Raw genomic sequence first — 57,495 nt, 5'->3', positions numbered from 1 at the left:
CTTTACGCCGGAGCAGCGTCAGGCGCTATTTTCGCGTATCCATGCCAGCGGCGCGAAAATTGTCACCGTCGCGATGGGATCGCCAAAACAGGAATTGCTCATGCGCGATTGTCGGGAAGTGCATCCCCATGCGCTATATATGGGGGTGGGCGGTACCTATGATGTGTTTACCGGTCACGTCAAACGCGCCCCCAAAATATGGCAGAACCTGGGGCTGGAGTGGTTGTATCGTCTGCTTTCTCAACCGAAGCGTATTACCCGCCAGATGCGTCTGCTGCGCTACCTTCGCTGGCACTATACTGGCGATCTCTAATTCTCCCTTCTGATGACTTGAGCAGCGGATTGTGCTTATGGCGCTGCTCATTTACAACACAATCGATGATTTCTTACACAATAAGTGCATTTTTTTAATGCTCCATTTGCCATTTGTCCAAATTTAAGAAAATATTCGCAACAATCAATGTACCCATAACAATAACCGGTACTACCGGAACCGTTGCAAACACGACATGAGGATTTATGGCAGAGAAAAAACCGGAGCTACAGCGTGGGCTGGAAGCTCGTCATATTGAATTGATTGCCCTCGGGGGCACCATCGGCGTCGGACTCTTTATGGGTGCCGCCAGTACGCTGAAATGGGCGGGCCCGTCAGTGCTGCTGGCGTATATTATCGCCGGATTGTTCGTCTTTTTCATTATGCGTTCGATGGGGGAGATGCTCTTTCTGGAACCTGTTACCGGCTCCTTTGCCGTGTACGCCCACCGGTATATGAGTCCTTTTTTTGGCTATCTTACCGCCTGGTCATACTGGTTTATGTGGATGGCGGTCGGGATCTCGGAAATTACCGCCATTGGGGTCTACGTCCAGTTCTGGTTTCCGGAGATGGCGCAGTGGATACCGGCGCTGATTGCCGTCGGACTGGTCGCGTTGGCGAATCTGGCTGCGGTGCGCCTGTATGGTGAAATCGAGTTCTGGTTTGCGATGATCAAAGTCACCACGATTATTGTGATGATCATCATCGGTCTGGGGGTGATTTTCTTCGGTTTTGGTAACGGCGGCCAGGCGATTGGCTTTGGTAATCTGACCGAGCATGGCGGCTTTTTTGCTGGCGGCTGGAAAGGCTTTCTGACCGCATTATGTATCGTGGTGGCCTCTTATCAGGGGGTTGAGTTGATCGGTATTACCGCCGGTGAAGCGAAGAATCCGCAGGTGACGTTGCGTAGCGCGGTGGGTAAGGTGCTGTGGCGTATCCTGATTTTTTATGTTGGCGCGATTTTCGTGATCGTCACCATTTTCCCGTGGAATGAGATTGGCAGTAACGGCAGTCCCTTTGTGCTCACCTTCGCGAAAATCGGCATCACCGCCGCGGCAGGCATTATCAACTTTGTCGTGCTGACGGCGGCGCTCTCCGGCTGTAACAGCGGAATGTATAGCTGTGGGCGTATGCTTTACGCGCTGGCGAAAAACCGTCAACTGCCGGCGGCAGTCGCGAAAGTCTCTCGCCACGGCGTGCCGGTCGCGGGCGTGGCGCTCTCTATTTTGATTTTGCTGGTAGGTTCTTGCCTGAACTACATCATCCCCAATCCGCAGCGCGTCTTTGTTTACGTTTATAGCGCCAGCGTACTGCCGGGGATGGTGCCGTGGTTTGTCATTCTGATTAGCCAACTGCGCTTTCGTCGGGCGCATAAAGAAGCGATTGCGGATCATCCTTTTCGTTCCATTATGTTCCCGTGGGCGAACTATTTGACGATGGCGTTTCTGGTTTGCGTTTTAATCGGCATGTACTTTAATGAAGATACGCGCATGTCGCTGTTTGTCGGCGTCATCTTCCTGCTGGCCGTCACGCTGGTCTACAAAGTTTTCGGTCTGAATCGTCACGGAACCGCCCACAAGGTGGGGGAATAAGCGCCAAAATGCGCAAAGCATAACCAAACGCGCATTTTATTTAAAAAGGCACTGGACAGCGGGGTGTGAAGTCCGTATTATCCACCCCCGCAACGGCGCTAAGCGCCCGTAGCTCAGCTGGATAGAGCGCTGCCCTCCGGAGGCAGAGGTCTCAGGTTCGAATCCTGTCGGGCGTACCATTTATTTAGGTGCTTGAGCTGCGGTGGTTTAATACCGCGTAAAAAGTTTCAGTGGTGGCTATAGCTCAGTTGGTAGAGCCCTGGATTGTGATTCCAGTTGTCGTGGGTTCGAATCCCATTAGCCACCCCATTAATATAGAGTTGTGAAACGCGAAGGTGGCGGAATTGGTAGACGCGCTAGCTTCAGGTGTTAGTGTCCTTACGGACGTGGGGGTTCAAGTCCCCCCCCTCGCACCACGACTCAATGAATTGAACTAAAAATTCAAAAAAGCAGTATATCGGCGAGTAGCGCAGCTTGGTAGCGCAACTGGTTTGGGACCAGTGGGTCGGAGGTTCGAATCCTCTCTCGCCGACCAATTTTGAACCCCGCTTCGGCGGGGTTTTTTGTTTTCTGTTCATTTTCAACCGCTTATCCCGCACGTGGTGCCATTATGGTTTATTGGCGATATCCCAGACTTTATTTGTCGCTATTCGGTGACGAATAATCTATTGATTTATAATCACTTTATAAAAAGCATCCTGTTCTGTCTCCGCCGGGCGACACGCTAAAACCTCGCCAGCGGCGGGGGGATGACAATCGCGTGAATTCTCTACGTTTTTTTAACGCCTGCGCCTGTTTTTAGCGGTGCAAAGATGGCACGTTATGTGCAATAATGTACGGGTAGATGCTCATTCCATCTCTTATGTTCGCCTTCTGGCTTCATAAACTCAGGAATGATGCAGAGCCGTTTACGGTGCTTATCGTCCACTGACAGATGTCGCTTACGCCTCATCAAACACCCTGGACACAACGTTGAGTGAAGCACCCCTTTATGTTGTCATACAGACCTGTTTTGACGCCTGCCCCTTAACCGGGCAGGCGTTTTTTTATGCATCCCGAATGATTTTGTGTAGGCGGTAAGCCCGGTAAGCGAAGCGCCACCGGGCAAGAGGGAATTACTGCGGGGGATTGTTCTGTAATGTCAGCATCAGGCCGTCGCGCCGCATGGCGGCGGCCTCTTCCGGTTGATGCAGTCGATCAAGCGCATCGGCAAGCCAGGCATAATCATACGCGTCCGGGCGTTGTTTCAGCGCGGCGCGGAAAGCCAGGGTTGCCTCCTGCCATTCACCGTGTTTCATTAGCGACTGACCGAGTGTGCTCCATAACAGCGGGCGATCGCCTACTGTCTTAATTTGCTGGCGCAGCACTTTCTCCAGTTGTTCCGGATTATTGGTTCTGAGGCGAGGAATGGGCAGCACCAGTCGATCGTCATACTGGCGTTTCAGACCGTCGATGATAATCTGCTGCGCCATATCATGATCGTCACATTCGATCAGATGCTCGGCCATCGCGACCTGCAGCGCCACCTGATGGCGGGTTTTACGGCTTTGGTTTTTCCACCAGGTGCGTAATCCTTCGCTGCCCTGCTCGGCGCGCGCCTGATCCATGAGTCCTATCCACGCCTGTTGTTCGAGCATGGCGCGATGCGCTTCATCGCCAACGTGCGCTTTCGCCATGGATGGGATGATATCCAGTAAAGAACTCCATGCGCTGGTGCGAATATAGGCCTGCTCCGCCAGACGCAGAACTTCCGGGTGACGCGGCGTGACCTCCAGCAGTTTGTCCACGCCGTGACGCGCCGCGTGATTTTCATTGCGCGCCAGCTGTAAGCGCACGCGTGTGATCTCGACCGGGATGGTGTCGTTCCCCGCCAGCTCTGCCGCACGTTCAAGGTGCTGATTAGCGCGTGCTTCATCGCCGCGCTGCTGCGCCGCTTCTGCCGCCAGCAGATAATTTACCACCGGTTGTTCAGCATGGTCGGCATTTTTTGACATCAGCTTTTCAACCTGCTGATAGTCGCCCTCCGCCAGCTTCAGTAGCGCCTGTTCGGTCTGCTTGCGGGCGCGACGGCGTTTACGGCCGGCAAACCAACCGCGGGTGTGCGCGCCGGTACGAAACAGACGGCGTAGCAACCACTCAATGGCGAATAGCACCACCATAGCGACGATGAGAATGATCGCCAGTCCGGTGACGCTGGTTTCAATGTTGTAGTTATCGGTCTGGATTAACACATAGCCCTGGTGACCGGCTATCATCGGGCCGACCACGATACCCGCGAGCAACAACACAAAGAGCAATAATACTTTTAGCATCATTATTCTCCTTGCGGCGCGGTTGCCGGAGCGTCTGTCTGCGTGGCAGGCGCTGCCGTAGAGACTGTCGGTTGCGCCAGTAGATTACGCACGCGGGTTTGCATCAGTTTTTCAAGAATCGCCTGGCTTTCCAGGGTTTCCGGCAGATCCATCGTGATATTTTGCTGGCTTAATTTATCGACCTCCTCCAGGAAGGCTTTTGTCGCGGCGTCGTCAGTATCGTAATAAGCGCGAACCCAGGTCGAAACGTTATCCAGCGCCTGACGGTATGTTTCTTCCTGATGGCGTGGCACGGCCTGCGCGGCGACTAACAGGCGGGAGCGAATATTTTCGCGTAAATAGACGTCCTGGTTGGGCGCCAACAGCGGTACGGCGGTATCATCGCGGCGACGAATGGTAATAAAGCTGTCCATAAAGTTCTGCCAGCTTTTTTGCAGGTTAACGCGCCATTCGCTTAGCGAGCTGGACAGCTCGCTGCTGTCTGAATCCATCGGCGAACCATCGGTATCGTTATCCGCCAGACGCAGGTTATCGATTTGGTTAGAGAGCTGATTGAGTTTGAGAATAATGCCGTCGTAGTCGATCTGCGCAACGGATGACAGGCTGGCGATATCGTCAGTAATCACGCGTCGTGCGGTAATGAGGCTGGGGTCATTCATGTCCGCCAGACTGGCGTCAGCGCTTTTGAGCAACGCAGCGGCGGTAGTGACGTCCTGATCGCTCCACAGCTTGCGTCCGGCGAGTTTCACCAGGAAATCAGCCTGCGCCAGCAGCCAGGTTTTAGCATCGCTGCCGGAAATAGTGGCGACTTTTTGTTGTACTTCATCAAGCTGTTTCGCCAGCGCCGCCTGTTGGCGATTCGCGTCATCTAACTGCGCCGCTTGTTTTTTGATAATCCCTTCCAGCTCCGCTTTTTGGCTCTCCTGCGCCTTTTGCAAGGCGGTCAGTTGCGTCGCCAGCGCATCGCTGGTTTCCGTTTGCGCGGTTGCTTGCTGTTTCCCCCAGCCATAAAGCCCAATACCTGCCGCCAGGGCAATCGCGATCGCCACCGCGCTTAATACCAGCGCGGCGCCGTTCTTACTTTTTTTCTCGGTATTAACTGGCTGTGGCGTGGTTTCCACGCTCTCCCTGGTCTCATCAACCACGGCGGAGGATTTTTCTTGTTCCGTCATTATGGCATCCCATTATGAGAGTTATTGTAATGCGCGCAACAGCGCATCGTTGTCGGCGTTATCAGCGACCTTAATATCTTGCCAGCCCAGTTCCCGGGCGAGGTGCGCCAGACGCTCACTGACGACCAATAGCCGACAGCGTAGTAACCAGTGCTCACGATACCACTGGGGAGTCAGCGACCAGAGCCGTTGCAACATCTCGCCGCTGGTAACAACAAGCGTTGTTACGCCGCGAGTATGCCAGCGCATCGCTTCTTCCGCGCCATCGTAATGTTTCGCACATCGTTGATAACATTCACAAAAACTGACTTCGGCTCCGCGAGCTGTCAGGGTTTCGCCCAGCAGTTCGCGGCCGCCATTGCCACGCAAAATCAGCGCGCGTTTGCCCGCAATATTTTGTAATTCAGGTAATTGTAGCAAGGCTTCGCTGATTTCCCGATCCAATGGATAACGAATATCGAACCCGCTAACGGTATGAAGGGCGAGCGCCGTGGTGCGGCCAATCGCGAAATAGCGCGGCGACGCAGGCCAGTTTCGGCCATCCCGCTGGAGCTGGGCGTGAGCAAAGGCGACGGCGTGCTGTGAAAGGGCAAAAACCAGATCGTTTTCCGTCAGAGTCGCCAGGCGGTCGGCCAGGGTGGGTAGCTCCCGACCGGCGACAAATTCAATCAGTGGAAAACTCCAGGCCACCTGCCCCAGTGCGCGCAGACGGCTCACTAACGCTTCCCCTGCGGGAGAGGGGCGGGTGATCAGAATACTCATGCGGGCGTCTCGCCGTTATAAACTTCCGTCAGAATCGCGCGCGCGCCGTTTTCCAGCAGTTCCTCTGCAAGCGAGATGCCCATTTGCTCCGCCTGCTCGGGAGAACCACGACGTTCGCCGCGCACCATCACCGAACCGTCCGGCGCGCCAACCAGCGCGCGTAGCCAAATTTCACCGTTGATGATTTCTGCATAGCTGCCAATCGGCACCTGACAACCGCCTTCCAGGCGGGTGTTCATAGCGCGTTCCGCCGTTACGCGCAGCGCGGTTTGCGAGTGATTCAACGGTGCGAGCAGCGCCTGCGTTCGCGCGTCGTCAAGACGACACTCAATCCCGACGGCGCCCTGGCCTACGGCAGGAAGTGAAACGTCGGGCGGCAAGGCTGTGCGAATGCGCGACTCCAGACCTAAGCGTTTCAGACCGGCCACGGCCAGGATAATGGCGTCATAGTCGCCGTTGTCCAGCTTGCCGAGACGTGTGCCGACGTTGCCGCGCAACGAACGGATAATGAGGTCCGGACGGCGTTCCGCCAGTTGACACTGACGACGCAAACTGGACGTCCCGACGATACTACCCGCGGGCAGATCGTCCAGACTGTGATATTTATTCGAGACAAACGCGTCGCGCGGATCTTCGCGCTCGCAAATGGTCACCAGACCGAGACCATCCGGGAAGGCCACCGGAACGTCTTTCATAGAGTGCACGGCGATATCAGCGCGTTTTTCCAGCAGCGCGATTTCAAGCTCTTTAACAAACAGTCCCTTACCGCCCACTTTCGCCAGGGGAGTATCAAGGATCACGTCGCCGCGTGTGACCATCGGCACCAGTTCTACTGTCAGTCCCGGATGGGTTGCCATCAATGCGTCTTTGACATAATGTGCCTGCCAAAGCGCAAGGGGACTTTGGCGTGTGGCAATTCTTAAAACATTGTCTAACATGCTTGTTACCGTCATTATCAATCATTGACCATCCTAACATCCTTATAGAGAGTATGTTAGTTTTCCGGTCACCGTGAGTGAGAGGATAAGGCGCAGTGTCGTCAATGACAGTGAATAATGACGAGAAACCGCCAGCCCGTATTTAAGAATTTACACGCAGCGAACGGTGCTACACTTGTATGTAGCGCATCTTTCTTTACGGTCAATGAGCAAGGTGTTAAATTGATCACGTTTTAGACCATTTTTTCGTCGGTATTGGATAAAAATATGCAGGCGAGAAAGGGTAACGGTTATTTTTGACATACGGTTTATCCCGAATGGCGACGGTCAAGTACTGACCTGCACCATGACGGGTAGCAACATCAGGCGATACGTCTTGTACCTCTATATTGAGACTCTGAAACAGAGACTGGATGCCATAAATCAACTGCGTGTGGATCGCGCGCTTGCTGCCATGGGACCCGCTTTTCAGCAGGTTTACAGTCTTCTGCCGACATTATTGCACTATCACCATCCACTGATGCCGGGTTACCTTGATGGTAACGTTCCCAGCGGTATTTGCTTCTACACGCCTGATGAAACCCAACGCCACTATCTGAACGAACTTGAGCTGTACCGCGGTATGACGCCGCAGGACCCGCCGAAGGGCGAGCTGCCGATTACCGGCGTTTACACCATGGGCAGCACCTCCTCGGTCGGGCAGAGCTGCTCGTCCGACCTGGATATCTGGGTGTGCCATCAGTCCTGGCTCGACGGTGAAGAGCGTCAGTTGCTGCAACGTAAGTGTAGCCTGCTGGAAAGCTGGGCCGCCTCGCTTGGCGTTGAGGTAAGCTTTTTCCTGATCGACGAGAACCGTTTCCGCCATAACGAAAGCGGCAGTCTGGGCGGGGAAGACTGTGGTTCTACGCAGCATATCCTGTTGCTTGATGAGTTTTATCGTACCGCTGTGCGCCTGGCCGGGAAGCGTATCCTGTGGAGTATGGTGCCGTGCGACGAAGAAGAGCATTACGACGACTATGTCATGACGCTCTACGCGCAGGGCGTATTAACGCCAAATGAATGGCTGGATCTGGGGGGCTTAAGCTCGCTCTCCGCCGAAGAGTACTTTGGCGCCAGCCTGTGGCAGCTATACAAGAGCATTGACTCGCCGTACAAAGCAGTGCTGAAAACGCTGCTGCTGGAAGCCTACTCATGGGAATATCCCAACCCACGTCTGCTGGCGAAAGATATTAAACAACGTCTGCATGACGGTGAAATCGTATCGTTTGGACTCGATCCCTACTGCATGATGCTGGAACGGGTCACTGAATACCTGACGGCGATTGAAGATCCGACGCGGCTGGATTTAGTCCGCCGCTGCTTTTACCTGAAAGTGTGCGAGAAATTAAGTCGCGAGCGTGCCTGCGTAGGCTGGCGTCGGGAAGTATTAAGCCAGTTAGTCAGCGAGTGGGGATGGGACGACGCGCGTCTGACCATGCTCGATAATCGCGCAAACTGGAAAATCGATCAGGTGCGCGAAGCTCACAACGAATTGCTCGACGCCATGATGCAAAGCTATCGTAATCTGATTCGCTTTGCGCGGCGCAACAACCTCAGCGTGAGTGCCAGCCCGCAGGATATCGGCGTACTGACGCGTAAGCTGTACGCGGCGTTTGAAGCGTTGCCGGGTAAAGTCACGCTGGTGAACCCGCAGATATCGCCGGATCTGTCCGAGCCGAATTTAACCTTTATCCATGTGCCGCCGGGACGCGCCAACCGTTCAGGCTGGTATCTCTACAACCGCGCGCCGAACATGGATTCCATCATCAGTCATCAGCCGCTGGAATATAACCGTTATCTTAATAAGCTGGTCGCGTGGGCGTGGTTCAACGGCCTGCTGACGTCGCGAACGCATCTGTTTATTAAGGGCAACGGTATTGTCGACCTGCCTAAGTTGCAGGAGATGGTCGCCGATGTTTCGCACCATTTCCCGCTGCGCTTGCCTGCTCCGACGCCGAAAGCGCTCTACAGCCCCTGTGAAATTCGCCATCTGGCGATTATCGTTAACCTCGAATATGACCCGACGGCGGCGTTTCGCAATAAAGTGGTCCATTTTGACTTCCGTAAGCTGGACGTTTTCAGCTTTGGCGAAGAGCAAAACTGTCTGATAGGCAGTATCGACTTGTTATATCGCAACTCGTGGAACGAAGTGCGTACTCTGCACTTTAACGGCGAGCAGGCGATGATCGAAGCGCTGAAAACGATTCTGGGGAAAATGCACCAGGATGCCGCGCCGCCGGATAGCGTCGAAGTGTTCTGCTACAGTCAACATCTTCGCGGTCTGATTCGCACCCGCGTGCAGCAACTGGTCTCCGAATGTATCGAGCTACGTCTTTCCAGCACCCGTCAGGAGACCGGTCGCTTCAAGGCGCTGCGGGTTTCCGGGCAGACGTGGGGGCTATTCTTCGAACGCTTGAATGTCTCGGTGCAGAAGCTGGAGAACGCTATCGAATTCTACGGCGCGATTTCGCATAACAAGCTGCACGGGCTGTCGGTACAGGTGGAAACCAACCAGGTGAAATTGCCGTCAGTGGTGGATGGCTTCGCCAGCGAAGGGATTATCCAGTTCTTCTTTGAAGAAACGGGCGATGAGAAAGGCTTTAATATTTATATTCTGGATGAAAGTAACCGGGCGGAAGTGTATCACCACTGCGAGGGTAGCAAGGAAGAACTGGTGCGCGACGTCAGTCGCTTCTATTCGTCATCGCACGATCGCTTCACGTATGGCTCCAGTTTTATCAACTTTAACCTGCCGCAGTTCTACCAGATAGTGAAAACCGATGGCCGCGAGCAGGTGATCCCATTCCGTACGCAGCCTATCAACACCGTGCCGCCAGCAAACCAGGATCATGACGCGCCGCTATTGCAGCAGTATTTTTCGTAAGTGCTGCGCCGGGCAACGCTGCCCGGCCGGCGTTCACCGCTTCACATTAACTTCACCCAACTTCGTTACCGTGACCTCCGCATTTGGTTTACAGGAGGAGGTTTGAGGTGGCAGATGCGTTCATTTTGTTAGGGATAGTCATGGCGATGGTCAGCCTCGGCTTCATTCTTATAAATAAGTTATTCTGTTTTATATCTGCTGGGTGCCTGCTCTCGTTATGCGCCAGCATGGCCAGTTTTCAACTCTGGGATGCGTCTTACTGGGGGCGATGGGGAAAAGTATGTCCCGGCCTGGATGTGATCATCTCCTGCGACAATTACCATTTTCTCTATGACTTGGGATGGGAATTGTACGGTATCGCCTTTTTGTTCTTTACCGCGTTAATGCTCACATGTGCGGCCATTATTCTTATCAATATGATTATGGCTTTAGAGCGATACTGTGCCGGATGGCGGCGCTAACGCGCCTTATCCAGCCTACATTCGAAGAATGCTCATTGAGCGGAACAAGGTTTAGACAATATTTTTTCTTATACAATTTATGTAGTAATATTCAGACCGTTCAAAACGCTATCGCGTCCTTCATTGTTTTCGTAAATATGTTTTGAAAAACCATATTAGAAACAAAAGCTCTTTAATGGTTTCTTATGGATGTTTTTATAAAAGGATATTATATGTCAATAAACAACCCTATTCTTATTTACGTGAATAAGAAACGACAAATAAAATTAGCTCTGTTTTATTCAGTGTTAGCTATAGCTCTTATGATGAGCCTCTTTCTAAATTATAGTATTATGCTAAAGATGATGTGTGTTTTTTTCATAATCCTCATGATAGCAGGCGCAAGTGCTTACTGGTACTCCGCCTTTTCAGGAAAGCCACAGTTAACGTTGAACCAGGAGGGAGTAACATTACACACAACCAGGCTACCAATAGTTTACTGGCATGAAATCGACTATGTTGGTGAGCGTGTTAGCGATAATACGCCTGTGCTGGCCGTTTTTGTCAAAGATGTTGAGCTTTATTGTCAGCGAATTACTAATGAGAAAATGCGTAATAATTTTCTGTCATTATTGAATAAGCATGAAAGTAATCGCGTGATGAATATCTCTCTAAACGATCTCGATTATGATTCAGATGAGTTACAGGATATTTTTAAAATGGCTGTTGCCAGAAACCTAGAACAATAGGGTAGAGATATATGTTTTTTGTTATTACTCACCATATTGATGTGCTGCCTCTGGCAACCCTACCCACACATGAAACATGCCCTTATTGTAATAATCAGGATGTATGGTTGATTATTCGCCAAAAAAGGACCCGTACATGTGGTTTGTCTCAAGCGAGAAAAAGAGATAAGTTTGGTTTAGCGATATGCAAGCATTGCAGCAATGAAATCAAGGAAAAACGTTGGTCACCAGCGTTACGTCAACTTTTTACCGAGCAGAAGCCACTGTTTAACCTAACCTTTTGGCAACGCTACGGTTTTTGGGTTGGTTGGTTGAGTGTATGGCCCGCGCTGTTTCTGGCAACCTGGCTGTATTTCACATTCCGGGGTTGGTAATACGACCGCATATCTCGTTAAATATACGCAGGAAAGCGCTATTCTTCTGGCTCTCCTGCGGAATTGAAAACTTAACGAAAACTCACCTTTTCACCTGCCTGCTGTGTCGCCGCCTGCTCCAGCAGATCCCAGAAGGTTTCGCCGCTGCGATCGCAAATCCACTCGTCGCCTTTCAGGTCAAAGTGATAGCCGCCCTGTTTGGTCGCCAGCCATACCTGATGCAGCGGCTCCTGACGGTTAATAATGATTTTACTGCCGTTCTCAAAGCTGAGGGTCAGCACGCCGCCGTTGATTTCGCAGTCGATATCGCTGTCGCCGTCCCAGCTATCGAGGCGTTCTTCAATGGTGAGCCACAGGGCGTCAGCCAGGCGATGAAATTCACTGTCGTTCATTGTTTTATCCCGCTATTGAGTGATAGCGCCAGTATAAGGGGAAGCGTCAGCTTCTGGAACCGATACGCCTTAGCGTTGTGAGCGGTAAAGAATAAAACCCAGCGGTAGATAAATGGCGATAAATAGCGCACTGGCAATGAGGATGACGGACGCATTAACCGGGAAATGGTTCAGAGCCGACAGCATTGCTACCATCAGCACGACGCAGCTGCCGCAAAGGAGAAAATGCAGCAGGATTAGGGGATAGCGTGGCTTTGCTTTGATATCCAAAAGAGCGCTAAGCAGACCGAGTACCGCGCTTATCGTCAGGACTCCGGCAGCTTCAACACCGTTTATCGTGCCGTGCATAATGCTTTCAATAATGACGTAAATGCATGAACCGATCCCCACGCCCCGAAGGGCGTTTTTCAAATGTTTATCCAAGCGCGCAAAACGGCTTAGCGGCGTGATTTTTGGCATTCCTGTGCCTGCGTTATGATGATGATGTCTTTATTGTTGGTGTACCTGACGTTCCTATTCAGAGTATGCGTCTTATCCGGGCAGGGGGATGCTGTTCGGTAAAGCTGGCTGCCAATCCACGTATAAACGTAGCGGTTGTCATACGCAAAACGCTCGGTGACTTTTAGCGGCCCATTGATGCTAAAGATCTGAATACCCTGACCTTGTTGGCTATCACGCATAAAATAGCTGTGCTCTTTTCCGGCGTTAATTTTCCGGTTCAGGAAGGGGGTTGCGCTATCCAGTTCTAGCGTTTCCAACTGGTCTTCGCCAAAAGGTGAGAGCCTCGCAATGTATAGCCGGTTCTTATATTGCGCGATGCGATCGTTAACCAGATGAAACTGACTCGGGTCAACGTTGGGAATGGTTTGCCAACGACCCCACTCGCCGTCAGGTGACAGAACCTTGCGCCAGCGAACCGCTGTTTTGCCGATGTCAAAGGTACCATCGGTTTTAACATAGGCTGTTTTTACGGAAGGATCGCGCGGGATACCCGTGGCGATAAAAGAGCCATCCTCCATGAGAGCGCCATCTAACTGGGCTATGCGGTAATCCACCCAATAGCCGTATCCTGAGTACGCTGTTTGCCATTTCACGCGTAGAGCTTTGGGATTGGGCGTGGGATAGCGCCACAGTTGAGCGCCATCAAACGCGTAAACATAGCGATCGTCGCGCGCGTACCATTTTTTGTAATGTGGGCTGTCGCCCAGATGCGCTTCTGTCTCGCCCGGAACGTGATAGTCCATCAGAATAAGCGGGCCAGCCGACTCGAATACCTGCAATCCGTCTTCTTCCTCAAAGCCGGATCGCGTTTTAGTGAGTAAATAACCGTGATGCCGCCCGGCATTAAAGCGCTTGTCTATCACCAGATTTGGGTTATCCAGCGTGACGACATCCAGTTGGTTTTCGTCGAATTCCGTTTTCCTGATGACATAAAGCCGATCCTGATACTGCGCCACCGCATTACTGAGCGGATGAAATTGTTCCGGGTCAAGGCCGGGGATTTCGGCAAATTTGCATTCCGGTCCTTTACGCCACAGCACGCGTTTTTCCTGCAGGTTGAACGCATCACAGTGTTTTTCAATTTGCATGTCCCAATCCAGGTTGTTCTGGTTGAGAACGTAACGGTGCAAGCCGTTTTTATCGCGCCAGGTCAATAGAGAACCGGGCATCCAGCGCACCACGGAAAAGGTATCCGGATCGGCATCCAATAGTTCGCCATTGAGCATTATTTTTGTACGCGTACGGGCCAGCGTATCCCAGGGACCAAAGGGGACGGCGACACACGGATTAAATGTGGCGGAAAATTTACCGCGCTGATCCCAGGGCTTTTGCGCCAGAACGGTGAAACTGCCCGGGTCGCTCAGGCGATGCCCTTCGACATAAAGAAAGCGATCGTCGCGCAGCGTCAAGCCCATCAGGTCTGGTTTCCACTGGCTGCTGAATTCAACTTTGCGCAATGACTGTAAATTAACGCGGTTTTCGCCGCCGTTGTCATCCGTTCGTTTGCCTTCGTAATAGAGACTATTTTTATCAACACCGATTTTGCCAAAGGCGCGAAATGAGGCGACATCTACCGATGCCGTCCCCGGCGGATTACGCATGATTTTTCCACCGTACAGAATAACGCGTCCGTCGCTGTAGTAGGAAAAGTGCGGGAAGATAGCCTGTGCACCGGTATGAACGTGATCGGTTGTCAGGTCGGTGAGCGGTGGTTCCCTGTCCCACTCATCCTGAGTTGCCGGGTTAATCAATGAATTGGGTAACCGACGCAGGCGTTTGAAATTCACCTCCGGCAACGAAAGATTTTTCTCCTCTTCTGGCTGGAGATAAACCACGCCGCTGCCTTGCCGTTGATAAACATTGTGCGGAGATTCACTCAGCCGGCATCCCCAGGCGGGAGGCAGCAGAAGTGAAAGCGAAAAAAGGCAAAACAAATTACGATATTGCATAAGGTCATCCGGACGTGGTACGTAAACCTAAAGTGATTAGCAAAGCATGTTTCCTGATGTAAATGCGCAATAATCATGGCAACGCGCCGCTTTTCAGATTTTATAAAGAGCCCCTAAACGCTTGCTTTTACGCCTTCTCCTGCGATGATAGAAAATAGAAAGCATGAACTTACAGGCAATCCATAATGAAAAACGTGTTTAAGACACTCGCTGTACTTCTGACTCTGTTCAGCCTGACGGGCTGCGGTTTGAAAGGGCCGCTTTATTTCCCGCCAGCCGATAAAAATGCGCCGCCGCCGACGAAAAAAGTCGATTCGCAAACGCAGTCCACGATGCCCGATAAGAACGATCGCGCAACGGGAGATGGCCCGTCCCAGGTCAATTACTGAGGATAGTTTTCTGTCCCCGCGTGAACGGAGTGAATGATGCAATTCTCTAAAATGCATGGCCTTGGCAACGATTTTATGGTCGTCGACGCGGTAACGCAGAATGTCTTTTTTTCGCCGGAACTGATTCGTCGGCTATCCGACAGACACCTGGGCGTAGGGTTCGATCAGCTGCTGGTGGTTGAGCCGCCCTATGATCCTGAGCTGGACTTTCATTACCGCATCTTCAACGCCGACGGCAGTGAAGTCTCACAGTGCGGCAATGGCGCGCGCTGTTTCGCGCGATTTGTTCGCCTGAAAGGGCTAACCAATAAACGCGATATTCGGGTCAGTACCGCGAATGGCCGGATGGTACTGAGCGTCACGGAAGATGAACTGGTGCGGGTGAATATGGGGGAGCCAAACTTTGAACCCGCGCAGGTGCCTTTTCGCGCCAACAAAGCGGAAAAGACGTATATTATGCGAGCGGCGGAACAGACCATACTGTGCGGCGTGGTTTCAATGGGCAATCCGCACTGTGTCATTCAGGTTGATAATGTCGACACGGCGGCTGTTGAAACACTGGGGCCGGTTCTGGAAAGCCATGAGCGTTTTCCGGAACGCGCCAACATTGGTTTTATGCAGGTTGTAAGACGTGAGCATATCCGGCTGCGAGTCTATGAACGCGGCGCAGGGGAGACCCGCGCGTGCGGCAGCGGCGCGTGCGCTGCCGTTGCCGTGGGGATTCAGCAGGGGCTGCTGGCTGAAGAAGTACGCGTGGAATTACCGGGCGGTCGGCTGGATATCGCCTGGAAAGGTCCGGGTCATCCGTTATACATGACTGGTCCGGCGGCACATATCTACGACGGATTTATCCATTTATGAAGCAACCAGAGGAAGAACTACAGGAAACGCTCACGGAACTGGACGATCGAGCGGTCGTCGATTACCTGCGCCACCACCCTGAGTTTTTTATCCGTAACGCCCATGCCGTGGAAGCGATGCGTGTTCCACATCCCGTGCGGGGAACGGTTTCGCTCGTTGAGTGGCATATGGCCCGCGCGCGTAATCACATCAATGTGCTTGAAGAAAATATGACGCTGCTGATGGAACAGGCTCATGCCAATGAAAGCCTGTTTTATCGCTTGCTGCATCTGCAAAGCCGTCTGGTCGCCGCGGATAGTCTGGATGAGATGCTGATGCGGTTTCACCGCTGGGCGCGCGATTTGGGGCTTGCCGGCGCGACGCTGCGTTTGTTCCCGGATCGGTGGCGTCTTGGCGCGCCATCGCGCTATACGCATCTGGCTTTAAACCGTCAGGCCTTCGAGCCGCTGCGTATTCAACGATTGGGACAGTCGCAGCATTATCTTGGCCCGCTAAACGGCCCGGAACTGCTGGTGGTCTTGCCGGAGGCGAAGGCTGTAGGCTCGGTAGCCATGTCGATGATGGGCAGCGATGGCGACCTCGGGGTGATTCTCTTCAGCAGCCGTGACCCGCACCACTATCAGCCGGGGCAGGGGACGCAGCTTTTACAGGAGATCGCGCTGATGCTGCCGGAGCTGCTGGAACGCTGGATTAAACGCGTATGACGGATGTCGCGCTTTCTCTGGATGTCTCGCGGTTCCTGCGCTATTTAGGCGTGGAGCGCCAGCTTAGCCCCATTACCCTGCAGAACTACCAGCGTCAGCTTGATGCCATTATCGCTTTAGCCGGAGAAACCGGGCTGAAAAGCTGGCAACAATGTGACGCTGCGATTGTGCGCAGTTTTGCGGTGCGCAGTCGGCGTAAAGGGCTTGGCCCTGCCAGTCTGGCGCTACGTCTCTCGGCATTGCGAAGCTTTTTTGACTGGTTAGTCAGTCAGGGCGAATTGAAAGCTAACCCGGCGAAGGGCGTCTCCGCACCGAAAGCGCCGCGTCATCTGCCGAAAAATATTGATGTCGACGACGTTAACCGCCTGCTGGACATCGATCTTAACGATCCGCTCGCCGTACGTGATCGGGCGATGCTGGAGGTCATGTACGGCGCGGGGCTGCGTTTATCCGAACTGGTTGGCCTGGATATAAAGCACCTCGATCTTGATACCGGCGAAGTGTGGGTAATGGGTAAAGGCAGCAAAGAGCGACGCCTGCCGATTGGCCGTAACGCGGTGACGTGGATTGAGCACTGGCTGGATCTGCGCGGACTGTTCGCCAGCGATGAAGAGGCGTTATTCCTGTCGAAGCTCGGCAAGCGTATCTCCGCGCGCAATGTCCAAAAACGGTTCGCTGAATGGGGCATAAAGCAGGGGCTAAACAGCCACGTGCATCCACATAAGCTGCGCCATTCGTTTGCGACCCATATGCTGGAATCGAGCGGCGATCTGCGCGGCGTGCAAGAGCTGCTGGGTCATGCCAACCTTTCCACCACCCAAATTTATACTCATCTTGATTTTCAACATCTTGCTTCAGTGTACGACGCGGCGCATCCGCGCGCTAAACGGGGGAAATAATGCGTTTTTACCGGCCTTTGGGGCGTATTGCCGCGCTCACCTTTGACCTGGATGATACCCTTTATGATAACCGTCCGGTGATTTTGCGTACTGAGCAGGAAGCGCTCGCTTTTATGCAGAATTATCACCCGTCGCTACGTTCGTTTCAAAACGTCGATTTACAGCGGATACGGCAGGCGGTGCGTGAAGCGGAGCCGGAAATCTATCATGACGTTACCCGCTGGCGCCATCGCGCGATAGAGCAGGCCATGCGGGATGCGGGATTATCGGCGCAGGAGGCCATTGCCGGCGCGAATGCGGCGATGATGCATTTTGCCAAATGGCGCAGCCAGATTGAGGTTCCGCAGGCTACCCATGAGACGTTACAGCAGCTTGCGAAAAAATGGCCGCTGGTGGCGATCACTAACGGCAACGCCCAGCCGGAACTGTTTGGCCTCGGCGATTACTTTAAGTTTGTACTGCGCGCCGGCCCGGATGGACGTTCCAAGCCGTTTAGCGACATGTATTTCCTGGCGGCGGAAAAACTGCATGTGCCGATCGGCGAGATCCTGCATGTCGGCGACGATCTGACTACCGATGTGGCTGGCGCTATTCGCTGTGGGATGCAGGCCTGCTGGATTAAACCTGAAAATGCCGACCTGATGCGGACGCAGGACAGCCGTTTACTGCCGCATATCGAAATTTCGCGGTTGGCATCTCTCACCTCGCTGATATAATCACCAGTAGTTCTGTATAAATTCCCAGTTATTCTGGCGGATGGCGTTATGCTTATCCGCCCTACGATAAGTAGCCCCGGTAAGCGAAGCGCCACCGGGCGTTTTTAGTTTTCATGTTTTTACGCGGCGGTGCCAATGGACGTTTCTTACCTGCTCGACAGCCTTAATGATAAACAGCGCGAAGCGGTGGCCGCGCCACGTAGCAACATGCTGGTGTTGGCGGGCGCGGGAAGCGGGAAAACCCGCGTGCTGGTGCACCGTATCGCCTGGTTACTGAGCGTAGAAAACAACTCGCCATACTCCATCATGGCGGTGACCTTTACCAACAAAGCGGCGGCGGAAATGCGCCATCGTATTGGCCAGTTGATGGGGACCAGCCAGGGCGGAATGTGGGTAGGGACGTTCCACGGTCTGGCGCACCGCCTGCTGCGCGCGCATCATATGGACGCTAATTTGCCGCAGGATTTCCAGATTCTCGACAGCGAAGATCAGATGCGTTTGCTTAAACGCCTGATTAAGGCGATGAATCTTGATGAGAAGCAGTGGCCGCCGCGTCAGGCGATGTGGTACATCAATAGCCAGAAAGACGAAGGGCTACGCCCGCACCATATTCAAAGCTATGGCAACCCGGTGGAGCAGACCTGGCAGAAGGTGTATCAGGCCTATCAGGAAGCGTGCGATCGCGCTGGTCTGGTGGATTTTGCCGAGCTACTGCTGCGCGCTCATGAACTATGGCTGAACAAGCCGCACATCCTGCAACACTATCGCGAGCGGTTTACTAACATTCTGGTGGACGAATTCCAGGATACCAACAATATTCAGTACGCCTGGGTTCGTCTGCTGGCGGGCGATACCGGTAAAGTGATGATTGTCGGCGACGATGACCAGTCGATCTACGGCTGGCGCGGGGCCCAGGTAGAAAACATCCAGCGCTTCCTCAATGATTTCCCCGGCGCGCAGACCATTCGTCTGGAGCAGAATTACCGCTCGACCAGCAACATCCTTAGCGCGGCGAACGCTCTGATTGAGAATAACAATGGGCGTCTGGGTAAAAAACTGTGGACTGACGGCGTTGATGGCGAACCGATATCGCTGTACTGCGCTTTCAACGAACTGGATGAAGCGCGCTTTGTGGTTAACCGTATCAAAACCTGGCAGGACAACGGCGGCGCGCTTGCGCAATGCGCCATCCTTTATCGTAGCAACGCCCAGTCGCGCGTGCTGGAAGAGGCGTTATTACAGGCCAGTATGCCGTACCGCATTTACGGCGGTATGCGCTTCTTCGAACGCCAGGAGATCAAAGATGCGCTCTCTTATCTGCGTTTGATTGCCAATCGCAACGATGATGCCGCCTTTGAACGCGTGGTGAACACCCCGACGCGCGGCATCGGCGACCGCACGCTGGATGTGGTGCGTCAGACCTCGCGCGATCGCCAGCTAACATTGTGGCAGGCGTGCCGTGAATTGTTACAGGAAAAAGCCCTGGCCGGGCGTGCGGCCAGCGCGCTACAACGCTTTATGGAACTGATCGATGCTCTGGCGCAGGAAACCGCCGACATGCCGCTGCATGTGCAGACTGACCGGGTGATCAAAGATTCCGGCCTGCGCACCATGTATGAGCAAGAAAAAGGCGAGAAAGGCCAGACGCGCATCGAAAACTTAGAGGAACTGGTGACGGCGACGCGGCAGTTCAGCTACAACGACGAAGATGAAGATTTAATGCCGTTGCAGGCCTTCCTCTCTCATGCGGCGCTGGAAGCGGGCGAGGGGCAGGCGGATACCTGGCAGGATGCAGTACAGCTGATGACGCTGCACTCGGCCAAAGGGCTGGAGTTTCCGCAGGTGTTTATTGTCGGTATGGAAGAGGGCATGTTCCCCAGCCAGATGTCGCTGGATGAGGGCGGGCGTTTGGAAGAGGAGCGTCGTCTGGCCTACGTCGGCGTTACCCGTGCCATGCAGAAACTAACGCTAACCTATGCCGAAACGCGTCGTCTGTACGGTAAAGAGGTCTACCATCGCCCGTCGCGTTTTATCGGCGAACTGCCGGAGGAGTGCGTGGAAGAGGTCCGTCTGCGCGCCACCGTCAGTCGTCCGGTGAGCCATCAACGAATGGGAACGCCGCTGGCGGAAAACGACACAGGCTACAAACTCGGCCAACGCGTGCGCCATGCGAAGTTCGGCGAGGGAACTATTGTCAACCTGGAGGGCAGCGGCGAGCATAGCCGGTTGCAGGTGGCTTTTCAGGGGCAAGGGATCAAATGGCTGGTTGCCGCGTATGCGAAGCTGGAAACGGTTTGACCGGCTCTCATATTGCCGGATGGCACCTCTTATCCGGCCTACGCGCTGGCTAACATTTTGATTTGTAGGCCGGATAAGGCGAAGCCGCCATCCGGCGATATAGTGATGTTAATATTCTGAAATCATAGATAAATACTCTCACTCTGCTAACCTTTCTGCATAAGGGGAAATTATTGCTTTTTCGCGTTTCGTTGCGTGTTGACGGCAAATTTTTGCTGGCGTAACATGCGCCCACGATTACGCTAAGAGGACATTCGCCTTGGACACACCCAGTAGATACTGGCTCATTATCCTGTTATCCAGGATCAACTCCTAAGGCTATCCCTTTTTGCTGATAGCCTTAGCGGTTGTCAGCGACCTTTCATTTTTTCCCGTCGCGTTGAGTCAGGCTGTTTAATGGTCTGAAACCCAATTTGTTTCTGTGTGCCCATCTGAACTGTCCGATATTTTTACGCATTGGGAGTCCCGGTCATGCTGAGCGCATTTCAACTGGAAAAAAACCGACTGACCCGGCTGGAAGTCGAGGAGTCACAAAGCCTGATTGATGCCGTATGGGTTGATTTGGTCGAACCGGACGACGACGAGCGATTGCGCGTACAATCTGAGCTGGGCCAGAGTCTGGCGACGCGTCCTGAACTGGAAGATATCGAAGCATCCGCGCGCTTCTTTGAAGACGAAGACGGATTGCATATCCACTCCTTCTTCTTCTTCGAAGATGCGGAAGATCATGCCGGTAACTCTACGGTGGCATTCACTATTCGCGATGGCCGTCTGTTTACGCTGCGTGAACGCGAACTGCCCGCCTTCCGTCTGTATCGTATGCGCGCCCGCAGCCAGGCGATGGTCGACGGTAATGCATACGAATTACTGCTCGATCTGTTCGAAACCAAAATTGAACAGTTAGCGGATGAAATCGAAAACATCTACAGCGATCTGGAAAAACTGAGCCGCGTCATTATGGAAGGGCATCAGGGCGATGAATACGACGAAGCGCTCTCCACGCTGGCGGAACTGGAAGATATCGGCTGGAAGGTACGCCTGTGTCTGATGGATACCCAGCGCGCGCTGAACTTCCTGGTGCGCAAGGCGCGCTTACCGGGCGGGCAGCTGGAGCAGGCGCGTGAGATCCTGCGCGATATCGAATCTCTGCTGCCGCACAATGAATCGCTGTTCCAGAAGGTGAACTTTCTGATGCAGGCGGCGATGGGTTTTATCAACATCGAGCAGAACCGCATTATCAAAATCTTCTCGGTGGTTTCCGTGGTGTTCCTGCCGCCGACGCTGGTCGCTTCCAGCTATGGGATGAACTTCGAGTTTATGCCGGAACTGAAGTGGAGCTTTGGTTATCCAGGCGCGATTATCTTTATGATTCTGGCGGGGCTTGCGCCGTATTTGTACTTTAAGCGCAAGAACTGGCTGTAATATTGTGCCTGGTGGCGCTACGCTTACCAGGCCTACAGGATCAGGCATTTACGTCGCCATCCGGCAAAAAACGCTACATTTTCATGCGCGGTCTGCGATGGGTATAGACAGCATCCATCACGAAAATCGCCAGCGCGACCCAGATAAACGCAAATGTCACCATCTTATCCGCGCCCGGCACTTCGCCATAAAACGTCACCGCCAGTAAAAACATCAGCGTTGGGCCGATATACTGAAAGAAGCCCAGTGTAGAAAGACGCAGACGCGTAGCCGCTCCGGTGAAGCACAGCAGCGGAATCGTAGTGACCACACCCGCCGCCATTAACAGCAAGTTCAACGATAGTGCGTTTTGCCCCATATGGCTGGTAGGGCTATCGGCGATGCCAAACAGATAAATTGCCGCGACCGGCAACAGCCATAGCGTTTCGACCAGCATACCCGTCTGCGCTTCAACGGCGATCTTCTTACGCACCAGGCCGTAAAACGCAAAACTAAACGCCAGCCCCAGCGCGATAATCGGCAGCGAGCCAAAGGTCCAGAGTTGCACCAGCACGCCGCACACCGCCAGAATCACCGCCAGCCACTGCATTCGACGGAAGCGTTCGCCAAGAAAAATCATCCCCAGCAAGATGTTAACCAGCGGATTAATGAAATAACCCAGGCTGGCCTCCAGCATATGGTGATTATTTACCGCCCAAATGAACAATAGCCAGTTACCGCCGACCAGTACGGCGGACAGGGCCAGCAGAAAAATCTTCTTTGGCGTTTTCAGTAAGCGCTTAACCTGTCGCCACTGCCGGCTGACGCTAAGCAGCGCCACCATAAAGAAAAATGACCAAATCACGCGGTGCGTCAGGATCTCATCTGCGGGAACGTAATAGATCAGCTTGAAATACGCGGGGGCGATCCCCCAAATAAAATAGGCGGCAAGAGCGAGTAATACGCCCTGCCGTGTTTGTTTTGCGTCCATCCGGAAAACTCGTATCTGAAGTGTAACAACAGTTTACCTGCTTTTATCCCACCATATAAGTAGCGGTGGCGCTGGCGATGTACAGCTGATCTTCATTGTGTAATTCCACGCGGGCGACGGCCACTTTATTCCCTGCGCGCAGCAGGCTACTGGTGGCCGTAAAGCGGTTGCCTCTGCCCGGACGCAGGTAATCGACGCGCAGGTCAATCGTTCCCATCCGCGACAGGCGCTGGCGTAGTTCATCTTCGCTGATGGTTTCGTGGCGAGTTAGCGTGCTGCCGACGCATACCAGTCCGGCGGCGACATCCAGCGCAGAGGCGATCACGCCGCCGTGTAAAATGCTTTGCGCCCAGTTGCCGACCATCATCGGCTGGTTGTTAAAGGCCAGTTGGGCGAACGCTTTTTCATAGCGTTCCAGCTCCAGCCCTAACGCCCGATTAAACGGCATGTGGTAGACAAACATTTCACCCACTAATTTCAGAGCTTGTTCAGCGGTAAGTACAGCGGACATAGATTCCTGACACCTCATTGGTTAATGAAATGTTGATATTATGCTTCTTAATTGTTGTTTTCTACTTTAAGAAGGGATAACTAACGGCTATGTGTGTAAATATGTAAAAATGGTTGGCAGAGAATGATTCAAGCTGAAAATACTTCGTCAGGAGAACGTCAAGAATGCGGGCGATTTTGAGAGGGTTGTTGCCAGCCACGCTACTGCCATTAGCGGCATATGCACAAGAAGCTACGATAAAAGAGGTTCATGATGCGCCTGCAGTACGGGGAAGTATCATCGCTAACATGCTACAGGAGCATGATAACCCTTTTACGCTTTACCCTTATGACACGAACTACTTGATCTACACGAACACCAGCGATCTGAACAAAGAGGCCATAAGTACCTACAACTGGTCTGAAAACGCACGTAAAGATGAAGTGAAATTTCAGTTGAGCCTGGCGTTTCCGCTGTGGCGCGGAATACTGGGGCCGAACTCGGTACTGGGTGCTTCCTATACGCAGAAATCCTGGTGGCAGCTTTCCAACAGTAAAGAGTCTTCGCCGTTTCGCGAAACCAACTACGAACCGCAGCTTTTTCTTGGTTTTGCTACCGATTATCGCTTTGCCGGCTGGACGTTGCGCGACGTAGAGATGGGCTACAACCATGACTCTAACGGACGTTCGGACCCCACCTCGCGTAGCTGGAACCGTCTGTATACCCGTCTGATGGCCGAAAACGGTAACTGGCTGGTAGAGGTCAAACCGTGGTACGTGATTGGCAGTACCGACGATAATCCGGACATCACCAAATATATGGGTTATTACCAGCTTAAAATCGGTTATCACCTGGGCGAGGCGGTATTAAGCGCCAAAGGCCAGTACAACTGGAATACAGGCTACGGCGGCGCGGAAGTTGGATTAAGCTATCCGGTCACCAAACATGTCCGGCTTTATACCCAGGTGTATAGCGGCTATGGCGAATCGCTGATCGACTATAATTTTAATCAGACACGTGTCGGCGTCGGCGTGATGCTTAACGATATCTTCTGATTGGATTGTGTTTTAAACATTGCAGTTTCTCTCGCAGGCGCTGAAAATAGCGCCTGTTTTGATTTATGGTGAACGGGGTTAATGTGGCGCAGGCGGAAGTGTTGAATCTGGAATCAGGGGCCAAACAGGTTTTGCAGGAAACCTTTGGCTACCAACAGTTTCGCCCGGGCCAGGAAGCGATTATTGATACTGCGCTCTCCGGTCGCGACTGTCTGGTCGTCATGCCCACCGGCGGCGGCAAATCTCTGTGCTATCAAATCCCCGCGTTGTTGCTGGACGGATTGACCGTCGTCGTTTCGCCCCTGATCTCGTTGATGAAAGACCAGGTCGATCAGCTACTGGCGAACGGGGTGGCGGCGGCCTGTCTGAACTCCACTCAAAGCCGCGAGCAGCAGCTTGAGGTGATGGCGGGGTGCCGTACCGGACAGATTCGTCTGCTGTATATTGCGCCGGAACGCCTGATGCTGGACAACTTTCTTGATCATCTGGCGCACTGGAATCCGGTATTGCTGGCGGTGGATGAAGCGCACTGTATCTCGCAATGGGGGCATGATTTCCGTCCGGAATATGCGGCTCTCGGTCAGCTTCGCCAGCGTTTTCCCGCTTTGCCGTTTATGGCATTGACCGCCACCGCCGACGACACCACGCGCCAGGATATTATTCGTCTGCTTGGGCTTAACGATCCGTTAATCCAGATCAGTAGCTTTGACCGACCGAATATCCGCTACATGCTGATGGAGAAGTTTAAGCCGCTCGACCAGCTAATGCGCTATGTTCAGGAGCAACGCGGCAAATCGGGTATCATCTACTGCAACAGTCGGGCGAAAGTGGAAGATACCGCTGCGCGCTTGCAAAGTCGCGGCATTAGCGCGGCGGCCTATCATGCGGGGCTGGAAAACGCTATTCGCGCCGATGTGCAGGAAAAATTTCAGCGCGACGATCTGCAAATCGTGGTGGCGACCGTCGCTTTTGGAATGGGCATAAACAAACCTAACGTACGTTTCGTCGTGCATTTCGATATCCCGCGCAATATTGAATCCTACTATCAGGAAACGGGCCGCGCCGGGCGCGACGGACTGCCTGCGGAAGCCATGCTATTTTACGATCCGGCTGACATGGCCTGGCTACGTCGTTGTCTGGAAGAGAAACCAGCCGGACAGCTTCAGGATATTGAACGGCATAAACTGAATGCGATGGGCGCTTTTGCCGAAGCGCAAACCTGCCGCCGCCTGGTATTGCTTAATTACTTTGGCGAAGGCCGACAAGAACCGTGCGGCAACTGCGATATCTGTCTCGATCCGCCCAAACAATATGATGGCTTAAACGATGCCCAGATTGCGCTTTCTACCATTGGTCGGGTTAACCAGCGTTTTGGCATGGGCTACGTTGTCGAGGTGATCCGCGGCGCGAATAACCAACGCATCCGCGATTTCGGTCATGACAAACTCAAGGTTTATGGCATGGGACGCGAAAAGAGCCATGAGCACTGGGTGAGCGTAATTCGCCAGCTCATTCATCTGGGGCTGGTAATGCAAAATATTGCGCAGCACTCCGCATTACAGTTGACGGATGCCGCGCGTCCGGTACTCCGTGGAGACGTTCCGCTAAAGCTTGCGGTGCCACGCATTGTCGCCCTCAAACCCCGCGTGATGCAGAAATCGTTCGGCGGTAATTACGATCGCAAATTGTTCGCTAAGTTGCGCAAGCTGCGTAAAGCTATCGCTGATGAAGAGAATATCCCGCCGTATGTGGTCTTTAACGACGCCACGTTGATAGAGATGGCGGAACAGATGCCGGTTTCCGCCGGCGAGATGTTAAGCGTTAACGGGGTTGGGATGCGCAAACTGGAGCGCTTCGGGAAAGAATTCATGGCGCTCATCCGCGCGCATGTCGATGGTGATGACGAAGAGTAGTCAGCCCGGCAAAAAAGTGCCAGGATGGTGACTCACTGAACTATTTCCCCGCGAGCCATTTTTATGATGATGCTATTTTTCACCGTGGCAATGGTGCACATCGTTGCGCTAATGAGCCCCGGCCCCGACTTTTTCTTCGTGTCTCAAACTGCCGTCAGCCGTTCGCGTAAAGAAGCGATGATGGGCGTACTGGGCATTACCTGCGGCGTGATGGTATGGGCGGGCGTGGCGCTGCTTGGCCTGCATCTCATCATCGAAAAAATGGCCTGGCTGCATACGATCATTATGGTAGGCGGCGGCCTGTATCTGTGCTGGATGGGCTATCAGATGCTGCGCGGCGCGCTGAAAAAACAGGATGCGGCGGCGTCTTCTCCGCACATTGAACTGGCGCAGAGCGGGCGCAGCTTTCTCAAAGGGCTGCTGACCAATCTGTCGAATCCTAAAGCGATTATCTATTTTGGTTCCGTTTTTTCACTGTTTGTCGGCGATAACGTCGGCGCTGCGGCGCGCTGGGGTATTTTCGCGTTAATCACCCTGGAAACGCTGGCCTGGTTTACCGTAGTCGCCAGCCTGTTCGCGCTGCCGAAAATGCGCCGCGGCTATCAGCGTCTGGCGAAATGGATTGATGGCTTTGCCGGCGCTCTGTTTGCGGGCTTTGGTATTCACCTGATTATTTCGCGTTAATTTACCTCCGGGCCGGATAAACATCATCCGGCACGACTATCACGCGTGTCTTGCCGACGCCAGGAGCGCGCCTACCAGCATAAACAACGAACCAAACGCTTTATTCAGCGCCTTCATCTGCTTTGGTCCTTTAATCCAGGCGGCAATGCGCTGCGCCAGCGTGGCGTAACCGGTCATCACAATCATATCCACCACAATCGTGGTGACGCCGAGAATGAGGTACTGCGCCAGTTGCGGTTGCTGCGGCATGATGAATTGCGGAAACAGGGCGGCAAGAAAGACAATGCTTTTGGGATTGGTTAGATTGACAAATATCGCCCGTTTGAAGAGCCGACCCCGTGATTGCGTCTGGGCGAGAGTATGCAGATCGATAGCGCCTGCGGCGCGCCATTGCTGGATACCCAGCCAGATAAGATAAGCCGCGCCAGCCCATTTCAGAATTTCAAAAGCGAGGAGCGAGCGCGAAAAGAGCGTACCCAGTCCGACGCCCACCAGTACGATATGTATCCCCAGCCCGGTCTGGAGTCCGGCGATAGAAGCCGCTGCGCCACGATATCCATGGTTGATAGACGTCGTCATGGTATTGATGGCGCCTGAACCCGGAGAAAGACTCAGCAGAGTTGAGGTCAGTAGATAGGCGAACCACCATTCAAAGGTCATGCGAAACTCCCTGGTTGTCTGTTTTTGTGCCACAATACGCTACTGCCGCTGTGTTGTGTCAGGCACGACGCAAAAAACGATTTTACCTGGTAAACGAGGCCGAAAACCCGATGTTTCAGCAGCAAAATGACTGGGAAACAAGAGAAAATGCGTTTGCCGCTTTTGCTATGGGGCCGCTGACCGATTTCTGGCGTCAGCGGGAAGAGGCGGAGTTTATCGGCGTGGGTAACATTCCGGTGCGCTTTGTCCGTTTTCGAAATGATTCCAACGATCGGACGATCGTCATTTGTCCTGGCCGCATTGAGAGTTATGTAAAATACGCTGAACTGGCGTATGACCTTTTTCATCTCGGTTTTGATATCTTCATCATCGACCACCGTGGTCAAGGGCGCTCCGGGCGGATGTTATCGGACCCGCATCGGGGTCACGTTGATCATTTTAACGATTATGTTGAGGACTTAGCGGCGTTCTGGCAGCAGGAAATTGAGCCGGGGCCGTGGCGTAAGCGTTATATCCTGGCGCACTCAATGGGGGGCGCGATAGCCACCCTGTTCCTGCAACGCCATCGTGTGCGGTGCGACGCTATTGCGCTCACCGCGCCGATGTTTGGTATTGTGATACGCTTGCCTTCCTTTATGGTGCGCCATATTCTCGACTGGGCCGAAGGGCACCAGCGTATCCGTGAAGATTACGCTATTGGTACCGGTCAGTGGCGGGCGTTGCCGTTTGGGATGAATGCGCTGACCCACAGCCGCCAGCGTTATCAGCGCAACTTACGATTTTATGCCGACGAGCCGCAGCTGCGCGTTGGCGGCCCCACCTGGCATTGGGTACGCGAAGGCATTCTGGCGGGTGAGCAGGTTCTGGCTGGGGCGAGCGATGACACGACGCCTACGCTACTGATTCAGGCGGAAGAAGAGCGGGTAGTGGATAACCGCACCCACGATCGTTTTTGTGAAATTCGCGCCGCGGCGGGATACCCTTGTGAAGGGGGAAAACCGCTGGTTATCAAAGGCGCGTACCATGAGATCCTTTTTGAAAAGGACGCCATGCGCTCAGTCGCGCTTAACGCCATTGTTGAATTTTTCAACAAGCCTAATTTATCCAGCGGAAATCGCTTTGCTTAGAGGTTAAATTTTATTATGTATCAGGTTGTTGCGTCTGATTTAGATGGCACGCTGCTCTCCCCCGACCATACGTTGTCCCCTTATGCCAAAGAGACTCTGAAGCTGTTGACCGCACGCGGCATCCATTTTGTCTTTGCCACTGGTCGTCATCATGTCGATGTAGGGCAAATCCGCGATAATCTTGAAATCAAGTCTTACATGATCACCTCCAACGGCGCGCGAGTGCACGATACCGACGGGAATTTGGTTTTTACGCATAATCTGGACAGCGACATTGCCAGCGACCTGTTCGGGGTGGTGAATGCGAACCCGGACATCGTGACTAACGTTTATCGCGACGACGAATGGTTTATGAATCGTCATCGCCCCGATGAAATGCGTTTTTTCAAAGAGGCGGTATTTAACTATTCGCTGTTTGAGCCTGCGCTGCTGGAGCCGGAGGGCGTCAGCAAAGTGTTTTTCACCAGCGACACTCATGAAAAGTTGTTGCCGCTGGAGCAGGCGATTAACGCGCGCTGGGGCGATCGGGTAAACGTGAGCTTCTCTACGCTAACCTGTCTGGAAGTGATGGCGGGCGGAGTGTCGAAAGGTCATGCGCTGGAAGCGGTCGCTCAGGCGATGGGGTACAGCCTGAAAGAGTGTATCGCCTTTGGCGACGGAATGAACGACGCTGAAATGCTCACGATGGCGGGCAAAGGCTGCATCATGGGCAATGCGCACCAGCGTCTGAAAGACCTGTATCCCGAACTTGAGGTGATCGGCATCAACGCGGATAACGCCGTGCCGCATTACCTGCGCGATCTTTTCTTACGTTGATGTGATTGTTTGTTAGTTGACCAGTTGTCAACTTCACTCTCCGCTACAATGGGTGTTCCCTGTTTTAAGAGACATCCATTGTGGCGCTACTCATCATTACCACTATCCTGTGGGCTTTCTCCTTTAGTCTATTTGGCGAGTATCTTGCCGGGCATGTCGATAGCTATTTCGCGGTGCTGATACGCGTTGGGCTGGCGGCGCTCGTTTTTCTGCCGTTTTTGCGTTCTCGCGGGCACAACCTAAAAACCATCAGCCTGTATATGCTGGTGGGGGCGATGCAGCTTGGCATCATGTATATGTTGAGCTTCCATGCTTACCTCTACCTGACCGTATCCGAACTGTTGCTGTTTACCGTTCTGACGCCGCTCTATATCACGCTGATTTACGATGTGATGAGTCAGCGTCGTTTGCGCTGGGGCTATGCATTTAGCGCGTTGCTGGCGGTGATTGGCGCCGGGATTATTCGCTACGATCGCGTGACCGACCATTTTTGGGTCGGTTTGCTCCTGGTGCAGCTTTCTAATATCAGTTTCGCTATCGGAATGGTGGGGTATAAACGTCTGATGGAGACCCGTCCCATGCCGCAGCACAACGCCTTTGCGTGGTTCTATCTGGGGGCGTTTTTGGTGGCGGCGGTGGCGTGGTCGCTGTTGGGGAACGCGCAAAAGCTGCCGGAAACCACGCTGCAATGGAGCATTCTGGTGTTTCTCGGCGTGGTGGCGTCCGGCATTGGCTACTTTATGTGGAACTATGGCGCTACCCAGGTAGACGCCGGGACGCTGGGTATCATGAATAATATGCATGTTCCCGCAGGACTACTGGTTAATCTTGCCATCTGGCATCAGCAGCCCCACTGGCCAAGCTTTATTACAGGCGCGGCTGTGATCCTGGCTTCGCTGTGGGTGCATCGAAAATGGGTCGCTCCGCGCTCCGCACAAACGGCAGATGATCGCAGGCGTGATCCCGCGTCGAGCGAATAAACGCCTCGGTCACCGCCTGACGCTGGTCGCCGTCGCGCACGGCGGCATACAGGCGGCTCCACAGACCATCGCCCAGGGTTTTGGTCACCACCAGACCCTGGCGCTCAACGCTTTCCACCACCCAGTGCGGCAGGGCGGCAATGCCCATTCTGGCCGCCACCATCTGAATCAGCAGTAGCGTATTATCCACGCTTTTCAGCAGCGGACTGATACCCGCCGGTTGCAGGAAATGTCGCCAGACATCCAGTCGGCTGCGCTGCACCGGGTAAATCAACAGCGTTTCGCTGGCTAAATCTTCCGGCGTAATCTGCGTTTTGCTGGCCAGCGGATGGTCGGGCGCCAGCACCAGTCGGACTTCAAAATCAAACATCGGCGAATAATGCAGCCCGCTGCGCGGCAAAATATCCGACGTCATCACCAAATCCAGCTCGCCTTGTTGCAAGGCCGGTTGCGGATCAAAAGTGACGCCGGATGTGAAATCCATTTCTACCTGCGGCCAGCTTGCACGGAAGTTTTCCAGCGCCGGGGTCAGCCACTGAATACAGCTATGACATTCAATAGCGATGCGCAGACGAGTTTGCTGCGGTTCGTTGCACGCCTGCAGCGCACGGCTGATTTGCGGCAGCACCTGGTTTGCCAGTTGCAGCAGAACTTCCCCCTGCGGCGTAAAGCGCAGCGGCTGGCTTTTACGCACGAACAGGCGGAAGCCAAGGCGTTGTTCCAGATCGCTGAACTGATGAGACAGAGCGGATTGGGTCTGGTGCAGCACCGCAGCAGCAGCAGCCAGCGATCCACTATTCCGCAATGCCTGGAGTGTTTTCAGATGTTTAATTTCGATCATGAAAGTCCTTCACTTCGCCATGAACAAATTGCGCTTGAGGAATATACAGTACCTTTACATTATGGATGTGTAAACATCCAGACGTCCAAAATCCGTCGTCTTTTAAATTGATGGTGCGTTGGCTGCGTTTCCTCACCCCGGTCACTTACTGATGTAAGCTCCCGGGGATGAGCAAACTTGCCGCCTTCCCTGAATTTAAAATACTTAGGATTTACATATAATTAGAGGAAGTAAAATGACAATATTGACTCATACCCTCGGTTTTCCTCGCGTTGGCCTGCGTCGCGAGTTGAAAAAAGCGCAAGAGAGCTACTGGGCGGGGAACTCAACGCGTGAAGCGTTACTGGCGGTGGGCCGCGAACTGCGCGCGCGTCACTGGGAGCAGCAGAAACAAGCGGGTATTGACCTGTTACCGGTAGGCGACTTTGCCTGGTACGACCATGTTCTGACCACCAGCCTGCTGTTAGGCAATGTGCCGGCTCGTCATCAGAACAACGACGGTTCCGTGGACATCGACACTCTGTTCCGCATTGGCCGCGGTCGCGCGCCAACCGGCGAACCGGCGGCGGCAGCGGAAATGACCAAATGGTTTAATACTAACTATCACTACATAGTACCGGAGTTCAGCAAAGGCCAGCAGTTCAGACTCACCTGGACACAGTTGCTGGAGGAAGTGGACGAAGCGCTGGCGCTGGGGCATAAGATCAAACCCGTACTGCTGGGGCCCGTCACGTATCTGTGGCTGGGTAAAGTGAAAGGCGAGCCGTTTGACCGCCTGACGTTGCTGAAAGACATTTTGCCGGTGTATCAGCACGTGCTGGCTGAACTGGCAAAACGTGGTATAGAGTGGGTCCAAATTGATGAGCCAGCGCTGGTGCTGGAACTGCCGCAGGCGTGGCTGGATGCCTTCAGACCGGCTTACGACGCGCTCGCCGGCCAGGTGAAGCTGTTGCTGACGACCTATTTTGAAGGCGTGACGCCAAACCTTGACACTATTATCGCGCTACCGGTACAGGGGCTGCATGTTGACCTCATTCATGGCAAAGATGATGTAGCGGAACTGCATCAACGTCTGCCGGTCGACTGGCTGCTCTCCGCAGGCTTGATTAACGGGCGTAATGTCTGGCGCGCCGATTTGACCGAAAAATACGCGCAGATTAACGCCATTGTGGGCAAACGCGCGCTGTGGGTAGCATCCTCCTGCTCTTTGCTGCACAGCCCGATCGATCTCAGCGTCGAAACGCGTCTGGATACGGAAGTTAAAAGCTGGTTTGCCTTTGCGCTGCAAAAATGCGGTGAACTGGCGTTGCTGCGCGATGCGCTGAACAGCGGCGAAACGGCGGCGCTTGAGGAATGGAGCGCACCGATTCAGGCTCGTCGTCACTCCCGCCGCGTACATAATGCCGCGGTAGAAAAACGCCTGGCGGCGATCACCGCGCAGGACAGCCAGCGTGAGAATCCGTATGAGGTGCGCGCTGAAGCGCAACGCGCCCGCTTTAAACTTCCCGCCTGGCCGACGACGACTATCGGTTCGTTTCCGCAAACCACGGAGATTCGCGGCCTGCGTCTGGACTTCAAAAAGGGCAACCTCGACGCGAATAACTACCGCACCGGCATCGCCGAACATATCAAACAGGCTATCATCGAGCAGGAGCGTTTAGGGCTGGATGTGCTGGTACACGGCGAAGCCGAGCGAAACGACATGGTGGAATACTTCGGCGAGCATCTGGACGGCTTCGTCTTTACCCAGAATGGTTGGGTGCAAAGCTATGGCTCCCGCTGTGTGAAACCGCCGGTAGTGATTGGCGATATCAGCCGTCCGGCACCGATTACCGTGGAGTGGGCGAAATATGCCCAGTCGCTGACCGACAAGCCGGTAAAAGGGATGTTGACCGGCCCGGTGACTATTCTTTGCTGGTCATTCCCCCGCGAAGACGTGACCCGCGAAACGATTGCGAAACAGATTGCGCTGGCGCTGCGTGATGAAGTCGAGGATCTGGAGGCGGCGGGGATCGGGATTATTCAGATCGACGAACCGGCGCTGCGCGAAGGTCTACCGCTGCGTCGCAGCGACTGGGACGCCTATCTGGAATGGGGTGTGGAAGCCTTCCGCATCAACGCGGCGGTGGCGAAGGATGAAACCCAGATCCACACCCACATGTGTTACTGCGAGTTCAACGATATTATGGATTCGATCGCCGCGCTGGATGCGGATGTGATCACCATTGAGACCTCCCGCTCGGATATGGAGTTGCTGGAGTCGTTCGAAGCGTTCGATTACCCGAACGAAATCGGGCCAGGCGTGTACGATATTCACTCGCCGAACGTGCCGAGCGTCGAGTGGATTGAAGCCCTGCTGAAGAAGGCGGCACAGCGTATTCCGGCACAACGCCTGTGGGTGAATCCGGACTGCGGTCTGAAAACTCGCGGTTGGCCGGAAACCCGCGCGGCGTTAGCGAACATGGTCAAAGCGGCGCACAATCTGCGTCAGGCGAAATAACCCATCCTGGCCGCTGCGTTTATCCGACAGCAATGCGGCGCTACCTTTTGACGGGTAGCGCCCGTGTCTGACCTGATTAACAGCGCCTCTTTCTTCTCATTTCCCTTTTTCTTATTTTCCGCGCTGTCTTTTTCAGGATCTGGCTATTTGGCGATCTTGATAATAAAAAGGTTCTCCGTATGAATAACAATCAGGCGGATAGTGTCCCCGGAAGCAGCGCGGCGGATTTTATTGCCTCGCAGATCGTTTTTCCTGTCATGATCGCCCAGCGCTCTCATAGCACAAAACGAGGTTTTCCATTCTGTTATGTTCCCTGGCGACGGTAAACGTCGCATTGTCTCATGGCGCTGGTGAACCTTATTTTTTAACGGAGATGTCTGACATGGCGGTAGCAGGTTGTCACGTAATGGCCAAACCCGGCGGCGCGATCTGCAATATTGATTGCACATATTGCTTCTATCTTGAAAAAGAGGCGCTGTACCCGGAACGCAATAAAAACTGGCGGATGTCGGACGAGACGCTGGAACAGTTTATACGCCAGCATATTGCCGCGCAGAGTGGCGACCGCATTGACTTTGCCTGGCAGGGCGGCGAACCGACCATGATGGGGCTACCGTTTTTCCGTCGGGTTGTCGCATTATGTGAAAAGTACGGCGATGGGCGAAAAATCACTCATGCGTTGCAGACGAACGGCATCCTGGTGAATGACGAGTGGGCGCGCTTTTTCGCTGAACAGCATTTTCTCATCGGTCTCTCTATCGACGGCCCGGCGTCGTTACACAACCACTATCGGCTTAATCGCGCTGGAAAAGGAACTCATGAACAGGTCGTCGCAGCAATGGCGCGGCTTAAAGCGCACCATGTCGACTTTAATACCTTAACCGTCGTGGGAAAACATAACGTCGGTCATGCAGCAGACGTCTACGAATTTCTTCTGGCGGCGGGATCGCGTTTTATTCAGTTTATCCCGCTGGTGGAGCGAATGAGCACCGATAACTCATCGGTACTTAATCTGGTGATGCCCGGCGAAAGCGCGGCGACGCTGGCGCCATGGACGGTACCGTCGTGGCAATATGGCGAATTTCTCAACCAGATCTTTGATATCTGGGTTCGTCGCGACGTAGACCGCGTCTATGTGCAGATGTTTGACGTGGCGTTAGCCGCCTGGACGGCGCAGAAGCCGATACTGTGTGTGCATTCCGAGACTTGTGGACATGCCTTCGCGTTGGAGTCGAACGGCGATCTCTACAACTGCGACCACTTTGTCTACCCGGAGCATCTGCTGGGGAATATCCACCAGCACAGCATCAAAACCTTAAATAATAGCGAGCGGGCTATTGCGTTTGGCGAGGCCAAGCGGGAGACCCTGACCGCCGATTGTCGTCGCTGTGACTACCGCTTTGCGTGTCATGGCGGCTGTCCGAAGCATCGCTTTGCCGTCTCGCCGTCCGGTCATCCTGCGCATAATTACTTGTGTGCGGGCTATAAGCATTTTTTCCAGCACGTTACGCCGTATATGAATGTCTGGCGGGAGCTGCTGGCGCAAGGCTATCCGATGGCATCGATCATGCGCTGGCTGGCGCAGGACGCGCGTAAAGATACAGGAGCCGTCAGTCGTAACCATCTCTGTCCCTGCGGCAGCGGCAAAAAATATAAAAAATGCTGTGGTAAAGCATAGCTAACGTGGCGATGACGCTTTGTTGAGCCTACACCGACTCCGGTCTCGTAGGCCCAACAAACATCGTAATGCGCTGTGGTTAGCCTTTTTTCCCACCGTACTGCGCGAACCATTCCAGCATTCTTTGCCAACCGTCTTTCGCTGAGGCTTCGTGGTAGCCCGGACGATAATCGGCATTAAACGCGTGCCCTGCATCGGGATAGACCACGATTTCCGCCTTCGCATTAGCGGCGCGTAGCGCCTGGCGCATGGTTTCCACGCTCTCCTGTGGAATACTGGTATCCTGTCCGCCGTATAAACCCAGTACCGGCGCGTTAAGATCGGTGGCGATATCAACGGGATGCTTCGGCGAATTGAGTGACGTGTCGCCCACCAGCTTGCCGTACCACGCTACCGCCGCTTTTAACTGTGGGTTGTGCGCGGCGTACAGCCAGGTAATTCGGCCTCCCCAACAAAAACCGGTGATCATCAGCCGATGCGCATCCCCGCCGTTGCGCGAAGCCCAACTGGCGACGTGATCCAGGTCGGCAAGGACTTGCGAATCGGGTACTTTAGCCACCAGCCCGCTCAATAATGTGGGTATATCGGCGAAATCATTGGGGTCGCCTTCGCGGAAATAGAGTTCCGGCGCGATAGCGAGATAGCCTTCCAGCGCCAGTCGTCGGCAAATATCGCGAATGTGTTCATGTACGCCAAAAATTTCCTGTACCACAATGACCACAGGCAGCGCGCCGTCGCTCGCTTTTGGTCTGGCGTAATAGGCTGGCATATCGTCGCCCTGAGAGGGAATCGACGTTATCCCCGCGCTAATGGCCCCATCAGGCGTATGAATCATCGTAGGGGCAAGTGGGGAGGCTGCAGGTGCAAAGCCGGATGGATGTGTCGTTGTCATGGTATTCTCCGTACCCTTAAAAAATAGCGCAATCTTAACTATAGACAGTGTGTAACAAACCACATTGCCTTAAAGCGGCTATCTTTTGTGCAATGCCTGGCGATATTGATTATTTATTGTGATGTGCATCACTTTTTAATGGTAAACGAGTGCAATTGTTTTACACCATAGTGATGGCTGTCACGAAAATATCTTTATGCCTTAGGTAAAGTGTCTTTTTGCTTCTTCTGACAAACCCGATTCACAGAGGAGTTTTATATGTCCAAGTCTGATGTTTTTCATCTCGGCCTCACCAAAAACGATTTACAAGGGGCCCAGCTCGCCATCGTCCCTGGCGATCCTGAGCGTGTGGAAAAGATCGCCGCGCTGATGGATAAGCCGGTTAAGCTGGCATCTCACCGCGAATTCACCTCCTGGCGCGCTGAGCTGGATGGCAAAGCAGTTATCGTTTGCTCTACCGGTATCGGCGGCCCGTCTACTTCTATTGCCGTGGAAGAACTGGCGCAACTGGGTATTCGTACCTTCTTGCGTATCGGCACCACGGGGGCTATTCAGCCGCACATCAACGTCGGCGACGTTCTGGTAACGACCGCATCCGTACGTCTGGATGGGGCGAGCCTGCATTTTGCGCCGATGGAATTCCCGGCGGTTGCCGACTTTGCCTGCACCACCGCGCTGGTTGAAGCCGCGAAATCGATTGGCGCCACGACTCACGTTGGCGTAACCGCCTCTTCCGACACTTTCTATCCGGGTCAGGAACGTTACGACACCTATTCTGGCCGCGTTGTTCGTCGCTTCAAAGGTTCTATGGAAGAGTGGCAGGCGATGGGCGTGATGAACTACGAAATGGAATCCGCTACGCTGTTAACCATGTGCGCAAGCCAGGGTTTACGCGCAGGTATGGTGGCGGGCGTTATCGTTAACCGTACCCAACAAGAGATTCCGAATGCGGAAACGATGAAACAAACTGAAAGCCACGCGGTGAAAATCGTCGTGGAAGCGGCCCGTCGTCTGCTGTAATTCTCCTCTCTTTTGCAAAGGCCGACGCGTTCGGCCTTTTCTTTTTGCGTGGCGCCTCGCAGGAAATTCCTTTTAAACTGGACGTTTATACAGCACAATTCTATTTTGTGCAGGACAGTGTGGTTCCAGGAGAGGTGTTGTGGATATTACTCTTATGATAAGCGCCGTCGTGGCGCTGGCGGCTGGGGCGGTGATTGGCTGGCTGGCGACGAAAGCGCACGCCGATCAAATCCGCGCCGATCTTATCGAAGAACGGCGTGAGCTGGATATCGAACTTAGCGCGGCCCGGCAGCAATTAGCGCAAGAAGCGCACTGGCGTAGTGAATGCGAGTTACTTAATAACGAACTGCGTAGCCTGCACAGTATCAATACCTCTCTGGAAGCCGATCTGCGTGAAGTCACGACCCGTCTGGAAGCGACTCAACAACACGCGGAAGACAAAATCCGTCAGATGATCAACAGCGAACAGCGTTTAAGCGAGCAGTTTGAAAATCTGGCGAACCGTATCTTTGAACACAGTAATCGTCGCGTAGACGAACAAAACCGACAAAGCCTGAATAGCCTGCTAACGCCGCTGCGTGAGCAACTGGACGGTTTTCGCCGCCAGGTTCAGGAGAGTTTTGGCAAAGAAGCGCAGGAGCGGCATACGCTGGCGCACGAAATTCGTAATTTGCAGCAGCTTAACGCGCAAATGGCGCAGGAAGCGATCAACCTGACGCGCGCCCTGAAAGGGGACAATAAGGCGCAAGGAAACTGGGGCGAAGTTGTGCTGGCGCGGGTGCTGGAGGCATCCGGACTGCGTGAAGGCTACGAATACGAAACCCAGGTCAGTATTGAGAACGATGCGCGCTCGCGGATGCAGCCGGATGTCATCGTCCGCTTGCCGCAGGGCAAAGATGTGGTCATCGACGCTAAAATGACGTTGGTCGCCTACGAGCGTTACTTTAACGCTGAAGATGACTACACGCGCGAGGCCGCTTTACAAGAGCACATCGCCTCGGTGCGCAATCATATTCGCTTACTGGGGCGTAAAGACTACCAGCAGCTTCCCGGCCTCCGCTCGCTGGACTATGTTCTGATGTTTATCCCCGTAGAACCCGCTTTCCTGCTGGCGTTAGATAAACAGCCCGAACTGATAACCGAGGCGCTAAAAAATAACATTATGCTGGTAAGCCCCACGACGCTGCTGGTGGCGTTACGGACAATCGCCAACCTGTGGCGCTATGAACACCAGAGCCGCAATGCGCAGCACATCGCAGACAGAGCCAGTAAGCTCTACGATAAAATGCGGTTGTTCGTTGATGATATGTCAGCGATCGGTCAGAGTCTGGATAAAGCGCAGGATAACTACCGCCAGGCGATGAAAAAACTTGCGTCGGGGCGTGGCAACGTTTTGGCGCAGGCAGAGGCCTTCCGGGGGCTAGGCGTGGAAATCAAACGCGAGATTAATCCGGATTTAGCGGAACAGGCCGTTACGCAAGATGAAGAATATCGTTTACGATCGATCCCTGAAGGGCGGCAGGATGAACATTATCCCAATGATGAACGGGTGAAGCAGCAGTTAAGTTAACCCATACGGAGTAGTTTAGTCCTGGCGCAGAGTAGGGCAAATTGGCCCAATCTGTTACACTTCTTGAACATTTTTATCGATAAGCAGGCACTGAGATGGTGGAAGATTCACAAGAAACGACGCACTTTGGCTTTCAGACCGTCGCTAAAGAGCAGAAAGCTGACATGGTGGCCCACGTTTTTCATTCTGTGGCGTCAAAATACGATGTGATGAATGATTTAATGTCATTTGGCATTCATCGTTTGTGGAAGCGCTTCACCATTGATTGCAGTGGCGTGCGTCGTGGACAAACCGTTCTCGATTTAGCGGGCGGTACGGGCGATCTTACCGCGAAATTTTCACGTATGGTCGGGGAAACTGGCAAAGTTATCCTGGCGGATATTAATGATTCTATGCTCAAAATGGGGCGTGAGAAGCTGCGTAATATCGGCGTGATCGGCAACGTAGAGTATGTGCAGGCGAATGCCGAAGCTCTGCCTTTCCCTGATAATACGTTTGATTGCATTACCATTTCGTTTGGTTTGCGCAATGTAACGGAAAAAGAAAAAGCGCTGCGGTCAATGTTCCGTGTGTTGAAACCCGGCGGACGTTTACTGGTGCTTGAATTTTCCAAGCCTATCATTGAGCCGCTGAGTAAAGCGTATGACGCCTATTCTTTCCATATTTTACCGCGTATTGGCTCGATGGTCGCAAACGATGCGGATAGCTATCGGTATCTCGCGGAATCCATCCGTATGCATCCCGATCAGGATACCTTAAAAGCCATGATGCAGGACGCCGGATTTGAGAGCGTGGATTATTACAATCTGACGGCGGGCGTTGTGGCATTGCACCGTGGTTATAAATTCTAGGAGGGTGGAATGCCTTTTAAACCCTTAGTGACCGCAGGAATTGAAGGTCTCCTCAATACGTTTCTGTATCGTTCGCCGGCGCTGAAATCAGCCAGAACGCGATTACAGGGAAAAGTACTGTGTGTGAAGCTAAAGGGATTTTCGACGCCATTAGTCCTGGTATTCAGCGAACGCCAGGTTGATGTGCTGGGGGCATGGGAAGGCGAAGCGGACTGTACGGTAATCACTCAAGCTAGCGTTTTGCCAAAACTACGCGATCGTCAGCAGTTGGCCGCGCTTATTCGCAGCGGCGAACTGGAAGTGCAGGGCGATATTCAGGTCGTGCAAAATTTTGTGGCGCTCGCCGATCTCGCCGAATTCGATCCTGCGGAGCTGTTGGCGCCATACACGGGTGATATTGCGGCGGAAAGTATCGGTAAGGTCGTGCGTGGCGGGGCTAAATTCCTGCGCCACGGGTTTCAACGCCAGCAGCGTTATGCCGCTGAAGCGATCACTGAAGAGTGGCGTATGGCGCCTGGCCCGCTGGAAGTCGCATGGTTTGCCGAAGAAACCGCGGCTGTTGAGCGCGCCGTAGATGCTCTGACCACACGGCTGGAAAAACTGGAGGCCAAATGACGCCAGGTGAAGTACGGCGCCTATATTTCATCATCCGCACGTTTTTAAGCTACGGCCTTGATGAACTCATCCCCCGAATGCGTCTTACACTGCCACTCCGATTATGGCGCTATTCGCTGTTCTGGATGCCAAACCGGCATAAAGATAAATTGCTGGGTGAACGATTAAGACTGGCGTTGCAAGAGCTGGGACCGGTCTGGATCAAATTTGGTCAGATGCTCTCCACACGCCGTGACCTGTTCCCGCCGCAAATCGCCGATCAGCTCGCTTTGCTCCAGGATAAAGTCGCGCCATTCGATGGTCGGCTGGCGAAAGCCCAGATTGAAGAGGCGATGGGGGGGCTACCTGTCGAAGCCTGGTTTGACGACTTTGATATCCAGCCTTTAGCGTCGGCGTCAATCGCCCAGGTACATACCGCGCGATTGAAATCAAACGGTAAAGAAGTGGTTATTAAGGTCATTCGCCCGGATATTTTGCCGGTAATTCAGGCAGACCTGAAACTGATTTATCGCCTTGCTCGCTGGGTACCACGCCTGTTGCCGGATGGACGTCGTCTGCGCCCGACGGAAGTGGTGCGTGAGTATGAGAAAACGCTGATCGATGAGCTGAATCTGCTGCGGGAATCGGCCAACGCGATTCAGTTACGCCGCAATTTTGAAAATAGTCCCATGCTGTATATCCCGGAGGTGTACTCCGATTACTGTAGCCAGAACATGATGGTGATGGAGCGGATATACGGCATTCCGGTTTCGGATGTGGCGGCGCTGGAAAAGAACGGCACCAACATGAAACTGCTGGCGGAACGCGGGGTTAAAGTTTTCTTCACCCAGGTTTTCCGCGACAGCTTTTTCCATGCGGACATGCATCCGGGAAATATTTTTGTCAGCCATGAACACCCTGAAAATCCGCAATATATCGGCATTGACTGTGGTATCGTCGGGTCGCTAAACAAAGAAGATAAGCGCTATCTGGCAGAAAACTTTATCGCGTTTTTTAACCGCGATTACCGAAAGGTGGCGGAGCTGCATGTCGATTCAGGTTGGGTTCCGCCAGATACCAACGTTGAAGATTTTGAGTTTGCCATCCGCACCGTCTGTGAACCTATCTTTGAAAAGCCGCTCGCGGAAATCTCGTTTGGTCATGTGTTGTTAAACCTTTTCAATACAGCGCGTCGATTTAACATGGAAGTCCAGCCGCAACTGGTGTTGTTGCAGAAAACATTATTGTATGTTGAAGGGGTTGGGCGGCAACTTTATCCTCAGCTTGATTTGTGGAAAACGGCGAAGCCGTTTCTTGAGTCCTGGATCAAAGATCAGGTGGGTATTCCGGCTCTCACGCGGGCTCTTAAAGAAAAAGCGCCGTTCTGGGTCGAAAAAATGCCAGAAATACCTGAACTGGTGTACGACAGTTTGCGCCAGGGCAAATATTTACAGCACAGTGTTGATAAGATTGCGCGCGAGTTACAGGTAAACCATGTGCGCCAAAGTCAGTCTCGTTATTTATTGGGAATTGGCGCAACGCTGTTACTGAGCGGGTCATTCTTACTCGTCAACCGCCCTGAATGGGGATTGATGCCTGGCTGGCTCATGGTCGGCGGCGTAGTTGTCTGGCTGGTTGGCTGGCGTAAAACTCGTTGAGATTTTTTTATCGCTCAACGCCGGTTGTGTCACGCAGGTACATATTATCACTCGAGGCAGTACTCAGGCCGCAAGTCAATGTCGTCCCGGTCGTATGTAAAAGTATGTGAATAGGGCGGGCGAAAGCGGTTAACAAAGAGGCAGCGCGAAGGATAATGTGTATAATGCGGCCCTAATAATTCATCATCTATCACAGAGGAACATGTATGGGTGGTATCAGTATTTGGCAGTTGTTGATTGTTGCCGTTATCGTCGTACTGCTGTTCGGCACCAAAAAACTCGGTTCCATCGGTTCCGATCTTGGCGCGTCTATCAAAGGCTTTAAAAAGGCCATGAGCGATGATGATGCCAAACAGGATAAAACCAGTCAGGACGCTGATTTTACCGCTAAATCTATCGCGGATAAGCAAGGCGAAGCGAAAAAGGAAGACGCTAAAAGCCAAGATAAAGAGCAGGTATAATCCGTGTTTGATATCGGTTTTAGCGAACTGCTGTTAGTGTTCGTTATCGGCCTCATTGTGTTGGGGCCGCAACGATTGCCAGTAGCGGTAAAAACGGTAGCGGGCTGGATTCGCGCGTTGCGATCCCTTGCGACAACGGTTCAGAATGAACTGACTCAGGAACTGAAACTTCAGGAGTTCCAGGACAGTCTGAAAAAAGTCGAAAAGGCGAGCCTGGAAAATCTGACTCCCGAACTGAAAGCATCTATGGATGAACTGCGTCAGGCGGCGGAGTCGATGAAACGCACCTACAGCGCTAACGATCCCGAACAAGCGAGCGATGAAGCGCATACCATCCATAATCCGGTGGTAAAAGGGAACGAAACGCAGCATGAGGGCGCCACCCCTGCCGCCGCTGAAACACAGGTGAGCGCGCCGGAACAAAAGCCGGAGCCCGTTAAAGATAACGTGCCTGAGTCGACGGAAACCGCTTCCGTAGCCACGATAGACGCCGAGAAGAAATCCGCTGCGCCTGTTGTCGAATCTTCCCCCTCGTCGAGTGATAAACCGTAAACATGGCTGTAGAAGATACTCAACCGCTTATCACGCATCTGATCGAGTTGCGTAAGCGCCTGCTAAACTGCATCGTCGCAGTACTTCTGATTTTTCTGGCGTTAATTTATTTCGCCAATGATATTTATCATTTAGTCGCCGCACCGCTGATTAAACAGATGCCGCAAGGGGCGACAATGATTGCGACGGATGTGGCGTCGCCGTTTTTTACGCCTATTAAACTCACCTTCATGGTGTCTTTGATCTTATCCGCGCCTGTCATTTTGTACCAGGTTTGGGCCTTTATCGCCCCGGCGCTGTATAAGCATGAGCGTCGTCTGGTCGTACCGCTGCTGGTATCCAGCTCGCTGCTTTTCTACATTGGTATGGCCTTCGCCTATTTTGTCGTATTCCCTTTGGCCTTTGGTTTCCTGACGCATACGGCGCCGGAAGGGGTACAGGTTTCGACAGATATCGCCAGCTATCTTAGCTTTGTTATGGCGCTTTTTATGGCCTTTGGCGTAGCCTTTGAAGTGCCGGTGGCGATTGTGTTGCTGTGCTGGATGGGCATCACCACGCCAGAAGATTTGCGTAAAAAACGGCCTTATATCCTGGTCGGGGCATTCATTGTGGGAATGCTGCTTACGCCGCCAGATGTTTTCTCGCAAACGTTGCTGGCGATACCGATGTACTGCCTGTTTGAAATTGGCGTTTTCTGCTCACGCTTTTATGTCGGTAAGCGACGGACGCGCGACGAAGATAACGAGGCCGAAACCGAAAAGGCCGAGCACACTGAAGACTAAACACAACCGCCCGCCAGGGCGGTTGTCATATGGGGGCAAGCATGTTTGATATTGGCGTTAATTTAACCAGTAGCCAGTTTGCAAAAGATCGTGATGATGTGGTCGCCCGTGCGTTTGCGGCGGGAGTAAAAGGTATGCTACTGACCGGAACGAACATCCATGAAAGTCAGCAGGCGTTAAAATTGGCGCGGCGCTACCCCCATTGTTGGTCGACGGCTGGCGTCCATCCCCATGACAGCAGTCAGTGGTCATCCGCGTCTGAAGACGCCATTATTGCGCTGGCGAACCAGCCGGAAGTCGTCGCTATCGGTGAGTGCGGGCTGGATTTCAATCGCAATTTTTCCACGCCACAGGAGCAGGAGCGTGCTTTTCAGGCGCAGCTACAAATTGCCGCCGAATTGCAGATGCCAATCTTTATGCACTGCCGGGACGCGCATGAGCGATTTCTGGCATTGCTTGATCCCTGGCTGGATAGTCTTCCTGGTGCAATACTGCACTGCTTTACTGGTTCACGCCAGCAAATGCAGGCCTGTGTGGACAGAGGGCTCTATATCGGTATTACCGGGTGGGTTTGCGACGAACGACGCGGACTTGAGCTACGTGAACTCTTACCGTTTATTCCAGCGGAAAAGCTACTGATAGAAACCGACGCGCCGTATCTGTTGCCTCGCGATCTTACGCCGAAACCAACGTCACGACGCAACGAGCCCGCGTATCTGCCTCACATCCTGGAGCGCATTGCGCTATGGCGTGGTGAAGATCCGCAATGGTTAGCGGCGATGACAGATGCCAACGCCAGAACCTTATTTGAGGTCGTATTCTGAACGATCGCTAAATCTTGCGAAAACCGGTGTTTTTTACGCTCTGCTTCACTTCTTTATTGAGTAAATTAAGCAGTAACATCGAACGCGTTTCGCCATCCGGTTCGGTAAAAATCGCTTTCAGCCCTTCAAATGCGCCTTCCGTGATGATGACGCTATCGCCGGGATAGGGGGTTTCAGGATCGACAACGCCTTCGGGCTTGTAGATAGAAAGCTGATGAATAACGCTGGAAGGCACGATCGCAGGATGCGCGCCAAAGCGCACAAAATGGCTGACGCCGCGCGTGGCGTTGATTGTAGTGGTATGTATCACTTCCGGATCAAATTCAACGAACAGATAATTAGGAAAGAGCGGTTCGCTGACGGAGGTACGTTTTCCGCGTACCATTTTTTCCAGGGTGATCATCGGTGTCAGGCAACTTACCGCTTGTCTTTCGAGGTGTTCCTGAGCACGCTGAAGTTGCCCGCGTTTGCAGTACAGTAAATACCAGGATTGCATAATGACTCTTATCCGCTTGTTCGGGGCGCAAGCATAGCAAAAGCCATGCGCGAAGTTAATTATACACTTCATCCTTTAAGCCGTATCTGGATTAGCGTTGGTTGCCAGAGTTCACGCTAATTTAACAAAAATACAGCATCCCGATGATGAACGCCGTATAATGATGCGCTTACCAAGAGGCTACAATGGACGCCATGAAATATCACGATTTACGCGACTTCCTGACGCTACTTGAGCAGCAAGGGGAACTAAAACGCATCACGCTACCTGTGGATCCTCATCTGGAAATCACGGAAATCGCTGACCGCACGCTGCGTGCCGGTGGACCGGCGTTGCTGTTTGAAAATCCTAAAGGCTACGCCATGCCGGTGCTGTGCAACCTTTTTGGCACGCCAAAACGCGTGGCGATGGGCATGGGGCAGGATGATGTTTCCGCATTACGGGAAGTGGGTAAATTATTAGCGTTTCTGAAAGAACCTGAGCCGCCGAAAGGCTTTCGCGATCTGTTTGACAAGCTGCCGCAGTTTAAGCAAGTGCTGAATATGCCGACGAAACGGTTACGCGGCGCGCCTTGCCAGCAGAAAATCGCGTCTGGCGATGATGTCGATTTAACGCGTCTTCCTGTCATGACCTGTTGGCCGGACGATGCCGCGCCGCTGATTACCTGGGGACTGACGGTAACGCGTGGTCCGCACAAAGAGCGGCAAAACCTGGGCATTTATCGTCAGCAGTTGATAGGTAAAAATAAGCTGATTATGCGCTGGCTGTCTCACCGCGGCGGCGCGTTGGATTTTCAGGAGTGGTTAGCCGCGCGTCCGGGTGAACGTTTCCCGGTCTCCGTCGCATTGGGCGCCGATCCGGCGACGATACTTGGCGCCGTGACTCCTGTTCCCGATACTCTGTCGGAGTATGCCTTTGCGGGCCTGCTGCGCGGCACGAAAACTGAAGTGGTTAAATGCCTTTCTAACGATCTGGAAGTGCCTGCCAGCGCCGAGATTATCCTTGAAGGTTACATTGAGCCGGGAGAGATGGCGCCGGAAGGACCGTATGGCGATCATACGGGCTATTATAATGAAGTGGATAACTTTCCGGTCTTTACCGTCACGCATATTACGCAGCGTGAGGATGCCATCTATCACTCCACCTATACCGGGCGTCCGCCCGATGAGCCTGCGGTATTAGGGGTGGCGCTCAATGAAGTCTTCGTGCCTATTCTGCAAAAACAGTTTCCGGAAATCGTCGACTTTTATCTGCCGCCGGAAGGGTGTTCTTACCGCCTGGCGGTAGTGACGATGAAAAAGCAGTACGCTGGTCATGCGAAACGCGTCATGATGGGCGTCTGGTCGTTTTTGCGCCAGTTTATGTATACGAAATTTGTTATCGTTTGCGATGATGACGTTAACGCACGCGACTGGAATGATGTGATCTGGGCGATTACCACCCGTATGGACCCTGCGCGGGATACGGTGCTGGTTGAAAATACGCCGATTGACTACCTGGATTTTGCCTCGCCGGTCTCCGGGCTGGGTTCAAAAATGGGGCTGGATGCCACAAACAAATGGCCGGGCGAAACCCAACGCGAGTGGGGTCGTCCTATTGTTAAAGATCCTGAAGTTACCGCGCGTATTGATGCGATTTGGGATGAGCTGGCTATCTTTAAATAACTGAAAGCGGACATCGACATTTCAGGCTGCGGCGACTCGGCTTGAAAAATGTCGGTATTGACCCGACACCCGACAGAGGGAGCGCATGACAACCTTAAGCTGTAAAGTGACCTCGGTAGAAGCTATCACCGATACTGTATATCGGGTTCGTTTAGTGCCGGACGCGGCGTTTTCATTCCGCGCTGGTCAGTATTTGATGGTCGTAATGGACGAGCGTGACAAACGCCCGTTTTCAATGGCCTCAACGCCGGACGAGAAAGGGTTTATTGAATTACACATTGGCGCTTCCGAGCTCAATTTGTATGCGATGGCGGTCATGGATCGGATTCTAAAAGACCGGGAAATCGTCGTCGATATTCCGCATGGCGACGCCTGGCTACGTGATGATGAAGAGCGTCCGTTGATTCTGATCGCGGGCGGTACGGGCTTTTCTTATGTGCGCTCCATCCTGTTGACGGCGTTAGCGTGCAACCCGAACCGCGATGTTACTATTTACTGGGGCGGCCGCGAAGAAAAGCACCTCTATGATCTCTCTGAGCTGGAAGCACTCTCTGTTAACCATCCGAATTTGCGTATTGAACCTGTTGTTGAGCAGCCGGAAGAAGGCTGGCGTGGACGTACAGGAACGGTACTTACGGCGGTATTGCAGGATTATGGTACGCTGGCGGGGCACGATATTTATATTGCCGGACGTTTTGAGATGGCGAAAATCGCCCGCGATCTGTTCTGTCATGAGCGTAACGCGCGGGAAGATCGTCTGTTTGGCGATGCGTTCGCATTTATTTAACTATTCTATGGGACGCAGTAGCGTCCCTTTTTACGTTAGCCTACCTAAAAGTCCTCTTAAATATTAATTAATCGTCAACTATAAAACCTTATGATATTGAATATCTACAGGCTTTGTATTGCGTGTAATAAATTAAGTAATATTATGTCCTGAGGCTATCAATAAAAATAGTTAATTATATATGCTTCATTTATTTTTATAAAAGAAACATAAAATGGAAAGTTAGTTATTTATTTATAAGATGGAGAGTGTTATGAAATTTAAATATGCTTTAACTTCTCTCGCATTATCTGTTGCAATTTTGTCATCAGTACCTTCTACTGCTTTCGCCATCGGCGGCGCCAGCGGCGCTAAAGTGGACTATCAGGTCCAGGGAAAAATTGGCGAAGTTGTTATGAACCCCTATGATATCGCGCCGCTAACCGCCGTTATTCGTAATGGCGGTTACCAGTTACGTGACGTGCATGTACGGATTGTACCCAAAGAAAATGGCCAGGAGATCGCGTATAAAGTTAATAATAAATACCTTTTAACGTATGGCGGTATTCCCGTCTTTGGTCTTTACCCAGATTATGTCAATACCGTTGAAGTTGAATATACAAGAATCCAGGGTAGTAAAACCGAAAATATAAAAGAAAGCTATAAAATGTATGCACCGCCTGCCTATATTGAATCAGCGGGTACAAAAGAAGAACAATCAGCACTCTTTACTATCGATGTTAAAAAGGTTTCCCCAGAATTTAAAGATCGCTTGTATCTTTTGAATAATACGAAAGATAAGTCTGGGAATGGAACGCGTACTGTCTGGAACAACCCTACTGGGGGTGCATTAGAATGGAACTTCACTACAGCTAACGCTATTATCGACACCTCCGGTGATATTCGTTGGTTTATGAATCCAAGTTCAATTTATGATTTAAAGTCAATTTATCGTGCTGGCGTTATGATGGGCTTTAAACAAAACCAGGATGGCGCACTATCGTGGGGCTACGGTCAGCGTTATGTGAAATACGATATCATGGGGCGTGAAATCTTCAACCGCCGCCTGCCGGATAATTATAACGATTTTTCACACTCAATGGATAACGCGGCCAACGGTCACTACTTCCTGCGTGTAGCCAGCTCTAACTATAAACGTCCTGATGGGAAAAATGTTCGTACCGTGCGTGATGTGATTGCCGAAGTTGATCAGAACGGCGTGGTAGTGGATGAATGGCGTCTGTTTGATATCCTCGATCCTTATCGTGATGTGATAATGAAAACCCTCGATCAGGGTGCAGTGTGCCTGAATATCGACGCCAGCCAGTCCGGCCATACGTTGAGCGAAGAAGATCTGGCAGCGCTGGACTCCTCCGACAAATTCGGGGATATCGTGGGTAGTGGGGCTGGCCGCAACTGGGCGCATGTCAACAGCGTCGACTATGACAGTGAAGATGATTCCATCATCATCAGCTCCCGCCACCAGAGTGCGATTATCAAAATCGGCCGCGATAAGAAAGTGAAGTGGATACTGGGTACGCCTGCTGGCTGGAAAGCGCCATTTAATGCCGCAATTCTGACGCCTGTGGATAGCAAAGGCCAAAAAATCGCCTGCCAGGACAGTGGCTGCGAGGGTGACTTCGACTGGACATGGACGCAACATACGGCCTTTAAAATTGATAGTAAGAGTAAAGGCGATATCTTATACCTTTCCGCTTTCGACAATGGCGATGGCCGCGGCTTAGAACAGCCTGCTATGCAGAGTATGAAATACAGCCGCTCCGTGATTTACAAAATCGACCAGAAAAACAAGACCGTCCAACAGATCTGGCAATACGGTAAAGAGCGCGGGAACGAGTGGTTTAGCCCGGTAACCTCTATCACCGAGTACCAGACTGACAAGAATTCTGTGTTCGTGTATTCCGCAACAGCAGGTGGTGCGTTTGATTTGTCGGTAGGCGCATTTACCAGCTTGCCTAATCCGTATCTGGAAGAGTTCAAATGGGGAGAAAAAGAGCCTGTGGTCGAAATGCAAATACATGGTGCGCGTGGATATCAGGCTATGCCATTTAGCCTGACCAAAGCGCTTACTGAGTAGAGCGGGCCATACGGTGAAAAAACCCGCCCCTGACGGGCGGGAAAAACGGCAACTAAACTGTTTCCCGTCATAATTCGCGCAGCCTCTTTGTTGGCTGCCTTTGCTCACCCCGGGCACATAGTTATCTATGTTCCCGGGGATTCGCTCAGTTGCCGCTGCGCTGCAATGCGAGTTATTTAGGGGATATTATCTTTGATTAAACCCGCTCAAACACCGTGGCGATGCCCTGACCCAGACCAATACACATCGTCGCCAGACCAAACTGCGCGTCTTTGCGCTCCATCAGGTTGATAAGCGTGGTGCTGATACGTGCTCCGGAGCAGCCGAGCGGATGACCAAGCGCGATCGCGCCGCCGTTGAGGTTGATCTTCTCGTCTATCTGCTCCATCAATCCCAGATCCTTAATGCATGGCAGGATCTGTGCGGCAAACGCTTCGTTCATCTCAAACACATCGATATCGCTGGCCGACAGTCCCGCTTTTTTCAACGCCAGTTTTGACGCCGGAACCGGCCCGTAACCCATAATTGACGGATCACAACCAACCACTGCCATTGAACGAATACGGGCGCGAGGTTTCAGACCCAGCTCACGGGCACGACTTTCGCTCATTACCAGCATGGCAGCTGCGCCATCGGAAAGCGCGGATGAGGTGCCCGCCGTGACCGTGCCACTAACCGGATCAAATGCCGGACGCAGTGTTGATAGCGCTTCGACCGTGGTTTCCGGGCGGATCACTTCATCGTAGTTAAACTGCTTCAACACGCCGTCTGCATCATGACCGCCAGTCGGGATAATCTCCGTTTTGAATGCGCCAGACTGGGTGGCGGCCCAGGCGCGAGCGTGAGAACGCGCGGCGAACTGGTCCTGCATTTCCCGGCTAATGCCGTGCAGGCGGGAGAGCATTTCCGCCGTTAGCCCCATCATCCCTGCCGCTTTGGCGACGTTGCGACTCAGACCCGGGTGAAAATCCACACCGTGACTCATCGGCACGTGCCCCATATGCTCCACGCCGCCAACCAGACAAACCTGCGCATCGCCGGTCATGATCATTCGCGCTGCATCGTGTAACGCCTGCATCGAGGAACCACACAGACGGTTGACGGTGACCGCCGGTACCGAATGGGGAATTTCTGCCAGCAGCGCGGCGTTACGGGCAATGTTGAAGCCTTGCTCCAGCGTTTGTTGTACGCAGCCCCAGTAAATATCATCGAGGGTCGCCGCTGTAAGCGACGGATTACGCGCCAGCAGGCTACGCATTAAGTGGGCGGAGAGATCTTCTGCCCGCACGTTGCGAAACGCGCCGCCCTTCGAACGGCCCATCGGGGTGCGAATAGCATCGACAATGACAACCTGTTCCATTGTGACTCCTTAAGCCGTTTTCAGAGAACCAACCGGACGGGCTGGTTCAACCGGGGGATAATACGGTTCGTTATGGCGCGCTTTATTACGCAGCCCTTCCGGCACTTCATACAGCGGGCCGAGGTGTTGATACTGCTGCGCCATATCAAGATATTTCGCGCTGCCCTGTGTATCCAGCCAGCGGAATGCGCCGCCGTGGAACGGAGGGAAGCCCAGGCCGTAGACCAGCGCCATATCGGCTTCCGCCGGGCTTGCGATAATGCCTTCTTCCAGACAGCGAACCACTTCGTTAATCATCGGGATCATCATACGGGCGATTATCTCGTCGTCGCTGAAGTCGCGTTTCGGCTGGCTGACGCTTGCCAGCAGGTCATCCACCGCGGCATCTTCTTCTTTCTTCGGCTTACCCTTGTTGTCTTCTTTATAGCGCCAGAAGCCCAGACCGTTTTTTTGCCCAAAACGGCTGGCGTCAAACAATGCGTCGATCGCGTCGCGATACTCTTTCTGCATCCGTTGCGGGAAGCCTGCCGCCATTACCGCCTGCGCGTGATGCGCGGTATCAATGCCGACAACATCCAGCAGATAGGCCGGGCCCATCGGCCAGCCGAACTGTTTTTCCATCACTTTATCGACTTTGCGGAAATCCGCGCCGTCGCGCAGCAGTTGACTGAAACCGGCGAAATAGGGGAACAGCACGCGGTTAACAAAGAAGCCGGGGCAGTCGTTGACTACAATCGGCGTCTTGCCCATTTTGCTTGCCCAGGCGACGACTTTGGCAATGGTTTCGTCTGAACTCTTCTCACCGCGGATGATTTCAACCAGCGGCATCCGGTGTACCGGGTTGAAGAAGTGCATTCCGCAAAAGTTTTCCGGACGTTCCAGGGCGCTTGCCAGTTCGCCAATCGGGATGGTAGAGGTATTTGAGGCCAGCACGGTTTCCGGGCGCACTTTCTGCTCGGTTTCCGCCAGTACCGCTTTTTTGACTTTCGGATTTTCGACCACCGCTTCGACAACAACATCTACGCGATCGAAACCGGCATAATCGAGAGTCGGGTGGATGGTCGAAATGACGCCCGCCAGCTTCAGACCGTCGATCTTGCCGCGCTCCAGCTGTTTGTTCAGCAGCTTGGCCGCTTCGGTCATGCCGAGGTTCAACGATTTATCGTTGATATCTTTCATGATGACCGGTACGCCTTTCCAGGCCGACTGGTAAGCGATACCGCCGCCCATAATGCCCGCGCCCAGTACGGCTGCCTGTTTCGGCGTCTCAATATCTTTGGTCAGCTTTTTGGCTTTACCTTTTACATATTGATCGTTGAGGAAGATACCGACCAGCGCACGAGCTTCATTGGTATGCGCCAGCGGAACAAAGCTTTTATTTTCCAGATTCAGCGCTTCTTCACGACCAAAACGCGCGGCGGCTTCAATGGTTTTCACTGCGGTCATCGGCGCCGGATAATGTTTACCCGCCGTTTGTGCGACCATGCCTTTAGCGATGGTAAAGCTCATCGCTGCTTCAATTTTGCTGAATTTCAACGGTTCCAGTTTCGGCTGGCGTTTAGCTCTCCAGTCGAGATCGCCGGTAATGGCCTGGCGTAACACCGCTATCGCGCCTTCAATTAGCTTCTCTTGTTTGACCACGCCGTCCACAAGGCCGATTTTCAGCGCGTGCTCAGCACCGACATCTTTACCTGCCGCGATAATCTCCAGCGCGCTGTCTGCGCCCAGCATACGCGGCAGACGAACGGAGCCGCCGAAACCCGGCATGATGCCCAGTTTAGTTTCCGGCAGACCGATGCGGAGGTCTGGCGTCGCCAGACGGTAATCGGTGGCCAGTACGCATTCGCACCCGCCCCCCAGCGCATAGCCGTTTACGGCGGCAAGGGTCGGTACGGGTAAATCTTCCAGACGGTTAAAGACGCTATTAGCGAAATGCAGCCATTGGCTTAACTGCTCTTCGGGGACGAGGAACAGTGAAAGAAATTCGGTGATGTCCGCGCCGACAATAAAGGCCGCTTTATTCGAGCGCAGCAGCAGCCCTTTTAAATCGTGTTGCTTTTCCAGCACCTCAAGCGCCTGGCCGAGGCTGGCGACGGTTGCGGTGTCGAGTTTATTGACCGAGCCTGGAGCATCGAACACCAGTTCGGCGATGCCATCTTCCAGCCAGTCGAGGTACAGGGTGTCGCCTTTATAAAGCATGTCAGTCTCCTGAATCCACAAGGTGATCTGGTCGTACCAGATGAAGCGAAGTGTGTATTTTGTGTTAATAAAATGCAAATAAATGATTAAAGAAATGCCGGTGTGATCACGCTCGGCAGAGATCACGCTCTCGTGGGGCGATGTGCTAAGATGCGGGAACTTGAGGTCAAAAAAACAGAAGGGTAAAAAATGGAATCACTGGCCGCGCTCTATAAAAATCATATTGTTACCTTACAAGAACGGACGCGCGATGTTCTGGCGCGCTTTAAGCTGGATGCGTTACTTATTCATTCCGGCGAGCTTTTCAACGTCTTTCTCGACGATCACCCTTATCCGTTTAAGGTCAATCCGCAGTTTAAAGCGTGGGTGCCGGTAACTCAGGTTCCAAATTGCTGGCTGTTGGTCGATGGCGTCAACAAACCCAAATTGTGGTTTTATCTGCCGGTCGATTACTGGCATAACGTTGAACCGCTGCCAACGTCCTTCTGGACAGAAGAAGTCGAGGTCGTCGCCTTACCGAAAGCGGATGGCATCGGCAGCCAGCTGCCTGCCGCGCGTGGCAATATCGGCTATATCGGCCCGGTTCCTGAGCGCGCGCTACAATTGGATATCGCCGCCAGCAACATCAACCCGAAAGGTGTTATCGACTATCTGCATTACTACCGCGCCTATAAAACGGATTATGAACTGGCCTGTATGCGCGAAGCGCAGAAAATGGCGGTGAGCGGTCATCGTGCGGCGGAAGAGGCCTTCCGTTCCGGCATGAGTGAGTTCGACATCAACCTGGCATACCTGACCGCCACGGGACATCGCGATACCGATGTTCCGTACAGCAACATTGTGGCGCTGAACGAACATGCCGCCGTGCTGCATTACACGAAACTGGATCATCAGGCACCGTCTGAAATGCGCAGTTTCCTGCTGGATGCGGGTGCGGAATACAACGGCTACGCGGCGGATCTGACGCGAACCTGGTCGGCGAAAAGCGATAACGACTACGCCCACCTGGTGAAAGATGTTAACGACGAACAGTTGGCGCTGATCGCTACCATGAAGGCGGGCGTCAGCTATGTGGATTATCATATTCAGTTCCATCAACGCATCGCGAAGCTGCTGCGTAAACATCAAATCATTACCGACATGAGTGAAGAGGCGATGGTGGAAAATGATCTCACCGGGCCGTTTATGCCGCACGGTATTGGTCATCCGTTGGGTCTGCAGGTACACGATGTGGCCGGGTTTATGCAGGATGATTCCGGTACGCATCTCGCCGCGCCGTCCAAATACCCGTATCTGCGCTGCACGCGTGTGTTACAGCCGCGAATGGTGTTGACCATAGAACCGGGGATTTACTTCATCGAATCGCTGTTAGCGCCGTGGCGCGAAGGGCCGTTCAGCAAGCACTTCAACTGGCAGAAAATTGAAGCGCTCAAGCCTTTCGGCGGTATTCGCATTGAAGATAACGTGGTCATCCACGAAAACAGCGTGGAAAACATGACGCGGGATTTAAAACTGGCGTAATGGACAGTTGGTTAATCCCTGCAGCGCCGGTCACCGTTGTTGAAGAGATCAAAAAAAGCCGCTTTATTACGCTATTGGCGCATACCGATGGCGTAGACGCGGCGAAAGCGTTTGTTGAGTCAGTCAGAGCTGAGCACCCTGATGCGCGCCACCATTGTGTGGCGTGGGTGGCGGGTGCGCCGGACGACTCACAGCAACTGGGCTTTTCAGACGACGGCGAACCGGCGGGAACGGCAGGCAAGCCGATGCTTGCGCAATTGATGGGCAGCGGCGTCGGAGAGATTACTGCCGTCGTCGTGCGCTACTATGGTGGTATTCTGCTGGGTACGGGCGGGCTGGTAAAAGCCTATGGTGGCGGTGTGAATCAGGCATTACGTCAGCTTGCCACACAACGCAAGACGCCATTAACCGAATATACTTTGCAGTGTGAGTACGGTCAGTTGGCCGGAATCGAAGCATTATTAGGACAGTTTGCCGGGAAGATCGTTTCCAGCGATTATCAGGCGTCTGTTCGGCTCAGGGTGGCGCTTCCTTTTGCTCATGTGAATGCATTTTCCACAAAACTGGCGGATTTTAGCCGTGGTTCATTGCAATTGTTAGCGATTGAAGAATAATCCCCACCTCATTTTTAAGAATAAAGGAAGCGGCAGAGATGCATTTTCGCGCCATTACCCGAATCGTTGGACTACTGGTTATCTTATTTTCGGGGACAATGATTCTCCCGGGACTGGTAGCGCTAATATATCGTGATGGCGCAGGAAGAGCGTTCACGCAGACCTTTTTTGTCGCGCTGGCGATCGGTTCCATACTGTGGTGGCCGAACCGTAGGGAAAAGGGCGAGCTGAAATCCCGCGAAGGATTTCTTATCGTGGTGCTGTTCTGGACCGTGCTGGGCAGCGTGGGTGCGCTGCCGTTTATTTTCTCGGAAAGCCCAAACCTCACCATTACCGATGCTTTTTTTGAATCGTTCTCCGGGTTAACCACCACGGGCGCCACTACGCTGGTGGGGCTGGATTCATTACCGCACGCCATTCTCTTTTATCGTCAGATGCTGCAATGGTTTGGCGGTATGGGGATCATTGTGCTGGCGGTGGCGATTCTCCCTATCCTCGGCGTCGGGGGGATGCAGCTCTATCGGGCAGAAATGCCGGGGCCGCTGAAAGATAACAAAATGCGCCCGCGTATTGCCGAGACGGCGAAAACGCTGTGGCTTATCTATGTCTTGCTAACAGTAGCCTGCGCGCTGGCGCTATGGTTTGCAGGGATGCCTGCGTTTGACGCTATCGGACACAGCTTCTCCACTATCGCTATCGGCGGCTTCTCAACGCATGACGCCAGCGTAGGCTATTTTGATAGTCCCACTATTAATACCATCATCGCTATTTTCCTGCTGATCTCCGGTTGTAACTATGGCCTGCATTTCTCTTTATTAAGCGGGCGTAGCCTGAAAGTATACTGGCGCGATCCGGAATTCCGCATGTTCATCGGCGTGCAGTTGACGCTGGTGGTGATCTGCACGCTGGTACTGTGGTTCCATAATATCTACGACTCGGCGCTGACAACGCTAAATCAGGCATTCTTCCAGGTTGTGTCTATGGCTACAACGGCAGGGTTTACCACGGACAGCATTGCGCGCTGGCCGCTGTTTTTGCCCGTCTTGCTGCTATGTTCCGCGTTTATTGGCGGTTGCGCCGGGTCAACGGGCGGGGGGTTAAAGGTCATCCGTATTCTGTTGTTGTTTAAACAGGGGAACCGCGAACTCAAACGTCTGGTGCATCCGAATGCCGTTTACAGTATTAAGCTGGGGAACCGGGCGCTGCCAGAACGTATTCTGGAAGCCGTCTGGGGATTCTTTTCTGCCTACGCGCTGGTATTTATCGTCAGTATGCTGGCTATTATCGCTACAGGCGTAGATGATTTCTCGGCTTTCGCCTCGGTAGTGGCTACGCTTAATAACCTGGGACCGGGGCTGGGGGTGGTTGCTGATAACTTCGCCAGTATGAATCCGGTTGCGAAATGGATACTCATCGCCAACATGCTATTTGGTCGTCTGGAAGTATTCACTTTGCTGGTACTTTTTACCCCGACTTTCTGGCGTGAATAATGGAGTAACACGTGAAAACATTGATTCTTTTCTCTACCCGGGACGGACAAACGCGCGAAATTGCCTCTTATCTGGCTTCTGAACTCAAAGAGATGGGGATCTGGGCCGATGTCGTTAATCTGCATCGCGCAGAAGAGCCGGACTGGGATAGCTATGATCGCGTAGTGATTGGCGCGTCTATTCGTTATGGTCATTACCACAGCGCCTTTCAGGAGTTTGTTAAGAAATATGCCACGCGGTTGAACGGAATGCCGAGTGCCTTTTATTCCGTTAACCTGGTGGCGCGTAAAGCTGAAAAACGGACGCCGCAGACTAACAGCTACGCGCGTAAGTTTTTAATGAGCTCTCCGTGGCGACCTGACTACTGTGCCGTCATTGCAGGCGCGCTTCGCTATCCCCGCTATCGCTGGTATGACCGTCTGATGATCAAGCTTATTATGAAGATGTCGGGCGGCGAAACGGATACCAGTAAAGAGGTGGTGTACACCGACTGGGAGCAGGTTACGCACTTTGCCCGTGAAATAGCCCATTTAACCAACAAATCGTCGGCAAAATAAACGCAAAGAATAAAAAGTGCGCACTCAGAAAATTATTTTAAATTTCCTCTTGTCAGGCAGAAATAACTCCCTATAATGCGCCACCACTGACACGGAACAACGGCAC

General features: G+C 53.1%; 53 protein-coding genes and 4 tRNA genes (1 of these 57 only partly in view). 42 read left to right on the top strand and 15 right to left on the bottom strand.

The window, feature by feature from the left end; all coding sequences use genetic code 11:
* The 6 genes from wecG to ACLJRH_RS23320 form a co-directional block, all read left to right on the top strand.
* Positions 1–313, top strand: the final stretch of a protein-coding gene (wecG, locus tag ACLJRH_RS23345; RefSeq protein ID WP_000183625.1) for a lipopolysaccharide N-acetylmannosaminouronosyltransferase. It extends 428 nt beyond the left edge of the window; only the last 313 of its 741 coding nucleotides appear in the window; its start codon lies off the left edge, out of view; the stop codon is at positions 311–313.
* A 206-nt stretch (positions 314–519) separates the two neighbouring features.
* Positions 520–1,905, top strand: coding sequence for a bifunctional threonine/serine APC transporter ThrP (thrP, locus tag ACLJRH_RS23340; protein WP_000818378.1), 1,386 nt, complete (start codon positions 520–522; stop codon positions 1,903–1,905).
* A 102-nt stretch (positions 1,906–2,007) separates the two neighbouring features.
* Positions 2,008–2,084: transfer RNA gene (locus tag ACLJRH_RS23335), tRNA-Arg, on the top strand.
* 54 nt (positions 2,085–2,138) lie between these two features.
* A tRNA-His gene (locus ACLJRH_RS23330) sits at positions 2,139–2,214 on the top strand.
* A gap of 20 nt (positions 2,215–2,234) precedes the next feature.
* A tRNA-Leu gene (locus ACLJRH_RS23325) sits at positions 2,235–2,321 on the top strand.
* A 42-nt stretch (positions 2,322–2,363) separates the two neighbouring features.
* Positions 2,364–2,440, top strand: a tRNA-Pro gene (locus ACLJRH_RS23320).
* Positions 2,441–3,020: 580 nt separating this feature from the next.
* Here ACLJRH_RS23320 and hemY read toward each other — a convergent pair.
* Genes hemY through hemC form a run of 4 tightly spaced genes read right to left on the bottom strand, consistent with a single transcriptional unit; the run spans position 3,021 to position 7,089 of the window.
* Positions 3,021–4,217 carry a protoheme IX biogenesis protein HemY gene (gene hemY / locus ACLJRH_RS23315; protein ID WP_001546072.1) on the bottom strand — a complete coding sequence of 399 codons (1,197 nt, stop codon included), beginning with the start codon at positions 4,215–4,217 and terminating at the stop codon, positions 3,021–3,023.
* Between the two features lie 2 nt (positions 4,218–4,219).
* Positions 4,220–5,389 (bottom strand): uroporphyrinogen-III C-methyltransferase, encoded by a 1,170-nt coding sequence (hemX, locus tag ACLJRH_RS23310; protein WP_023137099.1) that lies wholly within the window; start codon positions 5,387–5,389, stop codon positions 4,220–4,222.
* Between the two features lie 21 nt (positions 5,390–5,410).
* Positions 5,411–6,151, bottom strand: coding sequence for a uroporphyrinogen-III synthase (hemD, locus tag ACLJRH_RS23305; RefSeq protein ID WP_000025495.1), 741 nt, complete (start codon positions 6,149–6,151; stop codon positions 5,411–5,413).
* Positions 6,148–7,089: a hydroxymethylbilane synthase gene (gene hemC, locus ACLJRH_RS23300; RefSeq protein WP_001521319.1), complete on the bottom strand. Its 942-nt coding sequence runs from the start codon at positions 7,087–7,089 to the stop codon at positions 6,148–6,150. The genes hemD and hemC overlap by 4 nt, the downstream gene beginning before the upstream one ends.
* Before the next feature lie 376 nt (positions 7,090–7,465).
* On the opposite strand from hemC, the gene cyaA reads away from it, so the two are divergent.
* The 4 genes from cyaA (at position 7,466) to ACLJRH_RS23280 (ending at position 11,575) form a co-directional block, all read left to right on the top strand.
* Positions 7,466–10,012: a class I adenylate cyclase gene (cyaA, locus tag ACLJRH_RS23295; RefSeq protein ID WP_000281719.1), complete on the top strand. Its 2,547-nt coding sequence runs from the start codon at positions 7,466–7,468 to the stop codon at positions 10,010–10,012.
* Between the two features lie 107 nt (positions 10,013–10,119).
* Positions 10,120–10,473, top strand: a complete 354-nt coding sequence (locus ACLJRH_RS23290; protein ID WP_000752579.1) for a membrane protein — start codon at positions 10,120–10,122, stop codon at positions 10,471–10,473.
* Positions 10,474–10,658: 185 nt separating this feature from the next.
* On the top strand, positions 10,659–11,201 hold the full coding sequence (locus ACLJRH_RS23285) for an STM3941 family protein (protein WP_015406210.1): 543 nt from the start codon (positions 10,659–10,661) through the stop codon (positions 11,199–11,201).
* An 11-nt stretch (positions 11,202–11,212) separates the two neighbouring features.
* Positions 11,213–11,575, top strand: coding sequence for a hypothetical protein (locus tag ACLJRH_RS23280; RefSeq protein WP_001641751.1), 363 nt, complete (start codon positions 11,213–11,215; stop codon positions 11,573–11,575).
* Between the two features lie 71 nt (positions 11,576–11,646).
* Here ACLJRH_RS23280 and cyaY read toward each other — a convergent pair whose 3' ends face one another.
* The 3 genes from cyaY to ACLJRH_RS23265 form a co-directional block, all read right to left on the bottom strand.
* Positions 11,647–11,967, bottom strand: coding sequence for an iron donor protein CyaY (gene cyaY, locus ACLJRH_RS23275; RefSeq protein WP_000999927.1), 321 nt, complete (start codon positions 11,965–11,967; stop codon positions 11,647–11,649).
* 69 nt (positions 11,968–12,036) lie between these two features.
* Complete coding sequence (locus ACLJRH_RS23270; protein ID WP_001124433.1) at positions 12,037–12,426, bottom strand: DUF3021 family protein; 390 nt, start codon at positions 12,424–12,426, stop codon at positions 12,037–12,039.
* Positions 12,405–14,417, bottom strand: coding sequence for a hypothetical protein (locus tag ACLJRH_RS23265; protein WP_023137098.1), 2,013 nt, complete (start codon positions 14,415–14,417; stop codon positions 12,405–12,407). The genes ACLJRH_RS23270 and ACLJRH_RS23265 overlap by 22 nt, the downstream gene beginning before the upstream one ends.
* A gap of 185 nt (positions 14,418–14,602) precedes the next feature.
* Between ACLJRH_RS23265 and lptM the strand changes: the two genes are divergently transcribed.
* From lptM to corA, 8 genes are all read left to right on the top strand, one after another.
* Complete coding sequence (lptM, locus tag ACLJRH_RS23260) at positions 14,603–14,806, top strand: LPS translocon maturation chaperone LptM (protein ID WP_000799903.1); 204 nt, start codon at positions 14,603–14,605, stop codon at positions 14,804–14,806.
* Positions 14,807–14,842: 36 nt separating this feature from the next.
* Positions 14,843–15,667 carry a diaminopimelate epimerase gene (gene dapF / locus ACLJRH_RS23255; RefSeq protein WP_001160671.1) on the top strand — a complete coding sequence of 275 codons (825 nt, stop codon included), beginning with the start codon at positions 14,843–14,845 and terminating at the stop codon, positions 15,665–15,667.
* Complete coding sequence (locus ACLJRH_RS23250) at positions 15,664–16,371, top strand: DUF484 domain-containing protein (RefSeq protein ID WP_000812760.1); 708 nt, start codon at positions 15,664–15,666, stop codon at positions 16,369–16,371. The genes dapF and ACLJRH_RS23250 overlap by 4 nt, the downstream gene beginning before the upstream one ends.
* Complete coding sequence (gene xerC, locus ACLJRH_RS23245; protein WP_000132868.1) at positions 16,368–17,270, top strand: tyrosine recombinase XerC; 903 nt, start codon at positions 16,368–16,370, stop codon at positions 17,268–17,270. Before ACLJRH_RS23250 ends, xerC begins: the two co-directional genes overlap by 4 nt.
* On the top strand, positions 17,270–17,986 hold the full coding sequence (gene yigB / locus ACLJRH_RS23240) for a 5-amino-6-(5-phospho-D-ribitylamino)uracil phosphatase YigB (RefSeq protein ID WP_001213560.1): 717 nt from the start codon (positions 17,270–17,272) through the stop codon (positions 17,984–17,986). Before xerC ends, yigB begins: the two co-directional genes overlap by 1 nt.
* A 135-nt stretch (positions 17,987–18,121) precedes the next feature.
* Positions 18,122–20,284 carry a DNA helicase II gene (uvrD, locus tag ACLJRH_RS23235; RefSeq protein ID WP_000383436.1) on the top strand — a complete coding sequence of 721 codons (2,163 nt, stop codon included), beginning with the start codon at positions 18,122–18,124 and terminating at the stop codon, positions 20,282–20,284.
* A 259-nt stretch (positions 20,285–20,543) separates the two neighbouring features.
* Positions 20,544–20,600, top strand: coding sequence for a YsgD/CorL family protein (gene ysgD, locus ACLJRH_RS23230; RefSeq protein ID WP_213083418.1), 57 nt, complete (start codon positions 20,544–20,546; stop codon positions 20,598–20,600).
* 155 nt (positions 20,601–20,755) lie between these two features.
* Positions 20,756–21,706: a magnesium/cobalt transporter CorA gene (gene corA / locus ACLJRH_RS23225; RefSeq protein ID WP_000947139.1), complete on the top strand. Its 951-nt coding sequence runs from the start codon at positions 20,756–20,758 to the stop codon at positions 21,704–21,706.
* A 73-nt stretch (positions 21,707–21,779) separates the two neighbouring features.
* On the opposite strand, the gene rarD is transcribed toward corA, so the two are convergent.
* Together rarD and yigI are read right to left on the bottom strand one after the other, a co-directional pair.
* On the bottom strand, positions 21,780–22,676 hold the full coding sequence (rarD, locus tag ACLJRH_RS23220) for an EamA family transporter RarD (protein WP_000339083.1): 897 nt from the start codon (positions 22,674–22,676) through the stop codon (positions 21,780–21,782).
* A 43-nt stretch (positions 22,677–22,719) separates the two neighbouring features.
* Positions 22,720–23,187 carry an acyl-CoA thioesterase YigI gene (yigI, locus tag ACLJRH_RS23215; RefSeq protein WP_001277136.1) on the bottom strand — a complete coding sequence of 156 codons (468 nt, stop codon included), beginning with the start codon at positions 23,185–23,187 and terminating at the stop codon, positions 22,720–22,722.
* A gap of 164 nt (positions 23,188–23,351) precedes the next feature.
* Between yigI and pldA the strand changes: the two genes are divergently transcribed.
* The 3 genes from pldA to rhtC all read left to right on the top strand — a co-directional run bounded on the left by pldA (position 23,352) and on the right by rhtC (position 26,818).
* The gene (pldA, locus tag ACLJRH_RS23210; protein ID WP_001201692.1) at positions 23,352–24,221 is read left to right on the top strand and encodes a phospholipase A; all 870 of its coding nucleotides are present in this window, start codon (positions 23,352–23,354) and stop codon (positions 24,219–24,221) included.
* Between the two features lie 83 nt (positions 24,222–24,304).
* On the top strand, positions 24,305–26,134 hold the full coding sequence (recQ, locus tag ACLJRH_RS23205) for an ATP-dependent DNA helicase RecQ (protein ID WP_001518200.1): 1,830 nt from the start codon (positions 24,305–24,307) through the stop codon (positions 26,132–26,134).
* Positions 26,135–26,197: 63 nt separating this feature from the next.
* Positions 26,198–26,818, top strand: coding sequence for a threonine export protein RhtC (rhtC, locus tag ACLJRH_RS23200; RefSeq protein ID WP_000980080.1), 621 nt, complete (start codon positions 26,198–26,200; stop codon positions 26,816–26,818).
* Between the two features lie 39 nt (positions 26,819–26,857).
* Here the strand turns inward: rhtC and rhtB are convergent, their stop codons facing one another.
* Positions 26,858–27,478, bottom strand: coding sequence for a homoserine/homoserine lactone efflux protein (gene rhtB, locus ACLJRH_RS23195; RefSeq protein WP_000142523.1), 621 nt, complete (start codon positions 27,476–27,478; stop codon positions 26,858–26,860).
* A 110-nt stretch (positions 27,479–27,588) separates the two neighbouring features.
* Between rhtB and pldB the strand changes: the two genes are divergently transcribed.
* The 3 genes from pldB to ACLJRH_RS23180 all read left to right on the top strand — a co-directional run bounded on the left by pldB (position 27,589) and on the right by ACLJRH_RS23180 (position 30,401).
* Positions 27,589–28,605, top strand: coding sequence for a lysophospholipase L2 (gene pldB / locus ACLJRH_RS23190; RefSeq protein WP_000487685.1), 1,017 nt, complete (start codon positions 27,589–27,591; stop codon positions 28,603–28,605).
* A 15-nt stretch (positions 28,606–28,620) separates the two neighbouring features.
* A complete protein-coding gene (yigL, locus tag ACLJRH_RS23185) occupies positions 28,621–29,421 on the top strand; it encodes a sugar/pyridoxal phosphate phosphatase YigL (protein ID WP_000285338.1) in 801 nt (266 codons plus the stop codon).
* An 80-nt stretch (positions 29,422–29,501) separates the two neighbouring features.
* Positions 29,502–30,401 (top strand): carboxylate/amino acid/amine transporter, encoded by a 900-nt coding sequence (locus ACLJRH_RS23180; RefSeq protein ID WP_001196254.1) that lies wholly within the window; start codon positions 29,502–29,504, stop codon positions 30,399–30,401.
* Here the strand turns inward: ACLJRH_RS23180 and metR are convergent.
* On the bottom strand, positions 30,289–31,242 hold the full coding sequence (gene metR / locus ACLJRH_RS23175; RefSeq protein WP_000569786.1) for an HTH-type transcriptional regulator MetR: 954 nt from the start codon (positions 31,240–31,242) through the stop codon (positions 30,289–30,291). The two genes, ACLJRH_RS23180 and metR, sit on opposite strands and share 113 nt — an antisense overlap.
* A gap of 235 nt (positions 31,243–31,477) precedes the next feature.
* On the opposite strand from metR, the gene metE reads away from it, so the two are divergent.
* On the top strand, positions 31,478–33,742 hold the full coding sequence (gene metE, locus ACLJRH_RS23170) for a 5-methyltetrahydropteroyltriglutamate--homocysteine S-methyltransferase (protein ID WP_023137097.1): 2,265 nt from the start codon (positions 31,478–31,480) through the stop codon (positions 33,740–33,742).
* Between the two features lie 334 nt (positions 33,743–34,076).
* On the top strand, positions 34,077–35,420 hold the full coding sequence (locus ACLJRH_RS23165) for an anaerobic sulfatase maturase (protein ID WP_000017946.1): 1,344 nt from the start codon (positions 34,077–34,079) through the stop codon (positions 35,418–35,420).
* A 79-nt stretch (positions 35,421–35,499) separates the two neighbouring features.
* Here ACLJRH_RS23165 and ACLJRH_RS23160 read toward each other — a convergent pair whose 3' ends face one another.
* Entirely contained in the window at positions 35,500–36,312 is an 813-nt protein-coding gene (locus tag ACLJRH_RS23160) for a dienelactone hydrolase family protein (RefSeq protein ID WP_000213959.1), read from the bottom strand.
* 258 nt (positions 36,313–36,570) lie between these two features.
* Here ACLJRH_RS23160 and udp point away from each other — a divergent pair, with 258 nt between their 5' ends.
* The 9 genes from udp to tatD all read left to right on the top strand — a co-directional run bounded on the left by udp (position 36,571) and on the right by tatD (position 44,624).
* On the top strand, positions 36,571–37,332 hold the full coding sequence (gene udp, locus ACLJRH_RS23155) for a uridine phosphorylase (protein WP_000045169.1): 762 nt from the start codon (positions 36,571–36,573) through the stop codon (positions 37,330–37,332).
* Between the two features lie 139 nt (positions 37,333–37,471).
* Positions 37,472–38,902, top strand: a complete 1,431-nt coding sequence (rmuC, locus tag ACLJRH_RS23150; protein WP_000355562.1) for a DNA recombination protein RmuC — start codon at positions 37,472–37,474, stop codon at positions 38,900–38,902.
* 95 nt (positions 38,903–38,997) lie between these two features.
* Positions 38,998–39,753, top strand: a complete 756-nt coding sequence (ubiE, locus tag ACLJRH_RS23145) for a bifunctional demethylmenaquinone methyltransferase/2-methoxy-6-polyprenyl-1,4-benzoquinol methylase UbiE (protein ID WP_000229009.1) — start codon at positions 38,998–39,000, stop codon at positions 39,751–39,753.
* Positions 39,754–39,762: 9 nt separating this feature from the next.
* Entirely contained in the window at positions 39,763–40,368 is a 606-nt protein-coding gene (ubiJ, locus tag ACLJRH_RS23140) for a ubiquinone biosynthesis protein UbiJ (RefSeq protein WP_001116092.1), read from the top strand.
* Entirely contained in the window at positions 40,365–42,005 is a 1,641-nt protein-coding gene (gene ubiB, locus ACLJRH_RS23135) for a ubiquinone biosynthesis regulatory protein kinase UbiB (RefSeq protein ID WP_000187559.1), read from the top strand. Before ubiJ ends, ubiB begins: the two co-directional genes overlap by 4 nt.
* Before the next feature lie 206 nt (positions 42,006–42,211).
* Positions 42,212–42,466, top strand: a complete 255-nt coding sequence (tatA, locus tag ACLJRH_RS23130; RefSeq protein WP_000508972.1) for a Sec-independent protein translocase subunit TatA — start codon at positions 42,212–42,214, stop codon at positions 42,464–42,466.
* A 3-nt stretch (positions 42,467–42,469) separates the two neighbouring features.
* Positions 42,470–43,018, top strand: a complete 549-nt coding sequence (gene tatB, locus ACLJRH_RS23125) for a Sec-independent protein translocase protein TatB (protein ID WP_023137096.1) — start codon at positions 42,470–42,472, stop codon at positions 43,016–43,018.
* Between the two features lie 2 nt (positions 43,019–43,020).
* Positions 43,021–43,800 carry a Sec-independent protein translocase subunit TatC gene (gene tatC, locus ACLJRH_RS23120; protein WP_000257554.1) on the top strand — a complete coding sequence of 260 codons (780 nt, stop codon included), beginning with the start codon at positions 43,021–43,023 and terminating at the stop codon, positions 43,798–43,800.
* A 41-nt stretch (positions 43,801–43,841) separates the two neighbouring features.
* Entirely contained in the window at positions 43,842–44,624 is a 783-nt protein-coding gene (tatD, locus tag ACLJRH_RS23115) for a 3'-5' ssDNA/RNA exonuclease TatD (protein WP_000459642.1), read from the top strand.
* 7 nt (positions 44,625–44,631) lie between these two features.
* Here the strand turns inward: tatD and rfaH are convergent, their stop codons facing one another.
* Complete coding sequence (gene rfaH, locus ACLJRH_RS23110; RefSeq protein ID WP_001192410.1) at positions 44,632–45,120, bottom strand: transcription/translation regulatory transformer protein RfaH; 489 nt, start codon at positions 45,118–45,120, stop codon at positions 44,632–44,634.
* Between the two features lie 185 nt (positions 45,121–45,305).
* Here rfaH and ubiD point away from each other — a divergent pair, with 185 nt between their 5' ends.
* From ubiD to ACLJRH_RS23095, 3 genes are all read left to right on the top strand, one after another.
* Positions 45,306–46,784 carry a 4-hydroxy-3-polyprenylbenzoate decarboxylase gene (gene ubiD / locus ACLJRH_RS23105; protein ID WP_000339760.1) on the top strand — a complete coding sequence of 493 codons (1,479 nt, stop codon included), beginning with the start codon at positions 45,306–45,308 and terminating at the stop codon, positions 46,782–46,784.
* Positions 46,785–46,869: 85 nt separating this feature from the next.
* Positions 46,870–47,571, top strand: coding sequence for an NAD(P)H-flavin reductase (fre, locus tag ACLJRH_RS23100; RefSeq protein WP_023137095.1), 702 nt, complete (start codon positions 46,870–46,872; stop codon positions 47,569–47,571).
* A gap of 253 nt (positions 47,572–47,824) precedes the next feature.
* Positions 47,825–49,648 carry an aryl-sulfate sulfotransferase gene (locus ACLJRH_RS23095; protein WP_000669888.1) on the top strand — a complete coding sequence of 608 codons (1,824 nt, stop codon included), beginning with the start codon at positions 47,825–47,827 and terminating at the stop codon, positions 49,646–49,648.
* 196 nt (positions 49,649–49,844) lie between these two features.
* Here the strand turns inward: ACLJRH_RS23095 and fadA are convergent, their stop codons facing one another.
* Positions 49,845–51,008, bottom strand: coding sequence for an acetyl-CoA C-acyltransferase FadA (fadA, locus tag ACLJRH_RS23090; RefSeq protein WP_000438778.1), 1,164 nt, complete (start codon positions 51,006–51,008; stop codon positions 49,845–49,847).
* Between the two features lie 9 nt (positions 51,009–51,017).
* On the bottom strand, positions 51,018–53,207 hold the full coding sequence (gene fadB, locus ACLJRH_RS23085) for a fatty acid oxidation complex subunit alpha FadB (protein ID WP_023137094.1): 2,190 nt from the start codon (positions 53,205–53,207) through the stop codon (positions 51,018–51,020).
* Between the two features lie 189 nt (positions 53,208–53,396).
* Here fadB and pepQ point away from each other — a divergent pair, with 189 nt between their 5' ends.
* From pepQ to hemG, 4 genes are read left to right on the top strand one after another with little or no spacing between them, the layout of a single operon-like run.
* Positions 53,397–54,728, top strand: a complete 1,332-nt coding sequence (gene pepQ, locus ACLJRH_RS23080; RefSeq protein ID WP_023137093.1) for a Xaa-Pro dipeptidase — start codon at positions 53,397–53,399, stop codon at positions 54,726–54,728.
* Positions 54,728–55,342, top strand: a complete 615-nt coding sequence (locus tag ACLJRH_RS23075) for an IMPACT family protein (RefSeq protein WP_000378897.1) — start codon at positions 54,728–54,730, stop codon at positions 55,340–55,342. Before pepQ ends, ACLJRH_RS23075 begins: the two co-directional genes overlap by 1 nt.
* A gap of 38 nt (positions 55,343–55,380) precedes the next feature.
* Positions 55,381–56,832: a Trk system potassium transporter TrkH gene (gene trkH / locus ACLJRH_RS23070; protein WP_000545688.1), complete on the top strand. Its 1,452-nt coding sequence runs from the start codon at positions 55,381–55,383 to the stop codon at positions 56,830–56,832.
* 11 nt (positions 56,833–56,843) lie between these two features.
* Positions 56,844–57,389: a menaquinone-dependent protoporphyrinogen IX dehydrogenase gene (hemG, locus tag ACLJRH_RS23065; RefSeq protein ID WP_000853983.1), complete on the top strand. Its 546-nt coding sequence runs from the start codon at positions 56,844–56,846 to the stop codon at positions 57,387–57,389.
* The last annotated feature ends 106 nt before the right edge of the window (positions 57,390–57,495 follow it).

The organism is Salmonella sp. SAL04162, from assembly GCF_046551535.1.
Taxonomy (GTDB): Bacteria; Pseudomonadota; Gammaproteobacteria; order Enterobacterales; family Enterobacteriaceae; genus Salmonella; species Salmonella enterica.
The sequence above is the reverse complement of the archived record's forward strand: the minus strand, read 5'-3'. Positions and strand labels throughout refer to the sequence as shown.

What these genes read in the sequence shown, in the direction of transcription:
- thrP (WP_000818378.1), top strand. Translation starts at nt 520, where the DNA reads ATGGCAGAGAAAAAACCGGAGCTACAGCGTGGGCTGGAAGCTCGTCAT.
- hemY (WP_001546072.1), bottom strand. Translation starts at nt 4,217, where the DNA reads ATGCTAAAAGTATTATTGCTCTTTGTGTTGTTGCTCGCGGGTATCGTG.
- hemX (WP_023137099.1), bottom strand. Translation starts at nt 5,389, where the DNA reads ATGACGGAACAAGAAAAATCCTCCGCCGTGGTTGATGAGACCAGGGAG.
- hemD (WP_000025495.1), bottom strand. Translation starts at nt 6,151, where the DNA reads ATGAGTATTCTGATCACCCGCCCCTCTCCCGCAGGGGAAGCGTTAGTG.
- hemC (WP_001521319.1), bottom strand. Translation starts at nt 7,089, where the DNA reads ATGTTAGACAATGTTTTAAGAATTGCCACACGCCAAAGTCCCCTTGCG.
- ACLJRH_RS23285 (WP_015406210.1), top strand. Translation starts at nt 10,659, where the DNA reads ATGGATGTTTTTATAAAAGGATATTATATGTCAATAAACAACCCTATT.
- ACLJRH_RS23280 (WP_001641751.1), top strand. Translation starts at nt 11,213, where the DNA reads ATGTTTTTTGTTATTACTCACCATATTGATGTGCTGCCTCTGGCAACC.
- cyaY (WP_000999927.1), bottom strand. Translation starts at nt 11,967, where the DNA reads ATGAACGACAGTGAATTTCATCGCCTGGCTGACGCCCTGTGGCTCACC.
- ACLJRH_RS23270 (WP_001124433.1), bottom strand. Translation starts at nt 12,426, where the DNA reads ATGCCAAAAATCACGCCGCTAAGCCGTTTTGCGCGCTTGGATAAACAT.
- ACLJRH_RS23265 (WP_023137098.1), bottom strand. Translation starts at nt 14,417, where the DNA reads ATGCAATATCGTAATTTGTTTTGCCTTTTTTCGCTTTCACTTCTGCTG.
- lptM (WP_000799903.1), top strand. Translation starts at nt 14,603, where the DNA reads ATGAAAAACGTGTTTAAGACACTCGCTGTACTTCTGACTCTGTTCAGC.
- dapF (WP_001160671.1), top strand. Translation starts at nt 14,843, where the DNA reads ATGCAATTCTCTAAAATGCATGGCCTTGGCAACGATTTTATGGTCGTC.
- ACLJRH_RS23250 (WP_000812760.1), top strand. Translation starts at nt 15,664, where the DNA reads ATGAAGCAACCAGAGGAAGAACTACAGGAAACGCTCACGGAACTGGAC.
- xerC (WP_000132868.1), top strand. Translation starts at nt 16,368, where the DNA reads ATGACGGATGTCGCGCTTTCTCTGGATGTCTCGCGGTTCCTGCGCTAT.
- yigB (WP_001213560.1), top strand. Translation starts at nt 17,270, where the DNA reads ATGCGTTTTTACCGGCCTTTGGGGCGTATTGCCGCGCTCACCTTTGAC.
- uvrD (WP_000383436.1), top strand. Translation starts at nt 18,122, where the DNA reads ATGGACGTTTCTTACCTGCTCGACAGCCTTAATGATAAACAGCGCGAA.
- corA (WP_000947139.1), top strand. Translation starts at nt 20,756, where the DNA reads ATGCTGAGCGCATTTCAACTGGAAAAAAACCGACTGACCCGGCTGGAA.
- rarD (WP_000339083.1), bottom strand. Translation starts at nt 22,676, where the DNA reads ATGGACGCAAAACAAACACGGCAGGGCGTATTACTCGCTCTTGCCGCC.
- yigI (WP_001277136.1), bottom strand. Translation starts at nt 23,187, where the DNA reads ATGTCCGCTGTACTTACCGCTGAACAAGCTCTGAAATTAGTGGGTGAA.
- pldA (WP_001201692.1), top strand. Translation starts at nt 23,352, where the DNA reads ATGCGGGCGATTTTGAGAGGGTTGTTGCCAGCCACGCTACTGCCATTA.
- rhtC (WP_000980080.1), top strand. Translation starts at nt 26,198, where the DNA reads ATGATGATGCTATTTTTCACCGTGGCAATGGTGCACATCGTTGCGCTA.
- rhtB (WP_000142523.1), bottom strand. Translation starts at nt 27,478, where the DNA reads ATGACCTTTGAATGGTGGTTCGCCTATCTACTGACCTCAACTCTGCTG.
- pldB (WP_000487685.1), top strand. Translation starts at nt 27,589, where the DNA reads ATGTTTCAGCAGCAAAATGACTGGGAAACAAGAGAAAATGCGTTTGCC.
- yigL (WP_000285338.1), top strand. Translation starts at nt 28,621, where the DNA reads ATGTATCAGGTTGTTGCGTCTGATTTAGATGGCACGCTGCTCTCCCCC.
- metR (WP_000569786.1), bottom strand. Translation starts at nt 31,242, where the DNA reads ATGATCGAAATTAAACATCTGAAAACACTCCAGGCATTGCGGAATAGT.
- metE (WP_023137097.1), top strand. Translation starts at nt 31,478, where the DNA reads ATGACAATATTGACTCATACCCTCGGTTTTCCTCGCGTTGGCCTGCGT.
- ACLJRH_RS23160 (WP_000213959.1), bottom strand. Translation starts at nt 36,312, where the DNA reads ATGACAACGACACATCCATCCGGCTTTGCACCTGCAGCCTCCCCACTT.
- udp (WP_000045169.1), top strand. Translation starts at nt 36,571, where the DNA reads ATGTCCAAGTCTGATGTTTTTCATCTCGGCCTCACCAAAAACGATTTA.
- ubiE (WP_000229009.1), top strand. Translation starts at nt 38,998, where the DNA reads ATGGTGGAAGATTCACAAGAAACGACGCACTTTGGCTTTCAGACCGTC.
- ubiJ (WP_001116092.1), top strand. Translation starts at nt 39,763, where the DNA reads ATGCCTTTTAAACCCTTAGTGACCGCAGGAATTGAAGGTCTCCTCAAT.
- ubiB (WP_000187559.1), top strand. Translation starts at nt 40,365, where the DNA reads ATGACGCCAGGTGAAGTACGGCGCCTATATTTCATCATCCGCACGTTT.
- tatA (WP_000508972.1), top strand. Translation starts at nt 42,212, where the DNA reads ATGGGTGGTATCAGTATTTGGCAGTTGTTGATTGTTGCCGTTATCGTC.
- tatC (WP_000257554.1), top strand. Translation starts at nt 43,021, where the DNA reads ATGGCTGTAGAAGATACTCAACCGCTTATCACGCATCTGATCGAGTTG.
- tatD (WP_000459642.1), top strand. Translation starts at nt 43,842, where the DNA reads ATGTTTGATATTGGCGTTAATTTAACCAGTAGCCAGTTTGCAAAAGAT.
- rfaH (WP_001192410.1), bottom strand. Translation starts at nt 45,120, where the DNA reads ATGCAATCCTGGTATTTACTGTACTGCAAACGCGGGCAACTTCAGCGT.
- ubiD (WP_000339760.1), top strand. Translation starts at nt 45,306, where the DNA reads ATGGACGCCATGAAATATCACGATTTACGCGACTTCCTGACGCTACTT.
- fre (WP_023137095.1), top strand. Translation starts at nt 46,870, where the DNA reads ATGACAACCTTAAGCTGTAAAGTGACCTCGGTAGAAGCTATCACCGAT.
- ACLJRH_RS23095 (WP_000669888.1), top strand. Translation starts at nt 47,825, where the DNA reads ATGAAATTTAAATATGCTTTAACTTCTCTCGCATTATCTGTTGCAATT.
- fadA (WP_000438778.1), bottom strand. Translation starts at nt 51,008, where the DNA reads ATGGAACAGGTTGTCATTGTCGATGCTATTCGCACCCCGATGGGCCGT.
- fadB (WP_023137094.1), bottom strand. Translation starts at nt 53,207, where the DNA reads ATGCTTTATAAAGGCGACACCCTGTACCTCGACTGGCTGGAAGATGGC.
- pepQ (WP_023137093.1), top strand. Translation starts at nt 53,397, where the DNA reads ATGGAATCACTGGCCGCGCTCTATAAAAATCATATTGTTACCTTACAA.
- ACLJRH_RS23075 (WP_000378897.1), top strand. Translation starts at nt 54,728, where the DNA reads ATGGACAGTTGGTTAATCCCTGCAGCGCCGGTCACCGTTGTTGAAGAG.
- trkH (WP_000545688.1), top strand. Translation starts at nt 55,381, where the DNA reads ATGCATTTTCGCGCCATTACCCGAATCGTTGGACTACTGGTTATCTTA.